Source organism: Halosegnis sp. (genome assembly GCF_042216475.1).
Taxonomy (GTDB): Archaea; Halobacteriota; Halobacteria; order Halobacteriales; family Haloarculaceae; genus Halosegnis.
This window is the reverse complement of sequence record NZ_JBDGTV010000020.1, coordinates 1-48,593: the sequence shown is the minus strand read 5'-3', so window position 1 is coordinate 48,593 and position 48,593 is coordinate 1. Positions and strand designations below refer to the sequence as shown.

Here is a 48,593-nt window from a genome sequence, read left to right as displayed (position 1 = left end):
GCACGCGATTCCCGCCCGCCGTGAACGGCGGGACTCCCTCGCTGAATTAGGTGGCAAGGGGCAGGTGAGTTTCGGTCAGTGTCGTACAATCAGTCTAGTCGCTTCAACGTGGATCACAACACGGGCGACGACCGATTCGTACGACTCCGACTCGAAAAGATTGGCTGGTTCAACATCCGAGCAGAACGCGACGTACCACCAGCAGAGGATATTGATGAGGTTATCCTCAAAAAGAGACGACTGGTGAATGGTACGTCTCACTCGTCACCACTGTGGAAGACACACCCGAGAAACCGCCACTTAGTGAGGCTGAACCCAAAGACTGTGTTGGTATTGACCTCGGTATCACCAGCTATATCCACACCTCGGAGAATCTGTCTGTGGACACACTCGACCTGTCGGATGAGTACGACCGCTACGCACGCGAACAGCGAAAGCTTGACCGGAAAGAACACGGGTCTGCCAACTGGGAGAACCAACGTCGGAAGGTCGCCAAAGCGAAACGAAAAATCAAGCGGAAGGTGCGAGACTACCAGCACAAGCTCACGACGTGGCTCGTCCGAGAGTACGATGTTGTAGCTGTTGAAGACTTAGACATGAAGCCGATGCTGGAAACCGCGAAAAACAAGCAAGACGCCGCGTGGTCGCGGCTTCTTGAACTGTTGGACTACAAAGCAGACCTGCACGGCACGCACGTTGTAGAAGTAGAACCTGAAGGAACGACGAAAGAGTGTGCTATGTGTGGTGTGGAAACAGCCAAGCCACTCTGGGTGCGTGAGCATTCGTGCCCGGCGTGTGGCCACTCAGAAGACCGTGATTTGAATGCGGCAAAGAATATTCTTTATCGTGGTTTGAAGCAGTTAGGGGCGGGACGCTCCGAATCAACGCCTGTGCAGACTGCGCTCCCTACGCTCACGCCTCAGCGAGAGGCAGTGAGTGCAAAGCGCGTCGTTGAAGCAGGAAGCCCCGGGGCTTGACCCCGGGGTGGGTTCACAGTCAGTGGCCGTAACGAATCTCCTCCCGGAACTAGAGGATGCCGACGAGCTCCCACCGTCGATTCCGGATGACCGCGAGATACGGCCGACGGTCGTCATTCCGTGGTTCAGAGACGGTGCCGAGGCCGCCGGAGAGACGCTCGTCGAGTACGAGCGAGCGACTGCCGGTGACGCGAATCGGCTAACGTTCCCGTTCGATCCGGAGGGGCCACTCGGCCGGCTCGACCAACTGACGGTCGACGAGGGGACGATACGACTTAACTGGGCGATACGTGGGCTTGAGGAGCCGGTTACCGAGACATTCGTCGCGCCGGGCATCGGATAGCAATTGATTTTCTCCCACGGCTAACGGGGGGCTTCCGGCTCGCTACTGCCGTACGCCAGAGCGAGCGCACTCCAGTCTCGTTCATGAGAGAGGTTCCGACCCGCGGCGTACCGCCCGCACGCTCCACTACCCCCGTGTCATCGCCGCGGGGGTGAGTGGGCCACCGCGACCGTCTGCCCGGCGCGCGAGCACTCCCGCCATACGGTGGGTTGAGCCCCCACGTCTTTTATCCGATGTGTGAGTCGGCCTACAGTATGCCCCCCAGCGTGGCCGCCCTGCGGGCCGCACAGTGGCGGCTCCTGCTCGTCGGGCTCGTGTGCGCGGCGCCGATTGTGGCGCCGGTCGCCGCGCACAGCCCGGAGTCACCACCCGCAGCCGCATCAATAGCCAACGCCCCAGCCGTCGCGACCAGCCCTGCGCCGCCAGGTGCGTCGCTCCCAGGCACGTCACCAGCAGCCATGACGACCGCAAGTCCGTCGCCAGCCGGCGGCTCGATTACGGACGCGGCCGCGCCGCCGCGGCGACCGCTGACAGCGTCCCACCGCCATATGCTGGGGGCGACGGTCGCGTCTGCGCCCGTACACACAGCCGCGACGGCGGCGACCACCGCGGCGACGGACCCGCCAATCATGGCGTTCGCGACGGCAGACACGAGCACGCTGACCACGTACGACGACGCCGGCAAGACCACGCCGCTGGGCGTGTCGACGGCCGTGGCTGGCCCGCTGCACGATGTCGACGGTGACGGCACGCTGGAGGCCATCTACGTGGACGGCAGCGGCCAGCTCCACCTCGTGGACGAACAGGGCGAGACGGAGGCGCTGGCGGCGACGAACGCGCCCACCTCAAAGACGATGTTCGCCGTCGGTGATTTCGACGGTGACGGGACGCTCGCGGTCTTCTACGTGAACACAGCCGACAACAACTACCTCTACAAGGTGGAGTACGGCGAAGAGCCGACACAGGTGGCCGCGACGGGCGCGAAGGCCGCCCTCGGCGTGACTGACTTCGATGACGACGGCGACACCGACGTGGTGTTTCTCGGCGGCTCCAGCACCATCAAGTTCTACGACGGCAGTCTCCACTCGACGGGCTACTCGTCCATCGGATCGAACAACGGCATCGGCGTGGGTGCGCCGGCCGACTTCGACGGCGACGGCGTCCCGCGGGTGCCCATCGTCGACGGCAGCAACAACCCCGCGCTCGTCGCCGCTGACGGTGGGAAGACGGTGCTGAAATCGGGGTCGGCGGTGAAAGCGCCCATTGCGGGTGTGGACGTGACCGGCGACGAGCAGCTCGAACTCGTGTATGTCTCGAAGGACGGCAAGGTGGCGTACACGACGCTCGGCGACAGTACAGACACCCTAACCGGGGCCGATGGGTCGACGCTTGCAGCGGCCAAGAAGGTAGGTGTCGTCGGCGCGGCGCCGCCGCCGGCGCCGGCCATCACGGATTACACCGTCACCAACCCCAGCGGGGCGGATGTCCGGGTCACGTTCAACGCGACCCAGCAGCTGGCCACCATCGAGGTGCCCATCACCCGCGACGGGACACTCGTCGCGACGCTCACCGCGGCGGACTTCACGGAGACGGCCCACGCGGACGGCTACCAGTACACGGCGACGTACACGGTCGCGACGGACGGCGACTACACCGCGACGCTGGCCACGGCGGCCGACAGCGACGGCGACACGGCGAGTTCCACGCCGTCGGGCACCGTCTCGGTGGCCGTCCCGCCGACGATCAGCGACTACACTGTCGAGAACCCGACGGCCCGCAATCTCGTCGTTGCGTTCAGCGCCTCCGAGCAGCTGCAGGACATCACGGTCGCCGTCGACGGGCCTACGAGTCAGACGCTCACGGCCAGCGACTTCGCCGAGGCGACGACCGCGACCGGCTACCGATACCAGGCGCGGGTGACGGTCAGCGCGGATGGCATCTATACGGCGACGCTCCAGACGGCCATGGACGCCGCTGGGAACGACGGTGCGACCGGCCAGTCGCAGTCGATTATTATCGACACGCCCGACCCGCGCGTGGTCGACGCCACTGTCGTCGACCTCGGGGACCGGAACGGTATCGTCACCGACGGGACGCGTGTGCGCATCACCGCGACCGTTGAGGGCGCCCAGGTGACGCAGGTGACCAGCGATCTCTCGGCGCTCGGCGCAGGGACGGTCACGCTTGCACACGCCGGCGGCGACAGCTACCAGACGACCGTCGTCGTCGACGGTGACGATGCCGCCCAGGCGGGGTCGTTCACGTTCGGCGTGCAGGCGACCAACAGCTTCGGCAACGCCGACACACGCCGGACAGACCCACTGCTGCTGGATACGGTACCGCCGTCGGCCGACACCGGCCCCGACGTGACTGTCGAAGAGGGGACGAAGGTGGTCTTGGACGCCGCCGCGTCCAGCGACAACATTGCCCTCGCCAGCTACACCTGGTGGTTCGGCGACGACACCCAGGATAGCGGCGAGGCAGTCGTCCACGTCTACGAGGAGCCCGGCACCTACACGGTGCGGCTCGTGGCGGCCGACGCCGCGGGGAATCGCGACACCGCCACGCGGACGATTACTGTCACGGATACCCCCGAGACACCCACCGTGATGCCGGTCACCACCCCGACCGACGACGAGCCGGTTCGTGTCGTGGAGGTCGTCCGCATCCTCAAGAATACGACCACAACACCCACGACCACCAATGCGAGCGTCATCGAGACGGTCCGCTTCCAGAACGGGACGGTCAGAGCAATCCAGTTCCGAGAAGAACCGCCGACGGGCACGCTTCGGGTTGAGCGGCTGGCCACGCTCCCATCAGGCGTCCCGGCGTATCGCGGGACGGTCATCTGGCCGCTCGAGATCACGTTCTCCAACGAGACGACGGCGCCGGCACGCATCATCTTCTCGCTGGACCGAGACACGCTCGGCGGGCTCGCGCCCGAGCGGGTGACACTCCTCCGGCACAGCGACGGGACGTGGGAGCGGCTGGCGACGTCGGTCGTGACGCGAGGGCCGGAGACGGTGCGGTTCGCGGCTGAGACGCCCGGCTTCTCGTATTTTGCCGTCGCAGTCCCACCGCAGGCACATACGACAGCCACCAGCACGCCAACCGCGACTACGACCGACACAGCGACAACCACAGCCACGTCTGTCGAGCCAACGCCGACAGAGTCAGCGACGGCCGCCCCCGAGACGACCGCTACGGGGGCGGGTGGCGGTGGCGTGCCGCTGTGGCCACTGGCTGCGGGCCTGCTCGTGGTGCCGCTGGTCGGCGTCTGGGGATACCGGCAGGGCTACTTCGACCAGTACCTCGCCGGCCTGGCGGACTCGAGTGTCGCCAACTGGCGCGAGTAGGCCCGCACGACTGCCACACAGGTGTTACGGGCGGCCTTGCTGCCTCGCCCGTCGCCGCCATCGCCCGGACACAGCCGCTGCTGGCCTGTTCGCCGCCACTCGCCAGACGCGGAACGAATACGATACCGGGTCGGACATCGCTACAGACGACGAAAGGCCCGACTGGGTAGCGCAGTCTGGCGGCTCCTCGACCCCCCCATCTGCACCCCTGACCACAGACGACGGCGATTGATATCACTCCATCTCTCTACCTCTTGAGTGTCCATGCCCCTCGGGCCGTAGCGGGTATCATCGACAGCTACTGTCGCTGCTGGTGGGACGGCTTCCCAGTGGTGTCTGTCTCCGGCGGGGTTGCGACATTCGGCTGGAGTGTGGTGCGCTCGAGTGCCGTCTCGACCGCTGCCCGCATCTCCGCTCGAAACCGATCGACGCTGTACTGGGCTGCAACGCTCTCGCGCTCGCTGGCAGTCGAACTGACGCCGTCGTCTGCAAACCGAGTCAGGGCCGACTCGACACCGCCGTCGTCGCGGTCGTAGAGCATGCCCGTCACGCCGTCGGCAATCTGGTACTGGGTGAAGCCCTCCCGTGGCCCAACGACGGGAGTACCACTCGCAAGCGCTTCGATTGGGACGATGCCGAAGTCCTCGTCTTCGGCTGCGTAGACGAGCGCCTCTGCGCCGGCCAGCAGTGCCCGCTTGTCGGCTTCGGCGACGAAGCCGCGGAAGGTCACATTCGAGAGCGTGCGTGCCTGCGAGTGGAGGTCGTCTTCTTCGCTTCCCGTGCCGGCAATCACGAGCCGTTTGTCGGGGTGTGCCTGGAACGCGTCGATGATCTCGTCGATATTCTTCGTCGGTTCGAGCCGGTCGAGCACCAGATAGTACGGCTCGTCTACCGGCGTAGCAGCGGCATGGTCGGCTCCGAGTGTCTCCGTCTCGACCGGGGGATACACAATCTGGATATCGTCTGTCGGGATACCCCAGTACTTCCGCATACGCCGCCGGACGACGTCGCTGTTCGCGACATAGAGGTCTGGGTACGACAACACCGGCTGATAGAGCTGTTCGGTTGCGAAGGTGTACGCCTCGTAGAGCAGCCCCGCCTGGGGGGCGCGGGCCGGATACTTGTCGTACGCGTTCCGTGGCGTCGAGTGGGTGTACTTGATCACCGTCTGATCTTCGCGTGGTTTGTACCAGCCCGGTTCGTTGCCACTCTGGATGATGACATCGTACGAATAGAGGTCGGGTACCGACCGCCACCCGTACATATAGTAGGCATCCCGAAGCTGGTACACGCGCTTGAGCAGGCGCCCGCCGAAGACATCGTTGAACAGCGAGTGACACTCGATATCGTCGGGTTCGTACTGCTCATCTCCGAACCCGTAGTAGATTGGTGCGTCGAAGGTCCGGGCGAGTTCCTCCGTGACACGCTCACCACCACCACGACCGACATAGTTTCCGTGTGCGATTGCCACACTCCGGTCGCGAAACGTGTCTGCGTGGGTGGTCATCTGATGCTCCGGGGTTCGGCGTATAGGTGTATAAGTCGACTGCTACCTCTGGGCGGCAGTCGGTCACACCGAGGACTCGGTTCGGTTCAGCTGTGTCTGACCGGACTGATTGAGCGGGACTTTCTGTTCTGTCGACGGGCCGACAGCGTTTGCTCCACGGACACGCGCAGCCGCCCGTCTACAGACGGCCAACGACGAGTGCCTCAGGCTCTGACCCGAGACGGTCCCCAGCCGGTAGGAGCCGAGAGTCACACACGGGAGTGGACGGGACGTGGGAAGACATACGTCACGGCAGCGGGATTGCAGCCGCAAGTTCGAATCTGTCTCCCTTCTGTTCGGGCTGCTGTGGCGGGCGCCGGACCGGCATCTCCCGCCCTACGTTCCGGACTCGTTCACAGCGACCGCCACTCGCTCCGTCTCTGGTTCACCGGCGCACTGTGTCTCCACAACACTGGCCGCCCCACCGATTGCGACGGCTGAGCCGACTGTGCACACCCCCCGGCATACCCGCCACCGTCTTGGAGGGCAGAATTGGCGCCCACTACTCCATCAAGCGCTCGGCTCACACTGCAGCGTCGCAAAACTGCAGTCGGGGGTGGCCGAATTCGCCCGCGGCGACTTCGCTGGGCAGGTGTCCCGTGGGCGTGGCCTGCCCGACTTGGTCGAGTCCTTCCGCAATTAGCCTTCGATGCTACGGCGCTGCCCGCAGTCTACTCTGTCGAAAGTCTCACCGAGCGATTTGCACGGCTCCCTGCTCCCGTGTCCGTCGCGCCTGAGCCCCGCGAGACTCCCCGGTGAATCACCTCGGGTGGTCGTCGCGATGTGGCTCGGCCTCGGCGGTGCGGGCCACGCCTCGCCGAGCCCCCCAGTTTTTCACCCGATGCTTTCGTCCGGCGGGGTAGATGGTTGAGCACCACCGTCTCGTCGACTCGAACGGGTCCGACCCCGGCCCCGGTCGACTGCGCTCCACAGCCCCCCCCGTCTGTCGGTCGCCAGCGTCCGGTCTCGCCCTGGTGTGACTACCCCCGATGTCACCTGCCAGCCAGCCTGATGGCAATCGCGGCGTCTCGGAGGTGGTCGGCTTTCTGGTCATCGTTAGCCTCGTGACCGTCCTCATCGGCTGGTACCAGGCGACGGTCGTCCCGTCGGCAATCGAGGAGTCCGAGTTCGAACACAACGAGCGCATCCAGTCGGAACTGGTGACACTCGCCGAACAGGTGCCCGCGGCCGCGACCGCCGACACTCGTCGGTCGGCGGTGCTCCACCTGGGTCCGCGGTACGACAGTCCCGCGTTGTTCTCGGCGCCCCAGCCACCACAGGGTCGACTCACGACCGTCGGCGTCTCTGATCCAGGGGTAGCCGTCACCATCACGGGCGCGAACGCCTCGGCGGTAGCCGGGGCAGATACGGCCGATGTCTGGAACGGAAGTACCCGTACGTTCAATACGGGCTTCATCGAATATCATCCGGAATACACCCGATACGCGACGGCGCCGATGACCGGCTACGAGCACGCGGTCGTATACAACCGGCGGCCGGCCAGCGGTGCCGTCGTCGCGCTGACGGGCCAGCAACTCATCACCGGCCAACGTATCTCACTGGTTACCTTGGCCGGCAGCTACACGGCGACCGGTCGCGTCGAGCGGCTACCGATTGTCCCGCGGAGCGCGCCCGTCGAGGTGGTGCCCGTTCGGAACGCCACGCAGCCAATCACGCTGACGGTGCCGACCCAGCTCGCGAACAGCACGTGGGCGCAGCTCCTCCAGTCGGAGTACGCCCACAACGGCGGCCACATCGTCGACCAGTCGTACACGAGCACAGCATCGGGCCCCAACGAGCTGACACTCGAGCTGGAGGCAGGCGTCACCTACCAGGTGGCGCTCGGTCAGGTATCGCTTGGGGAGGCAACGCCCGACATGCCGGTGGCCAGCTACATCGTCTCAACACGCGGTGATAACAGACACGTGCCGGCAGGGAGCCGTCGGAAGCTGGCCGTCGAGGTGCGCGACCGGTTCGACAATCCCGTCGCTGGCGAGCCAGTATCCGTGTCATTGTCACCGGATGTCGGGACCGTAACCTTCCCTGCCGGCAACATCACAGCCAGTGATGGCCGGGTGCCGTTAGTGTATCACGCCCCCGAGGACGCCGGGGCGACGGTGAACGTCACCGTCTCGTTTGCCGACGGGTCGTCGCCGCCCGAACGGACGAACATCTCGTTGCTGGTGGGTGACCTGGGCGGGCCGGGGCCGGCCTACGGGAGTCGCGTCGTCTTCACGCAGTCGGATACAATTCACACGGCGACAACCCAGGGAATCACGACACACCAGCCGTCCAATGCCGTCGCACTCGGGCCAATCCGACCGAAGCTTGACGGCGACAGCGACGGCGACATCCCATACGTCACGTCGAACAGCGAGCTGAAGCTCGTCGATACGAACGACAACACCCGAGTGCTGGTCGACAGCGGCGTCGCGACCAGCAAGACGAGTCTGGCCGTCGGGAAATGGCAGGGGAGCGACCGGTCGGTGTTCTACGTCAACAGCTCGGACAACAACCACATCTATCGGGCGTCGATCAGCGGCGGGTCGGTGTCGACCACGCAAGTCCTCGACGACAAAGCGGAGGCAATCGGTGGGCTCGGCGACGTGGACGGAGACAATGCGGCGGAACTCGTGTTCAGCACCAGCAGCAGCGGAGTGTATTATCTGGACGGCGACGGGTCAGTCACCAAGACGTACAGTAGTCTTGGGCGCAACAACGGCAACGGAATCGGCGAACCGGCCGACTTCGATGGCGATGGGACAGCTCGGATCCCGGCCGTCAGCGGGAGTAACGAAATTGTCCTGATAACGGACTCGGGATTGACGACGAAGCTCACCTCGGGTGTGGCCGCCCAGTCGCCCATCGCCGCCGTCGACTGGGACGACGACGGGACCCCCGAGATTGTCTTCGTGCACACAAGTGGCGAGTTGCGATACGTGGACAACGTCGCTATCGGCGGAACTGTCAAAGATATTCGCGGCGGGTCGGTCAGTGCCGATAAGGATGCCGGGACGGCATGATTGGCCGCCCGGTGTCTACTCGGGGCCAGTCGGCGGGCGAGGAGATGTAGTCTCTCGGTGCCAGTCTTTCGGGGACAGAGCGGATACAAACGCAGCCACTCTCTCCCCGCATCGGTGGCTGCCGACACGCGCATGTGGTCGGCTGCCGCGGTGCGTGTCGTGTCGGTTGCCCTGAACTTTTAACACCGATTTTGCCGTTACTGTGGGCGTACCAGCACCACCGCACGGCACGGGTTACGTTCCCGGATTGTACGCCCCTACCCACCCCCCATGTCATCCCACTCAGCGACAGCACCCACGGCTGCGACTGCATCCGAGACACACTCCCCAACACCCCAGTCCACATCCGACACCTCTCCACCCACGTCCGCGCTCAGCACGCCCCCATCAGCATCCGCGTCCCCACCGGCGTCGACCACACCTCCCAGCACGTCTGCGCCCGCGTCTCCATCCCCGCCCGTGTCGGGCTCTGTGTGGGCTACCGAGCGGGCCGTCTCGCCGGTCGTCGGGACGGTCCTGCTGCTAGGCATCACAATGCTGCTTGCGGGAATCGGCGGGACGTTCGTCGTCGGAACACTAACCGACGACGGGCCGGAGCCCCCGACCACGAGTTTCGACCTCGCGTTCTCCGGCAGTGGGCCCTATACGGTCACCGTCACCCACGAATCGGGCGATGCAATCGGCGGCAATCTGCGCATCATCTACAACGACGGCTCGGAGGCGACGTGGACGGGTTCCGCGAGCGATCCGATTAGTCTCGGGGAGACGAGAACTGTCTCCGGCATCAGCGCCGGCACGACGGTTCGTGTCGTCTGGGTCGCCCAGAGTGGCGCCACGTCGGAGACACTGGCCGTCGCAGAGGCCCCCTCTTCGTGACTGGTGTAGCGGTTCCGGCACGGACGCCCTCCGTTCAGCGGTGGGTAGCTGCCTTGCTGGGACTGCAGGGCTGGCGGGACGGCTCGTCGATAGCCTGCTCCGCCCGCGTGTGCGTCGATTACGTCGTCTGTCTGAGCCGGGGTCCGAGATCCGATTCGCCCGTCTCCCAGTTCGTCGGCCCATCACTGTGTCAGTCAGTCGTCGTCAGTCTCGACGCGGCGGGCGTCACGCTGCTGGGCCCGCTCGATGAACTCTTCGGGTAGTTCGTCGATTTCGCCGGCTTGCACGCCCCACAGGTGTGCGTACAGGCCATCCTCGGCGAGCAGCTCCTCGTGGTTCCCCTGCTCGACGATATGGCCGTCCTCGAGCACGACGATCTCGTCGGCGTCCTTGATGGTCGAGAGCCGGTGGGCGATAGCGAACGTCGTCCGGTCGGCGGTCAGCCGGTCGAGCGACCGCTGAATCAGCATCTCCGTCTCGGTGTCGACATCGCTGGTCGCCTCGTCGAGGATGAGAATCTCGGGGTCCTTGAGAATCGCGCGGGCGATAGAGATGCGCTGGCGCTGGCCGCCCGACAGCTTCACGCCCCGTTCTCCCACCTCCGTGTCGTAGCCGTCCGGGAGTTCCGTGATGAACTCGTGGGCCTCTGCAGCCTTGGCGGCCTCGATGACCTCCTCACGGTCGGCACCGAAGGTGCCGTAGGTGAGGTTCTCCTCGACGGTGCCGTAAAAGAGGAACGTATCCTGGCTGACGTAACCGACCTGGCGGCGCAGGCTCGGGATGGTGACGTTCCGCAGGTCCTGGCCGTCGATGGCGATAGAGCCCTCGTCGACGTCGTACATCCGGAGCAGCAGCTTCAGCACCGTCGACTTGCCGGCACCGGTCGGGCCGACGAGCGCCAGCGTCTCGCCGCCGTCTACCTCGAAGCTCACATCCTCGATGATGGTCTCGGTGTCGTCGTAGCCGAAGGTGACGTCCTCGTAGACCACCTCGCCCTCTTCGACGACCAGCTCGTCGGCGTCGGGGTCCTCGGCGATCCGGGAGGGTTCGTCCATCAGGCCGAAGATCCGCGCCGAGGAGGCGTAGGCCCGTTGATACATGTTGATGATCTGGCCGAACTGGGCCATCGGCCAGATGAACCGCTGGGACAGCAGGATGAACGTGACGAACTCCCCGGGGGAGACAGCACTGGTGAACGGGCCGATGCCCGGCCCCAGCACCATCAGCCCGCCGACGAGAAACGTCAACACAAAGCCGACACCCGACAGCATCCGCAGGCCGGGGAAGAACTTGATGCGGGTGCCGATAGCGTCCCAGTTGGCGTCGAAGTAGTCCTGCGAGACGTCGTCGACCCGGTCGGACTCGTAATCTTCCGTGTTGGAGGTCTTGATGACCTGGATGCCACCGAGGTTGTTCTCCAGCCGGGAGTTGACCCGGCCCACCGAGGACCGAACATCGGCGTACTTGGGCTGGATAGTCTGGATGAACTTGTAGGTGAACGCCGCCAGAATCGGCACGATGACCAGCGTGATCGTTGCCAGCTGGACGTTGATGTACACGAGGATGGTCGCGATGCCGAGCACCATCACGCCGAGCCGGAACGCGGAGTTCATCCCGTCGTTGAGGAACCGCTCTAGCCGGTTGACGTCGTTCGAGAGGATGGACATCATCTCGCCGGTCTGTTTGTCGGCGAAGAAGTCCATGTTGAGCCGCTGCATCTTGTCGTAGGTGTCCGTGCGGATGTCGTGCTGGATGTGCTGGGCGAAGGAGTTCCACCCCCAGTTGCGCGAATAGTGGAACGCGGCGCCGCCGAAGAAGGCGAGCGCGACGATGGCAACGGTGAAGTAGAGTTGGCCCTGTTCGGTCGCCGGAATCCACCCATCCGGGACGAACGCGAGCGTGTACGGCTGGTCGTCCTGGCCCTGTCGCTCGAAGATGGCGTCGACAGCCACCCCCAATAGCACCGGCGGTAACAGATCGAGCACGCGAGCGATGATGCTCGACGCGACACCGACGACGAACGCGAAGGTGTTCTCGGAGCCGTACTCGGCGAAGAGCCGCCGCATCGGATTCTCCGCCTGCTCCCGTTGCTCCTCGAACGGGTCGTCGTCGTCTTCGATTGCGGTTGCTCCCATTGAAATCAGGTACGCGTGGTGCGCGCAAAAGCATTCGCCGAAGGCCACTTCAGTAATTCGCCTGATAGAGGCGTGCTACCACGGCCCAGACAGGCCGCGACACAGCCGCTCACAGTACAGATACCCGTGGCAGGATGGGGCGGCGGTCGCCGTGTTTCGACAGGTGGGTGGTCGCCGGCCGTGTCAGGTGTCGCCGATTTGGACCTGGTCACCCTCGGTGACGTTGTGCCGGACGGTCCAGTTGTAGTTCACCTCGAGCACGTACTTGCCAGTGCCGGGGTACTCGTAGGTGTCGCCGTCGGCGCCCTCGGGCGGTTCGGGTGCATGGTGGATGCGGGTGATGGTGCCGTCGGCACCCACGTAGATGATGTCGATGCCGAACGACATCCCCCGCATGACGTAGGTATGGCTGCCCTCCGACTCGTAGGGGAACAGCATGCCGCGGTCCTCGGGTAGTGACGCCGTCTTCGAGAGGCCGGTATACTTTTTACGCCAGGTGTCTGCGATGGCTGCCCGGACCTGGCCGAGTTGCTCGCCGGTCTCCGCGTCGACGACGGTGACGGTCGTGTGCTCGTAGGAGAGTGGCGTCGCGGTGGCCTCGCCGTCGGTCGGCTGGTAGCCGTCCGTCGCCACCAGTGGATCCAGCAGGCCAGCCGCCAGCCCTGCCAGTACGAGCGCGGCGACGACCACGACCCCGGCTACCAGACGGCGGTCCATACCCGCAGCACGCGGCCCGGACGACTAAGCGTTCCGTCCCGACCCGCCCATCAGTCGCCCGTCGGCGGCGGCGTCGGTCCTCCTCGGCGCCGCGACGCAACGCTCGCCCGTGTCCAGCGTGGATTGTCCGGCGCCTTCCGTAAGGGCTATCCTCTGGGACCGACTCTCTCCGCACGCGGGTCCGTGGTCTAGTGGTATGACGCTTCCCTTACAAGGAAGAGGTCGGTGGTTCGAGTCCGCCCGGACCCACTCTCGATTCTACACGGCGCCCGTGCCCGGCCAGCAACCACAGCTGTGTCCATCCGCGACACGTGGTGTCGGGTGGTGGCTGGCGGCCCGGTGGCGCGGCGCCCGGGATAGTAACGCTTTTTCACACCGCCCGATTCCACCCGAGTGGGCCGCCTTAGCTCAGACTGGGAGAGCACTCGACTGAAGATCGAGCTGTCCCCCGTTCAAATCGGGGAGGCGGCATTAGACTCGGAGTTCAAATGCCTGCGGTGCTGCGCGGGCGATTTTCCGGCGTTTCTTGGAACGTTTACCGACAGTGAGCTGCGACTGCGTTCGCACTCCGAATCCACTCAGTTGTGACTGCACAGAGGATCTCGAACACGCTCACGTACGTCCCTGTGTACCGACTCAGGTCCATGAGTGACCACCTGACTTCTCGTGCCGCTCAGAACTCACGAATGCGAACCTACTCACTTTCCATGGCAGCGGAATCGAATCCAACGGGACGTCCCTGCCCCCACTCGACAGCAAGAACCGCATCTCGAAGCGAATCGAGTCTGCGCTCGACGACATCCAGCGGATATGAGTCGATGAACTCCGCGGGTTCGTGCGCGACGGGCGTCGCGCCATCGTTCACCTGCAAATGAACTGGTCCGAGGGCGTCGTGCGTGTCATCCTGGTGCCAGCCAACCAGCAGACTTCGGTCTGGCTCGATCCAATTGAACCAGTAGTACTCGTGGGCCTCACCAGTCTGCAGTTGAAAGCCGATCTCGACCCGCGCGGCCGTCACCGGGTACTCGTCGTCACCACGGAACTGGCGTGGGTCTACCTCAGCGACGACCCGGTATGGGCCGCCTTCACGCGGCTCAGCACGTCGTCGGCGAGCGGTCTCGAACTCACCGCTGAGTCGGTTCTGGATACGGTCGTGGAGCCGCTTGTTCTGCAAGTTCGCCCGATTAGCGAGGAAAACAACCATCAGGCGAATGTCGAGGAAGAGTCAGTTCGCGGCGACGAGAGTTCCACGACGTCATCATACAGTTGGAGGGCGTGCTTCACGAGCCCGAGTTCCGTGTTGATCGCCTCCCATGTAGCGATCACGTTCCGACGCTCGCGAAGCTCTTCAGCCGAGAACTCCTCACCCGCAAGTCGTTCCCGGAACTCATCTAGCGAACTGACCTCGTACTCGGCAACTAATTCTTCTTGTTCCTCCGTCAACTCCGTGAGCTGGCTCTCCAGTTCGTCACGCGAGTAAGCCTCAATCAGGTCAGTCACCTCGTCGAAGAGCATCCGAACGGGGTTCAGATCGTAGGCTTTCGTCCCGTTGACGGTCGTTTCCGTGACCCAGTCGTCACTCTGCAGTCGCTGAAGTTCATCGTCGGCCGTTGCGCGGGAAACTTCGGCTCGGTCCGCAATCTCTTGCACTGGCGTTGGTTCGTCCAGCAACTCCACGACGTGCCGGATGCGCTCGCGCCCGCTCATTGTCTCCGTCCACGACTCCGGGTTCGATTCAGCCATTCGACTAAGTCTTGGACTGCCTGGCTCAAATAATTTATCTCAATTCAAATATTCAGACGGTGCGTGGTTCGTCCTTTCGGTGGAAGGGGGGGCAGATGCTGGGAGACGGCATTCTCCTCAGAGCTCAGATACCTGCGAGCGCAACGTGCGCCCAGCCGGCGCGAGCCGGTTCTCCACGTCTCGAGTCGTGGTAATTCGGTGACCGACGCTCTGTCTATCTCACTCACGGGTGTCAAGCCGACCGCCGAGCGCGTCCATCACCTCCCACAGCAGTCCGGTTGCTGAGTGTGCGCCGAACGAGACTGGTTCGTACGTGTACGTGCTGTTTGGGGTCTCGCGTTGCTGGTAGTGGAGTAACCCGTCCACGTGTGGATTTGGTTCGCAGTGGAATCCGCAGTCGAGCCCGTCCGGTTCGCTGTAGTGGACAGTGTAGTCCGCGCGAATCGGCGTTCGCATCCAGGTGTCGTTCGCACGGCGGACACCTCGGGGCCAGGTGTTGGATCCGGAATCCACGTTATCTGGAGTGATGCCATCTCTGTCCCGCGATTGAACCACGACGGGTCGAGCGCAGCGTGTATTCTCCGGTACTCGTCCGGCGGGCCCCCTTCGACGGATCGAACGGCGGGATGGCTCGCCAACTCGCCGCGTCGCTCGCGTACGACGCGATGACGATTCCGCCCCGGATTCGCACCTCTATCGGCGCGGACACGTTCTCTACGAAGGGGAGAACGAGCGTGAGTGTGTTGGAGACCGCCAGTGTCAGGAGTGCTCGCTGGCGTATCCCGGTCGTCTGTCATACTGTCGTTGACATACGTGATGGTCGTCGCCCGAGCGCAATAATTCCGTTTCTCCGCATATTATTGCGTTCGATTACGACGAGCGAGAGTGACCACGAAAAAATCAATACTCTGCCGTTCGACCGCGCTCGGGAGCGGCGCCGCTCTCGGAGACGCTCTGCACTCGAGCGACGCGACGTCGATAATCGGGGCGGCTACGGGCCGCCGTCAGCCCGGAGCGGCGGGTGTTTCGGCTCGACGTCCTCGTAGAAGTCGATCGCCTGCTGTTCGCCCAACTCCAACAGATCGCGGATGAACGGTTTGCTGCGGTCGAACTTGGTGGCCGCGTGGTACGACTCTTCGAGCGGAATCTTCCGGATGGTGGTATGGGTGAAGTTCCGCGTCGAGAGGTCGCCCCGTTCGATCCACTCGTTGACGCGTCTGATGCTGCGCAGCTCCTGATTCAGCGAGATGTTGCCGAACAGCTCGTTGCGGCGGTCGAGAATCTCACCTAGCGAAGTGGGATTGGCCTCTCGCTCCTGTGGGTTGATTTGGATGACCCACAGCTCCTCGGGCTTCTTGTCCACAGGGACGTTCATCAGCCCGTCGATGGGCGGGTTATGCGAGAAGACACCGTCCCAGTAGTAGTCGCCGTTGATCTCGACGGCCTCGAACATCTCGGGGAGCGCCGCGGATGCGAGAATCGCCTTCGCGGTCACGTCCTCGTTGGTGAACGTCTCGAAGACGCCCTTGTTGATGTTGACCGCGCCGATGACCAGTTCGGGCGTCTCGTGGCTGCTCAAGGCCGGAATCTCATCGAAGTCGACGTGTCGCTCGAGGATGCGGCGGATGCGTTTTTTCCCCAGTTTCGAGCCGGGGTTCTGGTAGGGGCTCAGCTTCGGCAGCGGGAAGGCGGTGTTCTCCATCCACTTCATCCCCACCATCCAGTTGTTGGCGAGATGGTCGGTGATGCCGTTCGCCGAGAGGTCATCCCAGAAGGAGTCGAGCAGCTCGCGAGCGTCGTGCTCGTCGGAGACGTGGCCGTACCAGGTCATGAGCGCGCTGAACGCGCCCCCGGAGGTGCCGCTGATGCCGACCAGTTCGTGGTCATCGTCGTCCCACTCGGCGAGTAAGCCCCGGAGCACGCCCGCGGTGAAGGCCGTGTGACTTCCGCCACCCTGGCAGGCGATGGCGACCCGGGTTGGCCGCTCCTCTCTCATTCGCCCGTCCCCCCGTCGTGTCCCGGTCGCGCTGTCCACGCCGGCCGCGCTCGCCCGGCACGGACAGCGGCGTCAGTGCCCATACTCACCACGGAGGGACCGGGAGGTTGGTAAACGATGCGGTGGGGGTGACCTGTCCGCACGGTCACACCATGTCCCGAGCCTGTGTGATCCAGCCCTCGAGCCGGCCCACGGGCACGTCCGCCGCGTCGGCCAGCGCCACCACCTCCGCGTCCGCGAGGGCGTCCACGGAGGTGACGCCGGCCTCGCGCAGCCGCTCGGCGTAGGCCGGCCCGATGCCATTGATGTCGGTGAGGGCGGGCCCCGTGTCTTCGCTCGCATCGCTCGCGTCGGTCCCGTCGTTCTCGCCGCTCGGCTCTGTGTCACTCGTCGCGTCGGCGGCCGTCTCAGTCTCTTCGGTCTCGGTCGCCGTGTTAGCCGACGCCGCCTCGGTGGTCGCATCGCCGGCCACATCGACAGGCTCACCATCCGCATCGACCGGCTCGCCGTCGGCGTCGAGCTGTGAGCGCTCGGCATACCAGTCGCAGACGTCCGGCCACAGCTCGGCATGCGAGCGGGAGGAGACGGACAGCCCGATGTGGCCGGTATCGGCGTCGAAGACGGTGATATCGTCGCTCGGGACGGCCTCGTTGAACGTCGTCGAGGCGGCCGGCGGGACGATGTGGTCGTAGTTGGCGACCACCTGGGCGATTGGCATCTCGAGGTTCTGGATATCCGCGTGTTTGTCGCCGACGTAGAACTCGTTGTCGTACAGCGTTCCTTCTTGATAGGTGGCCTCGACAAACTCCACGACCATCTGGCCGGCGACGTCGATACTCTCGTCGATCCACCGCTCCATGCGCGCGAAGTTGCGGACGAACTCCTCGTCCTCGACGTTGTCGAAGAAGCGGAAGTACTTGCTGACGAGATTCTCGACGGGCTCGCTCAGCTCGAAACTCAGATCCAGCAGCTCCGCCGGGACGGTCCCGAAGACATCACGCATCTTTGCGAAGTCGAGATCGCCCTCCTCGATCCACTGGCCGAAGATACCGCCTTCCTCCGTGAAACACAGGGCGGCGGCCATCAGCCCGAGGTTCCGCACCTTCTCGGGGTACAGTGCGCTGTAGGCGACGCTCATCGTCGCGCCCATACAGTAGCCGAAGAGGTTGATCGCGTCGACGCCGGAGCGCTCCCGGACCACGTCGACACAGTTGTCGATATAGCGGTCGACGTAGTCTTGGAAGCCCAGTGAGGCGTCCAGCAGCGACGGTTCGTTCCAGTCGATGAGATAGACATCGAACCCCTCCTCGAGGAATGTGCGGACGACAGACCGGTCCGGCTGGAGGTCCAGAATGTACGGGCGGTTGATGAGCGCGTACACCATCAGGATGGGGACGTCGTACTGCTCGTCGGTCTGCGATTCGTAGTGGAGCAGCTCCAGTTTGTTCTCCTCGTAGACCACCTCGCTGGGCGTCTGGCCGACCTCCACATCGGCCATCTCCTGGTTAGCGTCCGGCAGCGACCCCATCGTCTCGGCGGCCTCGCTCAGCTGCTCGATCGCCTGTCCCTGTAGCGCCAGTGGGTCCGGATTCCGATCACTCATTCGTCCTCCAGGTGGGCAAGCACGCGGTCGAGCTTCTGTTCCACCTCGTGTTGACGTCGCTCGAGCTCCACGAGCCGCTCGCCGACCTCGCGGACATCACCTTCGGTCGCGAACCCGAGATCATGGAGCGTCCCTTGGGCCACCTCATCGGTGGCCTGCCGGAGTTCGACGGCGTCGTCGATGCGCTGGCCGGCCGCGGCCGCGAACGCGTCCGTCGACATCACCTCTTTGAACGCCTCGTTGGCGGCTCCGAGCCAGAGATCGCGGAACTCGTTGGGCGAGAGGTCGTCGCTATCGGCGGCGTTGGTGGCCCGTTCCATCGCCTCCTCGGCGGCCTCCATCCAGACATCGTACGCGCCCGAATACCCCTCTAGTCCGTCATCGAGGTTGCTGCCGTCGCCGACCGCGCCGAGAGCATCGGCCCACGATTCGAGGAAGGCGTTCTGTGCCTGTACGTTGGCCTCCATCGCGGAGGCAAACTGATCGTTCATCCCCGAGAACAGCTCCGTCCACTGGTATGGCGTTCCGGAGTAGCCCTGGTCTCCCATGAGAGGTGGTATCAAACCCACCGTTGTATTACTATCGCTACCCAGCTGACTGATAGCGAATGCAAGCGCATCCCGCCGTCTTCAGGCGTGGGAAAATGTCACGCGAACTGACGTGACAGGACGGGTTACGCGTCGAACTCGATGGGCTCGGCGTCCTCGAGGTCCTCCTTGACGGCCTCGTGGGCCTCCAGGAAGCTGTCGAACGAGGACTCGACGAGGTCGCCGTACGTCTCGCCGTACTCTTCGACGGACTCCTGGCTCTCCTCGACGGCCGCCAGCATACCGTCCCAAGTGTCCTCCTGGGTCTCGACGAGCTGGTCGAAGTTCCCCTCGACCTGCTCGCGGACGGGCGCGAAGTCAGCGTCAGGGGCCACCTGTTCGAGCGCGTCGAAGTAGGCGGTCACAGCCTCGCGGGTGAGCTCGACGTTCTGGTGCTGGACATCACGGGCGGTCTCGAGGCTGTCCACGACGGCCTGCGAGGCCGTGCGCCCGGCGTCGACGAACTGTTTGAGCGCCTTCTGGTTCTGCTGGATCATGCCACGCTGCATCTCGAATACGCTGGAAATCTGTGTGTCTGCCATTGGTGTGTGTCTCTGTTTTCTCAGTCGTCGGCGCGGTCGCGGCTCACGGGGACCACGATGGTCTGGACGATGTCGCCCTCCTCGATATCGAGTGCTTCTCGCTCGGCGTCCGGAATCGAGATACGGCCACCGCTCTGGACGCGGGTCTTGAACGTGCCCGTATTCGTGCACAGCGCACCGAGGCCGAGCCCGTTCCCGCTGCCGTTCATGCCGGCGTTCGACATGGACAGCATCTGCCGGAACAGTTCTCGCTGTTGTTCGACCATGTCCTCGCCTGCGTCCGCGACCTGCTCCGGATTGAACAGGTTCGTCCACGCCAACCCGGGGTTGTCCGACGTCATCACACATTGATAGGCGGCGCCGCCGGATAAGCGTTCCCCTCAGATTCCATCTGCTACCATCGAATGGTTCAACGTGGGGTAACCGCGGGCGTTGGCGTGAGCGCCGGCGGCTACCACTTCTCGAAGACGGTGCCGTCGTCGCCGACGGCCACGAGGTACTCACCGACGTAGATGCCGAACAGCGGCAGGTCCGTCGCCAGGTCGAACCGTTCCCATTCCTCGTCGAACTCGAAGAGGGTCCCCTCGAAGCCGACGACGGCGCCGAACCAGTCGGTCTGGCGGTAGTCGACGCCGAGCAGGTCCGTGTCGCCGAGGACGTGCCAGTCGATGCCCTCCCGGTCGCGACAGATGACCAGTCCGTCCTCGCCGACGACACCGCCACGGTAGCGGCCGCCCGCGATATCGAACACGTACCGATCGAGTTCCTCGATGGTGAACTGCTCCCATTTTTTCCCGTCGACCGTCCGGTAGACACAGCCGTCGATATCGAGTACGAGCCCGCCGCGCATCCCGAACCGGTCGAGCGCCACCGGCGGCACACCGTGTCCGAGCATCGTCGTCTTCCAACTCCCGCCGTAATCGAACGTGTAGAAGACGTGGCCACGGCCGTCCACGACGTAGACCGTTCCCTCGCCGGCGGTGCCCGTCGCGCCGACATCGACAAAGGCTCGGTCGTCGTCGACGATCTCGTGACAGAAGAACTCGCCCGTGACGACGTCGTACTCTGCGAGGGTGCCATCGTCACCGGCAACCCAGACCCGCCGGCCGTCGTCGGTGACGTCGATGCCGTACAGGTGGGTGTTGCCGTCGAAGGGGAATCCATCGGTTACCGAGTGGTACTGCTCGTAGCCGCGCCGGAGCATCGTCCCCTCGAGGCCGACGGCGAACGGGCCCTCCCGGGTGCCGACGACGTCGAACAGCGTCGTGCCGGTATCTGTAGGGACGTGTTTGTAGCCGTGGCCATGGCCGGCGGCGACCGTGTCGGTCGTCGCCGACAGTCCGCCGATGCCGACGGCAGCGGTACCGACCCGAGACAGCAGGGCACGTCTCGTCAGTGACATGCATCTGTCCATACGAGGGGGGCAGGTGTGGTCGCCACGGCGAACCGATTCGGCCAAATTTCGGGGTATGAGCCGTTGTTCCACGGCAATACGGCCCACGGTGACACGTGGCAAGCGGAAGCCCACCGCTTCAGGGGTGGGAGGATGTCAAACATCCCGAACACTGGCCGTCAGCACTCTGTCGCCTCGACAGATCAGGCCCGGCACGCAGCGCACGAGCCGGCACCCGTGGCGTCGCCACGCGTGGTGTACTGTGGCGGATGTGTGCAACGTGGCTGCGTGGCTGGCCTCCGACCAATCCGGTGGTGGCCGCCGCGTATCAGCGTTTTCGAGGTGGAGCCTCCGGCCTCAAGCAGCGATCGAAGCGTAGCGAAGGGAGTGAGTAGGCCGGAGAGGAACCCGACATGGTACGACACAACCGGCATACTGCGACTGACTGGTCTCCAAACGTATAACCACCGTCAAATACTCTCTGAAGTCATGGACGTGCGTCGAACCGCCGTCGTGAAACTCGACCCTTCCGACAAGCAACGCGACGCACTCCACCGAACTGCCGAGCAATACCTGTACTGCGCGAACCGAACCGCCGACTACTGTTAGTCGGACACCTCTTACACCGAGTGCAACACCAACAAGCGACAGGTTCGTGACGCGCTCTACTCCGAACTTCGAGAGGAGACAGACCTACAGGCACAACTCGTCCAAGCCGCCATCAAACGCGCCGTCGAAGCCGTCAAATCGTGTGTCGAACGATGGAAGAACAGCCAGCGCGTCTCCTGCCCGACGTTCACCGCCGAAACGATGGACTACGACACGCGGAGCGCGACCTTCTATCGCAACAAGGTGTCGCTGGCAACCGTCGAGGGGCGGGTCGAACTATCATTCGTTCTCCCGGCTGACAGCCCGACGCCCTATGAACGGTACGTTCTCTCCGAGGACTACGAGTTCCGCGAAAGTACGGTTCGATACGACGCGGTGGCCGACGAGTTTGCTCTGTTGAATAGCGGTGCTTGGGTAGGCGTACAGCAATTGGGTCGGTGTATGAGCGGTTGTGGCTCATGCTCTCAAAATCAGTATCTCTTACGGCTCAGAGATCGCTATTCAACAGAGCAGACGAGTTCTACATCCAACTCTCGATGCGACGGATAGACGGTGACGAAGAGGGTTCGGCAGATGCCGGGCACCCCGACCAAACGGTCCTCGGTATCGACCTCGGCGTCAACTCGTTGGCAGTCTCCTCGACCGGTACGTTCTGGCAGGGAGACGACTATGACCACTGGTGCCGTGAGTTTGAGAAGCGGCGTGGGGAGATGCAACAGCGCGGCACACAAGCCGCGCACAACGCCCTGCTTCGCCTCGGGAAGCGCGAAGACGCGTGGCGCAAACAGTACCTCCACACGGTCGCTAACGAACTCGTCGCGGAAGCCGTCGAACACGACTGCGACGTAATCGTGTTCGCGGACTTGACCGACATCCGAGAACGGCTTCCCGAAGCAAAGTGGCATCACGTTTGGGCGTTCCGACGCCTGTTTGAATACGTCTCCTACAAAGCACCTGAACAGGGCGTCTCCGTGGAGCAAGTTGAGCCGAACCACACGTCTCAACGCTGCTCTCGGACGGACTGTGGGTTCACGCAGGAGGATAACCGCCACGGAGAACACTTCTGTTGCCAGAAGTGCGGGTACGAGGTGAACGCGGATTACAACGGTGCGAAGAATATCGGGTTACGGTATGCCCGGAAGCGAACACACAGACTCCGGTCCTCGCCCACGTCGGGGAGCGGAGACGCAGAAGTAGACCTGCGTGTGAATGGTGGGACGTTGAACGGCGAGAGTCACCGGTCTATTGCTGGTGACTAATTGCCGGGAGTCCACATCAAAGCCCCACCCTCAAAGACCGAGGTGCGTCTGCGCCGAGGGAGTAGGGTGGGGTAGTTTACTCGTATACGGCGACGGCGGTGGCGATGCCGAGCGTCTGGCCGGCGCCGGTCAGTCCCAGCGCGAGGCTCACGGGCCCGACGCCACCCAGTAGCAGCGCCGCCCCGGCGCCCGAGGCCACTGCTGCGACGAGGTAGAGCCGTGCGCGTTCCTCGCGTGGGAGCATGCTCCCGGTGTACGCGAGTGCCATCGTCGGGAGGAGCATCCAGCCGGCGACCGCGAACCGCGCGGCACCCGTCTCGCCGGTGGCGACGCCGTACGCGCCCGCCAGCGTGACGCCAACGCCGGCGACGATGACCCCGAGCCACGCGCGCAACACGGGGTGGCGTCGCATCTCGTCGGCCGACAGCACGGCGAAGGCGGCCAGCAGCGCCGTCATCACGAGGTGGCCGATGAGGACGGTCCGGTCGCTTATAGCGCCGACGTGGGCGGCCGTCGCGAACACCCATGCCAGCGGGACCAGCCCGACCGGCGCCGTCGCCCGGAGCCTGCGGAGCACGTCCGCTCGCTTGCGACCCGGAGACAAGCCGCTTGCGGTCGGCCAGAAGCTACTCTCCGGGGGCTGGCGAACCCACGGCTGTGAACGGCAAACTCATCGGCGGGCTTGCGGTCGTGGTGCTCGTGGCGCCGGTCGGTGCCGGCGCGCTCGCGACCGGCTTTGGGCCCGCGCCCGGCGGCGATAGCGGGACGCCCGCGCCCACGCCTGTCTCGACGGGGACCGTCTACGACGGTGACGGCGGCGGGAGCGACGGTGGCGGAAGCGACACCACCGCGACGCAGGCGCCGCCACCCTTCGATTTCACCATCGACAGTATCGAGAAGTGCGGCCAGACCTGTCGTGACGTGACCGCGACGCTGTCCAACCAGCAGTCCACCGCCGCATCGGGGGTGACGGTGTACACGCAAATCTACGCCGGGAACACCACCGACTCCGACGATCGCGTGTGGAGTGGCACGGAGGACGTGGGCGCGCTGGCGGCGAACGATTCGTACACCTCCACGAACCGGGTTGAATTGAGCCTGACGGAGGCCAACAAGGTGCAGAACAACGATGGCTGGATCACGATCGTCACGACGGTCGAGTCCGACGACACCACGATCACGTTCACGGAACGCCGCGACGTCGCCTAACTCGCGGCGGCTACTCGTCGGCGACGAACACTGTCTTCAGCCGTCGTCCACAGGTCGGACAGCAGAGCGTCTGCCACCGCGTCGGGTCGAGGTCGCCGTATGTCTCCGCCCGGCGGGCGGCTGCCGGCTCGACCGACCGACCACAGTCGCAGTCGAGCGGTTCCTCCGGGAGTGGCATACGGGCACTACGCGACCACAGCGGTGAACCGCCTCGGGGTCACGCCACGAGGCTTCCCGTTTCGACGACGCGACGTGCAGGAACCGACGAAGACTGACCTCCATCGGTTTCCACAGCGGTCGCAGTCTCCACGGGCGTGACTTCGGCCTGTCCCAGACCTAACTCCTGAAGGCCACGAGCAAGAACGTTGTACGACGCATTCGCATCCCTGTCCGCTTCAAACCCGCAACTCGGGCAACTATGTTCCCGCACCCACAACGGCGTCTCCGTTTCCACACCACACTTGGCGCACTCCTTGGTCGTCCCCGCAGGGTTCACTTGGACGACGTGCGTGCCGTACAGGTCACCCTTGTACTCCAGCATCTCGATGAATCCGCGCCACGCGGCATCCTGCTTGTTCCGTGCATTCCCGTGCTGTTGAAGCATTCCCGAGACGTTCAAATCCTCCACGAACACGGCGTCGTACGTCGTGACGAGCCACGTGGAGAGCTTGTGCTGGAAATCTTCGACTTTCCGCTTAATTCGACGCTTGACCGTGGCCACCTCACGACGTTGTTTCTCCCAGTTGTTGCTCCCGTGTTCCTTGCGGGAGAGATTGCGTTGTTCCCGACGCAGGCGGTCGTATTCGTCGGTGAGGTCGAGCCAGTCCACGCTGTCACCGTCTGACGTGTAGATGTAGTTGGTGATGCCGAGGTCGATGCCAACGCAATCCTCCGCATCCAAGTCGTCTACGTCGGGTTTCTCGGGGAGTGCGGTGTGTTCGACTTCGAGGCCGAACGTGACGTACCATTCACCCGTCGTCTCCTTTTTTAGGGTGACTTCTTTGATGGTGGCGTTGTCGGGGATTTCGCGGTGGTAGCGGATGGGGATGTCACCGATTTTGGAGAGCCAAAGCGTGGCAGTCCGACCACTCGTGTTTTTGAGTTCGAAGCCGGACTGCGAGTACGTCATACTCTGGTACTCTCGCGGTGACTTCCACTTGAGCCACCCGACGTTGTGCCCGTTCTGCTTCTTCTCGGAAAGGTTCGAGAGGTTGTCGTAGAAGCGGTCGACGGTCTTCTGCAACGCCTTCGAGTGGACTTCCGAGAACATAGGCCACTCCGTTTTCCACTCGGTGAGGCGTTTCTGGTGCTGGTACGCCGAACCGATATTGTCCTCGTCGGTGTCGAGGGCGTTGTATTCGTAGCGGGTGTGGTTGTAGGCTTGACGGTGAATGTCGATGTGGCGCTCCGCTTCCGCAGTCACACCTGTCCGGTCAGGATAAGCGCGGAAGCGGTAGTCGTACCACATCGCTGTACCGTGATTATCGGTGTGCTGTTGTTAATGGTTTGTACCACTGAGTGTCGGCTTCATCCACGGGGGCAAGCCCCGTGGCATTCGCCTCGTACCGCCTGTAAATCTCACCATAGCGGTATCACCGCGGCGGTCCACTCCCTCAGCGGTGGGTGGCCGACTCCAGCGGTGTCTCACTCCGGTAGAACAGCCGCATCGGTAGGCCTGTTGGGTCGGTCGTCGGCTCCGCAGGGAGTGTGCGGAGTTCACCCGGACCGGGGCGGGCGGTGTACGCGAGCGCGGCCGCATCGAGGACATCTTCGATGCGGACGGGTGCGCCGGCGACGGCCTCCGCGGCCGACTGGACCGTCGGCGGCGCGTCGTGGTCGAACTCCGCAAGCACGCGTAGCCGCTCGGCGTAGCCGCCCGCGGTTTCACGTGGATGATCGAGCGGCTCGCCGGCGAACGCCCGGAAGCACAGTTCGGGATGGGCTGCGCCAATCGTCTCGCGGGCCTCGGGCACCTCCGCGAGCAGTTCGTCGACGGCTGCAATCGGCTCGCTTGCCGCGAACGCCGGCTCCGAGAGGTCGGTATCGGTCTTGCGGGCCATCACACGCTGTGCAGCGGGGTACCGCCGCTTCCGGGTCGCCTCCCGGACCGGCTGTGTCACTATCGTCTCCGCCTGGTCGCCGAGCAGGTCGCGGGCCAGCCGGTCGGGCGGCCGCTCCGGGTCGCCCTCCTCGACGAGCCCGATTGGAACGTCGACGAGTAGTTGTACGGCCCGCTCGCCGACCGCGGCCCACAGCTCGCCGATTTCGTCATGGACGCTCGCGGTCCCGTCGTCGAACGCGACGGCGACCCACCCCGCCGGACTCCAGTGGGCGCCCACGTACAGCGGCTCCATACCTGCTCTCTGCGCCGCCCAAATAAAAATCCGAGTCGGACGTGTGTCCGACGCAGAGTGATATGCGGTGGGGTTGTGTCACTAGCTTCCATGCAACCTCTGCTCGCCGTGGGCCGCTACCGGCATCGTCGCCACCGGCGGCGACTCCGTGACGTGCTCATACGAACCGACGGCGTCGACTGCCACCCCGCCGACATGCCACTCGCGTTCGGCAGGTAGGGCAGTATCGCCCTCGCAGCGGTGTTCCGCGTCGCACTCGCCGGGTGGGCTGTCCTGCTCTGGTGGGCGTTTACGCGATCTCGAGGCGTGCCATCTCGTCGTCGCTGAGCCGGATCTCGCCGGCCGCGACGTTCGCCGCTAGGTGTTCGCGGCTCGAGGTGCCCGGAATCGGGAGCATCACCTCGGATTGGTGGAGCGTCCACGCTAACGCAATCTGGTGGGGCGTGGCATCGTGACGGGCTGCGATCTCGTCGATGCCGTCGACGTCGTCCAGATCTCCTGCCGCGAGCGGGAACCACGGGGTCAACTGCCTCGGGGTCAAGCCCCGAGGCTTGTCAGTGGACTCCCGCTCTATCCGAGCAACTCGGAAGGCGTATAATCGCCGTTCGCGTTCAGTGTCCCTGACTTGAGGGCCAGTTGACTGGTGGCCCGTCCAGCACCAGACGTGAGCCAGTGCTGGACAAGCCGCCACCCGATATTCCGAGCGGCGTTGTAATCCGCGTGGAGTTCTTTTCCACACTTCAGGCACTCGAACTCGTCACCATCGCGGTTGTCCTCGTGGGTGAAGCCACACTCGTCGTGACTGCACCGCTGCGACGTGTAGGCAGGGGCAACATCGTCCACGTCAATACCGTACTCTTCGGCTTTGTATTCGACGTGGCGTTGGAGTTCGCGGAACGCCCACTGCTGGAACTTCGAGGCGTTCGAGATGCGCTCGCGGATATGCGTCAGGTTCTCGAACGCAATCGCCGTACAGTCGTTCTCCACGGCCTCCTGAACGATGGCCTTCGAGACGCGGTGGAGGTAGTCCGCACTCCACCGAGCGAACCGTGACCCGATGCTTTTGATGGTGAGGTGTGCGGAGCGAGTGCCTGTCTGTTGGAGGTTGCCGCGCCGACGCTCATACTCGTCGCGGCGGTGGTTGAGGTAGTCTGCGTTTCCAAGGAATGCTCCCGTGCTGGTGACGGCGAGGTATCCGTCCACGTTCAAATCGACGCCGAGAACCACTCCGTTCTCGGTCTGCTCGTCGCTAGAATCATTGGGTTCGACGTCTTTCTCGACTGCGACGTGGAGGTAGTACGTGCCGTCGCGCTTGTGGAGCGTGGCTTCCGTGCGTTCCCACTCTGGCGTCCAATACTCCGCAAACGGCGTGCCCTCGTCGTCTTCGGGTGTGACGAACTCGGCGGTCACGCGGTCGTCCACGGTGGCGAGGGTCACGTGGTCGTCGTTGTACGTGATGGTGCGCCCGTTGTACACGACGACACTCCCTCGAAACTCGGGTTTGCTGGCTTTCTTGCCGTCGTCGAGGATGCGGTCTTTGCAGTTGCCGAGTGCGTCTGCGGCGAGGTTGCGGGCGGATTGGACGAGACTTGCTTGCAGACTGGTTTGCTCCCGAACCGCTGTGTAGGTTTGTTCGTGGAGCGTGTTCTTCGTAACCTCGATCTGCGTGGGGTCGTCGTCCCATCCAGCGTCAGCGACGTGTTGGGCCGCTTGACGGAATTGCTCGAACGTCTCATCGAGAACGCTGTGAGCGTCCTCGGGAACGTTGAGCTTTAGCTGGATGTTGCGGACGACCTCCATACTTCATAAATGCTATTGGAGATACTTGAAAGTATTTTTGACCGTGGGGAGTCAGCCTTGCCATCGAACGTGGCAAATTTCATTGAGTGTCGGCTTCCTCCCCGAGCTCAAGGGTCGGGGTATCCGCCTCGCAATCTCTATGAAACTGATAGAGGTCGATCGTCTCGACACCGAGCCGGTCTCGCGAGACGAGCACCTGATTTCTGATGTAGTCGGGGTCGCCATGCGGGAGCCAGTCGCCGCCGGCCTCGCGCAACAGTCCGGCCTTCGTCGCGACGACGGCCTCCTCGGGGGCGCCCGTCTCCCGGAGGAGCCGCTCGCTCGTCCCCGGGCCGTAGGAGTCGGCCGTATCGATAAAGTCGACCCCCAGCTCGAGGGCCTTCTCGACGACCGCCCGCGCGGTCGCCTCGTCGTCGGGCGCGCCGATGATATCGTCGCCACAGAGTCGCATCGCACCGAATCCCAGCCGAGTTACCGTCATGTCGCCGCCGATGTCGAACGTCTCCTGCATACCGTCTCGTCGTCGCGCGCCCGGTTAATCTCCGGGGGTCGTCACGGCGTCGGGACGAACTCAGGGGTTCCGGTCAGGGTGAGTGCGACGAACGCGACGACCACGGTCGCGACCAGCGGCACGGCATACCGGAGGCCGCTGCGGAACCGACCGTCGGTGAGCCGGCCGAGCAGGAGGCCGTTGCCGACCGCCTGCAGCAGTGCCGCGTGCAACAAGAGCCGCCGATAGACAGTGATATCGACGCTCGCGATTCCGAGCTGTTCGACCCCGGTTTCGGCGGCCCGTCGGGAGACCGCGTCGACGACCGGGAGGAAAAACAGGTCGAACGCGGCGATGATCCCGAGAAACACCAGCACCCCGACAGCCACCACGACGATGAACTCGCTCATCCGGCGGCGACGCTCGCGGGCAAGCCGGTTGCGCGCCCGTAGGTCGTCGGCGACGATCCGGAAGACACGGGCCAGCTGGCCTGTCGACGCGACCGCCGCCGAGAGCAGCCGGACGACCCGGGCGGCCGCGGGGACACCCAGCCGTGCGCCGAACCGGCGGAGCGCGCTCGCAGCCGTCGCTCCCCACTGGATATCGCGGTGGAGCTGCCGAAGTTCCCTCCCGAGCGCGTCGTCGGCCCGGCCCGCAGCCAGCCGAAACGACTCGCCGAGCGGGACGTCATTCTCGTTGGCGTCTGCGAGCACGCTCAGTGCGTTTGGGAGTCGCCGGCGAATCTGGTGTTGCCGGCGGACACGGAGTGTGTCGAAGACGGCGTACGGCGTCGCAATCAGCAGGAACGGTACCGCCAGCGCCGCGAGCGTCGTCGCTACCGGTCGGCTGCTGAGCGCTGTCGGTGTCGCCGGGACGACCCCCACGAGCACGGCGACGGTGACGGCGACGAGCGCGAGGGGGACGCCTGCGGCGGCGGCGAGTCCCGGTTGGTCACGGAGTGTCTCGACGGGTGCCGTTCGGAGGCGCTCGGCGAGCGATGTCTGTTCGCGCGCTCGATACCGTCTGGCGCGCGCCCGGGCACGCCCGCGCTCGGGGAGCGCCGGCCGGTCGGTCGACGCGTCGGGGCGCCCGCCAGGGCGGAACGCCCGGTCGAAGCGGGCGACAGCGACGGCAAACAGCCCGACGACACCCGGGATACCCGCGTAAACGAGCAGGCCCAGCGAGCCCGTTGTACTCTCGCCGACGAGCGCCGCCACCACGAGCACGACGAGCAACAGTGTCGGCCCGACGAGGACGGCCACGACGTGTGCCTGTGCGAGGAAGGTAAGATCGTCCAGGAGCGCGGCCTGTCGTTCCTCGGCGCGGTCGAACTGTGTGTCGGCCGCACTCGCGACGAACGCTCCGACGTCTCCGCCCGTCTCGAGTACGCTCACCAGTTCGTCACAGAAGGCGGCGAACTCGTCGCTGGGCGTCAACGCCCGGGCGTGTTCGATAGCGGTGAACAGGTCCATGTCGAACCGCGCCATGTCGCGGGCGACGAGCGCGAACTCGTCGGCGACAGGGCCGTAGAGGTCGCCTGCCTCGCCAAGCTCGGCCACGACCGCCGACAGGGGTGTCTCTCCTCGCGTCAGCGCATAACAGAACACGACGGCATGTGGAAGGCCGGCGTCGATGGCACGCGCCCGCCGGCGGGCGACGATCCACGGCCAGAGCAGCCGCCACAGCGTCGTCCCTGTACTGCCGGCAAGCGCGCCGACACTGCCGCCGACGAGCGCCCCGTTGGCCCGGCCAGTAGCGACACCGCCCGCGAGCGCGCCGACACCGCCTGCCAGCAGCGCGACGCCGATGGCCAGTCGCACCGTCGTGGTCAGATAGCGGTCGTAGCTGACGCCGACCCGGGCCTGATTAAGCCAGCGTCGAAGGGTGGCGAACCGGCTGGGGTTGGCGGCGAAGTACCCGCGTACCGGCCCGTAGGCCGCTCGGGCGCGCTCGGCAGGCAGGCCCTGCGGGTCGCGCTCGGCGTGGCCGCTGGGGTCCAGCCCCGGCGCGTGCCGATCGCTCATCGTCACACCTCGACGGTCGGCAGCGGCCGGTCGGGTTCGACGGCCGCCAGCGCCCGGTCGGGGTCGCGTGCGAACCGGAACAGCCGGTCGGTCACGGCGTCGTATCCCTTGATGTCGGCCGCGAGCAGGCCCGCGAGGAATCGGATGCGCCGGGCGAGGTCCGCGCGGAGCCGCTCGTCGGTCCAGCCGGCATCGGTGGCCACGGCCCGCGGCACGCGTGCGGGCGCCGTCTGCTCGATACGGTCGTCGTACGGGTCGTACTCGAAGACGGGGCGGAGCGTCGCGGTCCCGTCGTCGCCTGCCTGGACCTCACACAGTTGCCGGCAGCGCCGCACCCGCTCACCGTCGACCCGGACCTGTGCCTGGACGACGACATCGAGGTCGGTCAGCAGTTCCTCGGCGACGGCCAGTGGCTCGTGGCGGAGCCGTCGGAGGGCGTCGCCGGCCGACTCCGCGTGGAACGTGGTGAAGCCGGCGTGGCCCGTCCCCATCGCCTGGAAGAAGCCATTGGCCACTCGTGGATCCGTCCGGAGCTCGCCGACGACGACATGGTCGGGCCGCTGGTGGAGCGCCTCGCTCAACAGCTCGTAGACGCTGATCCCACCCTCGTCGGCGGGGGAGGTCTCGCGGGTGACGTTCGCGATCCAGTTGTCGTGGGGGAGCTGCACCTCGCGTGTCCGCTCGATACTCACCGTCTTGTGGTCCGGCGGGATGAACAGGGCCGTCGCGTTCATGCTCGTGGTCTTGCCGGCTGCCGTGGGGCCGACGAACAGCACCGACCGACTGTGGGCGACACAGAGCCACAGATACGCCAGCTGTGCAAGCGAGAGGGTACCTGTTCGGGCGAGTCGGAGCGGCGTGAACGGCTCGGTTGCGAACTTCCGGACGGTGAAGTTGGAGCCGCGGACAGCCACATCGCTGCCAAGTGTCAACTGGACGCGCGAGCCGTCGGGAAGCGTGTCGGTCATCAGTGGCTCCGAGGCGGAGACGTGTCTGCCACACCGCTGTGCAAGGCGGATAGCAAGCGAGTCGAGTTCGTCGGCCGAGAACTGCCGGTCGGTCCGCAGGTGGCCGTACTCCGCGTGGTAGACGAACAGCGGCACATCCGTCCCGTCACACGAGATATCCTCGACGGCGGGGTCGTGCATCGGGGCGTCGATACTTCCGAACCGGAGGAAGTCACGCCGGAGATAGTAGCGCAGCTTCGCGAGCGACGCGGTCGACATATCGGCATGGTGGGTTGCGAGCACATCGTCGAGTCGGCGCTCGAAGGCGGTCGGCCGGTCATCGGTCACCGGCTCGTCGAGCAGTTCGTCACGGACGACGACGGTGAGATCGCGGCGTGCGAACCGCTCGAACTCGTTGAGCGCCGGCTCGGTGAACAGATACAACTGCTCGCCCGTCTCCGGGTCACGACACACCGCTGTCCACGCGAACGGCGCCCGCAGCCAGTACCACCGCTCGACATCGACATCTGCCAGATGGTCGAACCGAAAGAACGCCTGGCGGGCCGGCTGGTCGACATCGTCGAGTGCGTCGGCCGCGCGGAGGTCCGCAAGCACTGCCTGCTCGATGTCGGCTGTCGTGTGCTCGACGTCTCGAGCACCCTCCATGGTCAGGCTGACGGCCGCTTCGGAGAAAAAACGAGGCGGCCTCAACAGAGGTTCTGCGTGACGTAGATGCCGCCGTCCCCGCCGACGACGACTCCGATGCCCTGCCGTGTGTATCCGGTGTCGAGCAGGGCCCGACGGTGGCCTGGCGAGCGGAGCCACTCGGCGACGACCCGCTCGGCGAGGCCGCGCTCGGTGACCAGCAGGCGCCCGTTCGGCGTGTAGTAGATGTTCTCGCCGCCGGGACACGTGAGCCCGGCCTGTGCCAGTCGCTCGGCGACGGTGGTGCCGTCAGGGGCGGTGTGGTTCACGTAGCCGCGGGCGGCCATGTCGGCACTGTGCGCGTCCGCGACGCCCGCGAGGGTGGTGTTTGCCGCCAGCGGCGCCAGGCCACGCGCCGTCCGGGCGTCGTTCACCTCCGTGACAACGAGCCGCTCGACTCGTTCGTCATCGATACCGGTCGACCCGGCAGTCGCGCCGACGGCCAGTGCGGCGACGAGCGCGATCACCACGACGGCGATGACGCCTGCGGCCAGCCGCCGCGGCTCCGAGAGTTCACGCACTCCCGCGGTGGGTGTCGGCGCGGCCCGGCCAGCGTCGGGGTCGGTGTACCAGGTTGCCCCGTCGCTCGAGACGCCCGGGCAGTCGTGGGCCGTGCGGTGAGCCGGACACGTGAGCTGGGCGCAGTGGGGACAGGCGTTGCTGACGGCGACCTGCTCGCCACAGACGACACACTCGGCCACAGGGTGTCGTTTGCGGTGCCGAGGCAAAACGCCGACGGCCATACGCCTGTGTGGAGCGCCGCTTGCCGTTCACGTCGGGGCGGCAGTCACCGCGGTCGCGGCAGCGCCAGTTTCGACCGCGGCGGGACGAGCCAGTTCCCCCGCGAGACGACGAAGATGTACTCGAGGATGCCGTTGTTGACACGCTGTCGGACCGCGGGTGTCGCCTCGGTGATGTCGGTGCCGTTCATCGCCGTTCGGACGGCCTCGAACTCGCTCATCTGCTGCTGGAGCGACGGGAAGTGTAGCGAGGCAACGTCGTCGTCTGTCGACTCGAAGTGGCGGCGGAGCAGCTTCACATTGCCCTCTTCGTCGCGGTTGGCGCGGGCGGCCTTCTGTGCGTGGCCGACCCGGCCGTATTCGCGCGCCTGCTCGCGGATGTCGTCGAGCGTCTCGTCCACACGAGAGTTGGCACCGAGGCTCTCACCGACGCCCTCGACCCACTCCTTCTGTGCGTGCTCGGGCGAGAACATCTCTGCCACCCGTTCCTCGTGGTTCTGTTCGCCATACCAGTCGCTCAGCCGCTGGCGGATGTTCGCGACGTGTTTGGTCGTTCCGTCGGCGAATGGGGCCTCATCGATGGCGACGTACGACTCGCTGGCCTGATTCGCGGCGAAGCCGGCGGTAAAGCCCATGAACAGCGGGCTCGCCTCGGGAACGGGTCCGTCGTCGGGAACCCCCTCGAGTTCCGACTGCCGGGCCGCGGGCATCCCCGCCCCGACGAAGCCGGTCCGGCGGTCGGCCTCGTCGGCCAGTGAGGCGACGCCAGCCAGCGACGCCTCGAACGTGATGCCGTTTGCCTCCTCGCGCGTGCCGCGCAGCGCCTGTTCGGCCTGGAGCACGGCGTCGGCGTTGTCGCTCGCCAGGTGGACGAGCATGTCCTGTTCGTCGAAGTCGGGTGTCTCGAACGGCGACAGTGCGCGTGGCGGCGGGCAGTCGACGGTGTCGGGTAGCGACGCCTCGAACCGGTCGAAGTACGCCGGCGAGTATGCGACCGACCACAGCACTCCCTCGTGGCTCCACTCGTAGGCGCGAGTCAACGCGTCGAACGCCGCCGCCACCTGCTCGCGGTCGGCCGCAGTCGGCGGGCCATCCCCTGTGAGCGTCAGATACAGCAGGATCTGGTGGCGCGGCAACTGTTCGTTGCCGTGTTCGTCGTGGCGGACCCGGTCGCTCCACGCGAACTGCCGCTCTGGGAGGGCGGCGGGATCGCTGCCTGTCGGTGGGTCGCTCCCTCCCGTGACGTCGAGACACGCCGACAGCCCGGCTGCGCCGCCCGTGGCGACGGCCGCCTTCAGCACGTCCCGGCGCGTCGGGGTCACGCTGCCACCTCCACCGGCTCGAACGACATGAAGGCAGTCTCGTAGCCCTCGTGACGGGCGGTCTGTGGCGGCAGCGTCGGCTCGATTCGTACCGATTCACCGATGGCATCGACGGGCGCGCCGTAGTGGTAGCCCAGCTCGGGGTCGAGCGTCCGCGTCAGAGCGCCCTCGAAGTCGGCCGTCGCCGCCTCCACCGCCATCGCGGGGATGACCATCCGGTTGTACGGGGTGCGAGCGGACACGTACAGGTACCGTCCCTCGCCGTCGACGCCGGCTGGCGGCTCTGCGAGCGCACCGACGACGAGCTGTGCGTCGCCGGTCCGGGCGGTGCCGAGCACGCCCGGCAAGGCGTCGCGGGAGGGTGCGACTCCGGTCGGCAGCATCTCCATCTCCATCGGCTCGACGGCACCAGGCTCGCCGGCCCGGTCGGGCGTCGGCCTGTAGGGAATCTGATCGCGCTCGCTCGTCGCGTAGTCGAACGCGATGCTCGCGCTGGCGGGCTCGCCGAATCGGTCGGTGTACGTGCCCGTCCGTCTGGTGGTGACGCCGCCGACGGAGACGGCCACGTCGTAGGTGCCGTCGCCGTCCAGCCCGAAGTTCGCCCCATAGTGGAAGCCCATCGGCTGGGACAACATCGGATAGATGACCTCCTGGGAGACGAGGTCACCGTTCCACGTGAGTTCGACGGACAGGCCCGCCTCGGGGAGCACACGGCCCGTCTGGCTGTCCCACACCATCGCCATCAGATGGACATCGTCCGCTGGCTTGACCTCGGTGAGCGACGTCTGTCGGCCGTTGACATTCCAGAACCGGTGAGGATACGAGTAGGTGAGGCCCACCTGATAGTCGCCGGCGGCGGCCGTCCCGACCATCTGCATCCCCTCGACGTGCGTCGGGTAGTAGACGGCGTCGGGCCGGTCGTCGAGCACCGGCGGTGCCCCGGTCGACTCCGTCGTGACCAGCCCCGCGCAGCCGGCGAGCTCGGCGACGCCGAGCCCGGCCGCACGGAGAAGGTCGCGTCGTCGCATACCTATCGTAGTGGCTCGCCGGGAAAAGCGGTTCTGGTAGTCGCTACCGTCGCGCCCTCACGGCCGCCACCACGAGCAGGGCTCCCAGCGCGAGCAGGACTGTGAACCCAGGCTGGCCGTCGGTGGCCGTCGGCTCGGGGGTCGGATCCGGACTCGGCGTTGCCGTCGCCGTCTTGACGAGCGGCGGTGTCGCCGTCGGGCTTGCCGTGGTGGTGCTGGCGGCCGTCTCCGTCGGTGTCCCTGCCCGGACGCTGAAGCGGGTCGCCACCGGCTCACCATCGATTGTGACTGGCTCGAAGCCACCCTCGCCGTCTGGCCGCTGGAGGACGGCCCGCGCGGTGATCTCGCCGGTCGCGGTCACGGCGACGGTGACGTTGCGGTGGGTGCCGGCCGCGAGTGTGCGGCTCCCCAACTGGCGGCCGCTCGTGGCGTTCTCGACGACGAGTCGGCCGTCGACCGGCATGGCGACCTGTCGGACGGTTACGGTGCCGTTATCGGTTTCCTGGGGGCCGAATCCCCGGGCCGTGACGACCGCTCGCGTGCCGCGGGCGACCGTCACCACCGCCTCGGCTGGCTGGCCGAACGAGGTGACCACGGGGTCTTCCTTCGGTTCGAACGCGCCGTCACCGTCGTCCTGTCGCAAGACGAGGTGGACCCGTTGTGTCTCCCAGTCGGCCCACGCTGCCCTGTCGATGGTCACACGCACGTCGGTGACGAAGCCGTCGGCTGCGGCGACGGGCGTCTGTCCGACGACGGTCCCCGGCTCGCCGCCGTCGTCGAGCTGCACCGCGAGGAAGCCGTCGGTGGCCGTGAACACCGACTCAACGACGAGCGTCCCGTCGGGAGACACCTGGCCGTCGGCGTTCACGTCGTTCACGTGGGCGGCGACGGGGAGGGGGACGCTCGCCGCGGCGACCACGGCGACGAGCAGGCAGACGGCAAACGCGAGCCGGCCCATCAGACCGTCACCGTCACATCTGGCATCTCGATGAACGCGCGCTCGTAGCCCTCATGACGGGCGACCTGTGGTGGCACGGACACGGACAGGCTGATCTCGTCGCCGGCCGCGAGGCTGTCGACAGGCGCGCCGTAGTGGTAGCCTAGCTCGGGGTCGAGCGTCCGCGTCAGCGCGTCGTTGAACCGCGTTTCGCCGTCGCGGCGGATGGTGGCTGCCAGCCCCATCGCCGGCAGGATGAGCCCGTTGTAGCGGCTCCGCGCGGAGACGTACAGGTAGCTGTCAGCGTTGAACCGGGCGGCCGCGTCGCCGGTCACCGCTCCTGTCGCCAGCAGTGCGTCATCACTGTTCGGGGCGCCGAACACTTCGCCGGGGAGGGCAGTCCGGGCGGGCGCGGTCGCCTGCGGCACCGACCCCATCTCCATCGGCCGGATGGCGCCGGGCTCGCCTGCCGCGTCCAGCGGCTCCGAGCCCACCTTCTCTCGCTCGGTTTCGGTGAATTCGAGGGGAAGTTCGGCGCTTGCGGGCTCGCTGAACCGGTCTGCGTAGGCGCCGGTCAGCGCCACACCGTCGGGCACCGCACCAACCGACACCTGCGCGGTGTAGGTGCCGTCGCCGTCCAACTCGAAGTTGCCACCGTAGTGGTAGCCCATCCGCTGGGACAGCATCGGGTAGATAACCTCCTGGGAGACGAGGTCGCCATCGCGCGTTATCTCCAGCGAGAGGCCCGTCTCCGGCACCACGCGCCCGGTTTCGGGGTCCCAGACGACGGCCATCCCGTGGATGCTGCCGTCCTTGGGCGTCTTCGACAGTTCCGAGCCGGTGACCGTCCAGAACCGGTGGGGGGTGGTGTACATCAACGCGACGCGGAGATCGCCGGCGTCGGCGGTGCCCTGCATCGCCATCTGCTCGCGGAACGGCTGGACGTAGACGCCCTCGGGGCGATCCCCTGATTGCCCCGTTGTCCCGGTCGCCGTTCCCGCTTCCGGGTCGGTCTCGGCGCCCCCGCTACAGCCGGCAAGCAGCCCCACGCCGCCGGCCGCAGCCGCGAGTACGTCACGTCGTCGCATATCTGTCGTTGTCGGCGCGCGCGAAAAGCGGTTCTGGTCGGGGCGGCGGCCGGACGCGGAGGTTTTCCCCACGGGGCGGCTACCGGCGGTATGCGCTCGTCCGTCGTCGCGCTCGCGCTGCTGGTCGTCCTCGCCGGCTGTGCCGGGACCTTGACGCCGGCCGGCGACTCGGTCACCCTCGTCGAGGAGTGGCAGGCCGGCGAGAGCAGCGTCGCGGGCAACCATCACGCGGTCGCAGCCGGCCGCGTCGACGGCGAGGCCGTCATCGCGGTGCCGATCGGCGGCCGTTCCGGTGAGGTGGGGTGTAAGCTGCTCGTGCTCGACGGCGCGGGCAACCAGCGGTGGACCGCGCCTGTCCCGACGGACGCGTGCACTATCCACGCGGTGGCCGATCCCGCGCTCGCGGACTTCCTCGGCGACGAGACGCCGGAGCTGCTCGTGACCTCGACCGAGCGCGAGGCCGTCGCCTACGACCCACTATCGGGCGAGCGGCTGTTCGGCTACCCGCTGGCCAACTACGGGTACACGCGGCCGGTCGTCGCAGATGCCACCGGCGACGGCGCTGCCGATCTCGTCGTCACCGACATCGACGGGACGCTCGCGGTCGTGGCGCCGGACGGTTCGACGGCGTGGCGTCGGCCACTTGCTGCCTACTCGTGGTCGGCGCCGTCGGTCGGGGATTTCGACGCCGACGGCGGCCCAGAGACGGTCGTCGGGCTCGGCAACGAGACAGTCGTCGCGTTCGATGCCCGGGGCCGGGTCGCGTGGACGACGGCCGTGTCGGGTGCGGTCACATGGTCGGGGGCCGGTAATATCGACACTGACGAGCCCCGCGAGTTCCTCGCCGCCAGCCCTACGGGCGTCGTCACGGCGCTTGACGGTCGCGCAGGGACTGTCGAGTGGACCCGGTCGCTGGGTGCGTACGCCGCCGTCGGCGATTCTGTTGCCAGCGCGGCCGGGGCCCGCGTGTATGCCACGAACCAGACGGGGACGCTGTTCGCGCTCGAGGGCAGCGACGGCTCGGTCGCGTGGACGCGCGATCTCACCGCCGCCGACACACAGATGACGCCGCCGCCGGTCGCGGGCGACGTGACCGGTGATGGGACGCCCGAGCTCGTCGCCGTCACGAACGACGGTCGGGTGGCCGTCGTCGACACGGACGGGTCGGTCTTGGCGACGTACCACCGGGATGCGGCCGTCTACACACACGCGACGCTGGCGGACACGGACGGTGACGGCCGACAGGAAGTGTACGTACTATACGGCGACGGGACGGTCGTCGCGTTGACCGCTCAGATATCGAGTTCTGCCTCGTCGTAGAGCTCCTCGAAGCTGAGCTCTTCGTCGCGGCGCTGTGCTGCGCGCTCGATCTCGCGTTTGCGCCGCTGCTCGCGCTTCTTCAGCCCTTTGCGTTCACGGCCTCGCTTCGTGTCTCCCATACAGTGTGTGTGACTGACTGGCACGGACATAAGCCTATCGGCGGTGCCGGGCCCCGCGTGGCTGGCCTCAGGCTGTCCGGACCAGCGGCGCCGGCGGCTCGCCGGGCAGGTCTGCACGGTCGTGGTCGGCCCCGAAGTCGAGGTCGGGGCCGACGGCGACGAACCCGGTCGGGTTGATGTCCGTGTGGGTGGTGTAGTAGTGCTCTTTGATGTGAGCCATGTTCACCGTCTCGGCGATGCCGGGCGTCTGGTAGACGTCGCGCACGTACGGCCAGAGGTTGTCGTACTGGCTGATCAGCTGGCGATTGCACTTGAAATGGGTGTGGTAGACGTGGTCGAACCGGACCAGCGTGGCGAACATCCGGAGGTCGGCGAGCGTGAGCCGCTCCCCGACGAGATATCGCTGGTCGGCCAGGACCTCGTCCCAGTGGTCGAGTGCGTCGAACAGGTCGGCGACGGCCTGTTCGTAGGCCTTCTGGGTACCTGCGAAGCCCGCCCGGTAGACGCCGTTGTTGATCGGGTCGTAGATGGCGTCGACGACCTCGTCGATCTCCGCGCGCAGGCCCTCGGGATACAGATCGACACCGTTCCCCTCGAAGGCCGTCGACAGCTGTCGCATGATCTCGATGGACTCGTTGTTGACGATGGTGTCCGTCTCCGTGTCCCAGAGCACGGGCACCGTCACGCGGCCGGTGTAGTCAGGATCGGCGGCGACGTAGACCTCGCCGAGATACGCGGCGCCGGTCACCGTATCGGGCGTGCAGTCGTCTTTTTCTGGGGTGAACTGCCAGCCACGCTCGTCGCGGTACGGGTCGACGATATCCATCGAGATGGCGTCCTCGAGTCCCATCAGCGACCGCACCATCGCGGCGCCGTGCGCCCATGGGCACGCCCGCGAGATGTAGAGGTGATAGCGGTCGCTCTCGGCCGGGAACGCGTCGGTTCCGACCCTGTCGCGGAACGTCGTTGATTGGCGGTCGAACTCGCCGTCCTCGTCGGTCGACTCGTAGGCGTCCGTGCGCCACTCGCCGTCGACATACATGTTGACCATCGTGTCGGTCCTACGGGATTGAGACGTTTATAAGTTGAACAAGCGTAATACCACGGCCTTCAGGGCGTGGATACGCGCCGTCACTTGGGGACCGTATCCACGGTCGACAGCACGCTGCGTGTCAGCAGACTGGCGTTGAAGCGACAGGAACCCCGATCAGTAGGGAGGAATTGGTCGGAACGGAGCGGATTCCGACCCGTCCGTCGGAGGTGGCCCGTCCACCCACGCAATGAGACAGTATCCGAAAGAGTGGTCGGTGAACGTCACATCCTCGAAGGGTGTGCCCATGTGCCGATTACTCACAGCGACCCAGACGATACCCCCAAGTCCGCTGACACCTGCTGGCGTCCCCGTGGCACAAACACCACCGGGACGACAAAACACGGTCGAGGATAGGGGTACCGGCGGCTTGGCACCGCCAGCAGTCCACCAGTCCGAGACTGTGGGATTCCCCGCGCCCGAACGGACTGGTCGTCCGGTGAGTGGACTGCACACCTGACACGCCCACCGCTCGGGAGTCCGCCGCGTTTACCCGAAGGAGGATGTCAAACTGCCGGCGGCACCGATGTCACCGGCCGGACGGCGGCTTCGAAGGCTTCAAATGCGTGCTCGGCGTCGTTCACGCTACTATGAGTGACAAGCCCGCGTCGATGTACCGGGACATCGACAAGCCGGCGTACACCCGTCGCGAGTACATCACTGGCATTCCCGGCTCGAAGATTGCCCAGTACAAGATGGGCCGCACGGAGAAGGACGAAGACGAGTACGAGGTCCAGATCAGTCTCGTCGTCGAGGAGACGGTCCAGATTCGCCACGGCTCGCTGGAGGCCTCGCGGCTGTCGGCCAACCGCCGGCTGCTGAAGGAGCTCGGCGAGGACGGTGACTACAAGATGATTCTCCGGAAGTTCCCCCACCAGGTGCTCCGAGAGAACAAACAGGCGACCGGTGCGGGCGCCGACCGTGTCTCCGACGGGATGCGCGCTGCATTCGGGAAGATCGTCGGCACCGCCGCCCGGATCCAGGCCGGCGAGCGACTGTTCACCGCGTGGTGTCACCCCGAGGACGCCGACCTCGTGAAGGACGCGTTCCGGCGCGCCTACAACAAGGTGACGCCGCCCTGCCGCATCAAGGTCGAGCGCGGCGAAGCGCTGCTCGTCTCCTGACGGCGCCGAGCGCGGGCTTCATATCCTCTCCGTGTACACAGTCTGCCGTGAGTGACGACCTTCGGCTCGCCGTGGCGACGGATGCCGAGACGCTCTCGCGGATTCGGGCGCCGCTCGCCGAACGGGGTATCCACGCCGAGCACGTCCCGACGAGCAGCCGGACGCTCCGGCTCGACGCTGATCTCGGTGCGTTCGATGTCGGGTTCGTCTATCCCTCGCGGCTGATGGAGGGCGGTGTCGCGGACGCGATGCTTGCGGTCCCGTGGGTGAACGACCGGGAGGCGGTGTTACGCTCGCGCAACAAGGCCGGCGCGCTCGCGCGGTTAGCCCGTGCGGGCGTGCCGACGCCACGCTCCACGCTCGTCTCCAATCCCGTCGACGAGTCGGCGCTCCGGACGGCCTTCCAGCGGTTCGACCCACCGGTTGTCGTGAAGCCGAACTCGACGACCCGCGGCACCGGCATCGCGAAGGTGTCGGATCTCGACTCCTTCCTCGGTGTTGCCGACTACCTCGATCTGGTCCACGACTACCGCGCGACCGGCGACCGCTCGTATCTCCTCCAGGAGTTCCTCGCGGAGGCGCGTGACTACCGCGTGATGACCGTCGACGGCGAGTATGTCGGCGCCGTCGAGCGACGCCTCCCGGCGGACGCGCTCGCAGAGGGGCGCTGGAAACACAACGTCCACCGCGGTGCCGAGGCGACGGGTGTCTCTCTCGATGCCGACCTCCGGAGGCTCGCCGAGCAGGCTGCCGACGCGCTCGGCGTCGACTGGCTCGGCGTCGACCTACTCGTGACCGACGAGCGGGCCGTGGTCACCGAGACGAATGCCCGCCCGACGGTCGATACAGCAACGAAGTACGAGTCAGGGTTCTACGACCGGCTGGCAGCGCTCATCCGGTCGCGGGCCTGATTCCCGTGGCGAGGTGTCTCCGCGTTCACCGCGGCAGCGGTCACCCCCTTCCACGACCGCGGTCGGCCATGGAGCAGGCGCGTTCTCTCCACCTCTGAGGGGTGGGCTTTCGCGCGGGACTGCTGTGCGCGGCCCGCTCGGGCCTGCCATCATGGGGCGCTCGCTCTGGACGAGCGTCGCTCGATGGGTGAGGCTGCAGTTGACAGGGCGCAAGCCTTTCGCTCTGCCACGCTCGGCGGAAGCAACAGCAGTCAAACACGGTCGTTCCTTGTCACAGAAAACCAGTCCGACGACCGTCAGAGCGCGGAGATGCCGGGCTGGGCTACCGGACGTTGATATCGGCGGAGTCGTCGACGCGCTCGAGTGTTACCTCGAGAATGCCGTTGTTGAACGACGCCGTGGCGGTGTGTTCGTCGACGCGGGCAGGGAGATCGAGTCGCTCTTCGTACGAGCGGTGGTCAGAGCGGGCGGTCACTGTGAGCGTGCGACCGTCACACTTGATGTCGATGTCGTCCTGTTCGATGCCGGGCAGGTCGCCGATGACCCGGAGGTGGTCCGGCTCCTCGTGGACAGTGAAGTGGGCGTCTTCGCCAAAGCCGGCGTCGGCGCTGATGTTCACGTCACCGCCCGTCATCTCCTCCATCATCCGTTCAATCTCGCGGAAGATATCGTCGAAGGGGTCGTCGCGGTCGTCCCTACGCATACGACAGGATACGGCGGTTCGACCGAAAAGCCTTCTGACCCCGTCTATTTGCCGACGGCTGACGGAGCCAGCGCCCGCTCGTTTTGTTCGTGTCAGTCGTGGGTTCGCTGGAAGCCGACGCCGAGCGCCTCGTCGGTTCGGGCCATCGACTCGGCGCGGTCGGCGGTCCCGAGCACGGCGCGGATCGCGTCCACGTTCTCCGGTACCACGTCCGATTCCTGGTGGATGGCCTGGAACAGATAGAGATCGTCGTCCTCGATGGAGATGGATTCCCTCCAGATGCAGTTCTCCCAGATATCCGCCCGTGGCCGGCCGCGATCCATCGCGAACTCCTTGAGCTTGCCCGCGCCGTCGATATCGTACTCCGGGGGGATGAGGAACAGCCGGTCTTCATCGGCCAGTCGGTCCCGGACCGCGTCGGCGTCGGGGGTCTCCTGCAGTTGGATGTTCACCGAGTGGGTGTGCATCAGCGTCGCGGGCACCTTCAGTCCGAGCGTGTCGATGTTCACATCGGGGAAGATGGTGTTCACGTCCGGGCCATGATGGGAGGGGAGCGTCACCGGGTCCGGGAGGATGTCGTCGATAGGGCCACGCCCGGTCTGGCCGGGGTCACCGCCCCGCCGGACGAGCGTGACACGGGCCTTCTTGACGCCGTATGCCTCCTGGAGCGGCGCGAGCAGCCGCGACAGGCCGGTCGTGTTACACGAGACGACCCGGACGTGATCGGCAGCCTCTGCCTCGGCGTAATTCGCCCGCGCGTTGAAGCTGGCGTCGACGAGGTCTGCGGCCTCGCCACCCTGGTACAGCGCGGGCGTGTCGTGGGCATCGTACATCGACTTGTTCTCCGCGCCAATCCCCGAGGGTGTCGCGTCGACGACGATGTCCGCCTGTTCGACGAGCGTCTCGACCGGTCCGGCAACGTCGATGCCCGCCTCGTCGAACAGGGGACGCCGGTCAGCGACGGCGGCGTAGAGTGGGTACCCTCGTTCGACTGCTGTCTCTGCCTCGTGGTTCGGACTCGTCTTGGCGACGCCGACCAGCTCCATGTCGGGTTGTGCGGTCACCGCATCCGCGACTCGCTTGCCGATGGTGCCGTAGCCGTTGACCGCGACCTGAATCATACCGGCACTCGCGGTGGCCCCGGCAAAACCGTTTCGAGGCCGCTCTGTGGGGGTTTACTCGCGTGTGAGTCCCAGCCGCGACGACAAGACCTAATCCGGTGCCGACCGACCGTCGAGTATGTCAACTCTCGCCGCGCCTGCCCGGACCGCCATCGAGCAGTGTCTGGCGCTTACGTCCGACGAGTCGTGTGTCGTCGTCACCGACGACGCCCGCGAGCCGATTGGTCGCGCGCTGTACACGGCCGCGAGCGACGTGACCGACGATGCGACGCTGCTCCAGATGCCGCCACGCGAGCAGCACGCCGAGGAGCCGCCCGCGCATGTCGCCGCGGCGATGCGCGCGGCCGACACCTTCCTCGCGCCGACGACGAAATCGCTCTCGCACACGCGTGCCCGGTCGGCCGCCTGCGAGGCGGGTGCCCGCGGCGCGACGCTGCCGGGCATCACCGAGGCGGTGTTTCAGGCCGGCCTCGATGCCGACTACGAGGCCATCGCCGCCGAGTGCACGCGCATGCTCGAGCAGGTGGGCGATGCCGACGAGATCCGTGTGACCAGCCCGCAGGGGACCGACATCACATTCGGGCTCGCGGACCGCGCGTGGCACGAGGATACCGGCATCATCCACGACGCCGGCGACTTCTCGAACCTTCCGGCGGGCGAGGTGTTCATCTCGCCGGCAACCGCCGACGGCCAGTTCGTCGTCGACGGGACGATGAGTCCCCACGGCCGGCTCGACCACGAGATAACGATGACCGTCGAGGAGGGCTTTGTCACCGAGATCTCCGACCCGGAGGTGGCCGCCGAGTTCGAGACCGCCGCCGAGGAGGCCGGTCAGGCCGCCTACAATCTCGCGGAGCTGGGCATCGGGACGAACATCGCCGTCACAGAGCTGGCCGGGTCGGTGCTGCTCGACGAGAAGGCCGGCGGGACGGTCCACATCGCAATCGGTGACGATGCCTCGATTGGCGGTGACACGGATGCACCCATCCACTCGGACGGCGTGCTCACCGACCCGACCGTGTACGCCGACGGTGTCGAGGTGCCGCTCCCGACCGTCGAATCGTAGCGACGGCCCGCGTGCGGTGACTTCGACGCGCCCTGACGTCTCGAGAAAACACTTACCCGGACGCCCACACCCACCGATATGTCCGAGCCCTCCAGACGCGGGCTGCTCGCGTCGCTCGGCGCGTTGGCCCTCGGTGGCTGTGTCGCCGACCGGCCGGAGACGACAGCGACCCAATCGAGTCCACCCTCGACCGAGTCGAGCACGCCGACGTCCACCGCGACACCAGTGGCGCCAGCCGAGTTCGGGACGACGTGGCCGGCGCCCGCACACGACGCCGGGCTGAGCAACGGCACGACCGCGGCCGGTCCGACCGACCCTGTGGCGGAGTTGTGGACCGTCTCGCTGCCGGCACCGACCGCGCCGGTGTTCGCCGACGCGACCGTCTACGCCAGTGCCGACGGCGCTGTTCACGCGCTGGATGCCCGCACCGGTGATCGCCGGTGGCAGACGCCCGTCGGAGCCGGTGCTGGTTCCCCCTGGTGTCGCACAGACCAGGTCGTCGTCCCGGTCGACGGGGCGGTGGTGGCACTCGACACGGCCGGCACCGAGCAATGGCGTGTCGAGACGCCTGACCGGGCGGCTCTGCTCGTCACGACGGCGGGTATCTACTGGCTGGCCGACGGCGACCCACCGACGGTGGTCGCTCTCTCGCCTGACGGACGCGAGCAGTGGCGGACCGATCTCGGGGAGCCGTGGCGGCCGCCGTTGTTCGCCGGTAGCGGTCGTGTGTTCGTGTCGAGTGGCACTCACGACAGCCGGTTCTGGCAGCTCGACGCCGCGACCGGCGAGCGCCTCGGCGAGCCGCCGCGGAGCGGCGCGGACTTCCCTGCCGAGCAGTTCGCCCGCGACGGGACGGTGTACGCCGCCGACGCCTTCTTCGGGAACGTCCGCGCGACGCCCGTGGACGACGGCGACGGCTGGTCACAGGCCACCGCGCCGGGCGGCGAGGCTGGCGGCGGCCTGCTCGCCGGCGACGGTAGCCGGGTCTACTACACCGCCAACGCCGACGACGAGCCGAGCGTGTTCGCCCTCGGAGCCGACGGGACAGTCGGGTGGACGGCCGCATTCGACGCGATAGTGACTGGTCGGCCCGTCGCTGCCCGCGAGACGGTGCTCGTCCCGACCGACGCGGGACTCCGGGCGCTCGACCGGGCGGACGGGACGCCGCTGTGGACACATGCCGGTGTTGGCGAGCGCGTGGCCGTCGTGGACGATATCGTCTACGCCGCCGGAGACGGGTCGGTGACCGCATACCGGCCGCCCTGACACGGAGCGAGTGGCAGCGCCCCTGAATGGGGCGGAGGGCGACGGCCGCCGGTCCACGCGCTTTAGTGCGCGCGCACGGAAGAACGGGTAATGAGCAACGCTCGCGTCGCGCTGGCGTGTCCGTCGTGTTCGCCGGACGCGCCCACCGCCCACGAGGTACTGAAAGACGGTGACCCCGCCACGGTCCGCTGTGGCGAGTGTGGCCACACGCACAAGGAGTCGTTACCGGTCGAGGAGACGGTCGACCGCCGGGTCGTCGTCTCGCAAGATGGCGAGTCGTTCACCGCCCGTCACGAGGCGGCCCCTGACGAGCCGTTGGCTGTCGGCGACGAGTTTCTGCTGGATGCGCCGGAGGCGCTGTTACAGGTGCGGGTCACCTCGATCGAGACGGCCGACGGCCGCCCGGAGTCGGCAACGTTCGACGAGACAGAGACGGTGTGGACCCGTGCGGTCGGCAACGTCGCTGTCGACGTGACGCTCCACCCGCAGGACGGCACCCGCGAGGAGACTCGCTCGGTGACGCTGCGGGTCCCCGGTGACGAGCAATTCACCGTCGACGAGACGGTAACGTACGGCGACGAGGAGTTCACCGTCGAGGGGCTGGTCGTCCGCGACGACGCCGCCGGATACGAGCGACAGCAGTTCGACTACACTGGCGATGCGGCGCTCGCGAAGGACCTCAAGCGGGTGTACGCCCGTGACGAGCGCACGACCGCGTGGTCGGCCTGGTAGTCGCTTGACGTATGACCGACGACCGGGCCAGCGAGCGCGACCGGCTTGTCGACCGGCTCCGGCGTCGCACCGACGCCAGCGAGCGCGTGCTCTCGGCCGTGCGGTCGGTGCCGCGCCACGCCTTCGTCCCCGATGAGCGGGCGGCGGATGCCTACGCTGACCGGCCGCTCCCGATCGGCGAGGGCCAGACCATCTCCGCGCCGCACATGGTCGCGGTGATGTGTGACCTGCTCGAACTCTCACCATCGGACCGCGTGCTCGAGATCGGGACGGGGTGTGGCTACCACGCTGCCGTCACCGCCGAACTCTGCGAGACGGTCTCCTCCGTCGAGTACCACGAGCGGCTGGCCCGTCAGGCCCGCGAGCGGCTGGCGACGCTTGGCTACGAGACCGTCCGGGTGCGGGTCGGCGACGGCCGCGAGGGGTGGCCCGAGCACGCCCCCTACGACGCCTGCTATCTCACCTGTGCCGCCCGTGAGGTGCCCGACCCGCTCGTCGAGCAGGTGCGACCGGGGGGTGTCTTAGTGGCGCCCGTCGGCGACCGAGTCCAGCGACTCGTCCGGCTTACAGTCGGCTCGGACGGCATCCGCGAGCGGACTGACCATGGCGGCGTCCGGTTCGTCCCACTGCTGGGCGACCATTGACATCCTTCTACCCCTGAAGGGATAGGCGTCCGCTCGCTCCGTGTCAGTCGAACAGCCCCTCGACGTCCGCCTCGCGGGCCTGCCGACGCTGGACGTGCTGGGCCAGCCGTTCGAGAATGATCGCGCGGTGTTCGCCCGCGAGAAAGTCCAACACGAGCGTGACGAACGGGCTGCCCACCTCTGCTGCTGCAAGGTCCGCAAGCGCGTATTCGGCAGCCGTCGCGAGCAACTCGGCGTCGTGGCCGGTCGCGTCGGCGACGAGCGGCGCCGCGACGGCCGCTGCGGGGTACTCGAGCGTTGCGAGTGCCGGCTGGGTCCCGTCCCGCACCAGCGGTGGCGGCTGCTCGCCGGCGACGGTGTCGTACTCGCCGCGGCAGGCCCGCAGCCACGCTCGTACCGGTTCGAGGGCAAGCCCACGGGGGTCGACGTCATCGAGATACGCGAGGGCGCTCTCGGCGAGCCCCTGTGCCCCCTCGCGGTTGTCTGTCTCGACGTGGTGGACGGCCGCGGCGTACTGGATGAGGCCTTGCAGGAAGTCGCGCCGCTCGCCGGTCGCCTCGCGGTAGGGTGGCTCCCAGGCGTCGTGTGCCGCGTGGTAGTGGCCGGCGTTGAAGACGGCCATCCCGGCGGTGAGCCGCGCCTCAAGCGGCACGTCCATATCGGAGAGAACGGCCGGAGGCGCAAAACGAGCCCGGTCGTTGCCCTCCGCCCACCGCTGCAGCAGTGAACCTCCGCGCGCTCTGTTTGACATCCTCCCACGCCTGACGGGGTGGGCTTCCGCTTGCTACGTGTCAGTCTCGGATGACGACCAGATAGTAGACGAGGAAGGCAAGCAGGAAGCCGACCAGTGAGAGGAAAAAGGAGGCAGCGGCCATCACACCGCCCCACAGCGGCCCGTTCGCGCCGCGGCTCTCGGCGTTCCGGTAGGTGAAATACCCGACAACGACGGCGACGAGCAGGTTGAGCAGGACGAACTCGACGCCGAGGTCTGGCCCGGGAAGCTGAAGCAGCATACCGGGGATTCGAGGCCAGGTGTCTTGATGGTGCCGACGCTCGCCGATAGCCCTCAGAGAACGTCCGGTCAGCGATTTGAACGCTGGTCCCTGGCTCCGCAAGCCAAGAGGATAGTCCACTACCCTAACCGGACT

44 protein-coding genes, 3 tRNA genes and 4 pseudogenes are annotated in these 48,593 nt (G+C 66.2%); 17 read left to right on the top strand and 34 right to left on the bottom strand.

Annotation, left to right across the window (positions count from 1 at the left end; all coding sequences use genetic code 11):
* Positions 1 to 45: 45 nt before the first annotated feature.
* The 3 genes and pseudogenes from ABEJ63_RS11850 to ABEJ63_RS11840 all read left to right on the top strand — a co-directional run.
* Positions 46 to 977: pseudogene (locus ABEJ63_RS11850) on the top strand (RNA-guided endonuclease InsQ/TnpB family protein); the annotation flags it as partial.
* A 22-nt stretch (positions 978 to 999) separates the two neighbouring features.
* Positions 1,000 to 1,320 (top strand): hypothetical protein, encoded by a 321-nt coding sequence (locus ABEJ63_RS11845; protein WP_375796577.1) that lies wholly within the window; start codon positions 1,000 to 1,002, stop codon positions 1,318 to 1,320.
* A gap of 254 nt (positions 1,321 to 1,574) precedes the next feature.
* A complete protein-coding gene (locus ABEJ63_RS11840; RefSeq protein WP_375796576.1) occupies positions 1,575 to 4,676 on the top strand; it encodes a PKD domain-containing protein in 3,102 nt (1,033 codons plus the stop codon).
* Between the two features lie 298 nt (positions 4,677 to 4,974).
* Here the strand turns inward: ABEJ63_RS11840 and ABEJ63_RS11835 are convergent, their stop codons facing one another.
* Positions 4,975 to 6,183: a glycosyltransferase gene (locus tag ABEJ63_RS11835; protein ID WP_375796575.1), complete on the bottom strand. Its 1,209-nt coding sequence runs from the start codon at positions 6,181 to 6,183 to the stop codon at positions 4,975 to 4,977.
* Positions 6,184 to 7,211: 1,028 nt separating this feature from the next.
* Between ABEJ63_RS11835 and ABEJ63_RS11830 the strand changes: the two genes are divergently transcribed.
* Entirely contained in the window at positions 7,212 to 9,245 is a 2,034-nt protein-coding gene (locus tag ABEJ63_RS11830; protein ID WP_375796574.1) for an FG-GAP repeat domain-containing protein, read from the top strand.
* A 257-nt stretch (positions 9,246 to 9,502) separates the two neighbouring features.
* Here the strand turns inward: ABEJ63_RS11830 and ABEJ63_RS11825 are convergent, their stop codons facing one another.
* The gene (locus ABEJ63_RS11825) at positions 9,503 to 9,775 is read right to left on the bottom strand and encodes a hypothetical protein (protein ID WP_375796579.1); all 273 of its coding nucleotides are present in this window, start codon (positions 9,773 to 9,775) and stop codon (positions 9,503 to 9,505) included.
* Between ABEJ63_RS11825 and ABEJ63_RS11820 the strand changes: the two genes are divergently transcribed.
* Positions 9,705 to 10,121 (top strand): type IV pilin, encoded by a 417-nt coding sequence (locus ABEJ63_RS11820; RefSeq protein ID WP_375796573.1) that lies wholly within the window; start codon positions 9,705 to 9,707, stop codon positions 10,119 to 10,121. The genes ABEJ63_RS11825 and ABEJ63_RS11820 overlap by 71 nt on opposite strands.
* Before the next feature lie 194 nt (positions 10,122 to 10,315).
* Here ABEJ63_RS11820 and ABEJ63_RS11815 read toward each other — a convergent pair whose 3' ends face one another.
* Positions 10,316 to 12,256 (bottom strand): ABC transporter ATP-binding protein, encoded by a 1,941-nt coding sequence (locus ABEJ63_RS11815; protein ID WP_375796572.1) that lies wholly within the window; start codon positions 12,254 to 12,256, stop codon positions 10,316 to 10,318.
* Between the two features lie 183 nt (positions 12,257 to 12,439).
* Positions 12,440 to 12,973, bottom strand: coding sequence for a DUF192 domain-containing protein (locus ABEJ63_RS11810; protein WP_375796571.1), 534 nt, complete (start codon positions 12,971 to 12,973; stop codon positions 12,440 to 12,442).
* Positions 12,974 to 13,150: 177 nt separating this feature from the next.
* Between ABEJ63_RS11810 and ABEJ63_RS11805 the strand changes: the two genes are divergently transcribed.
* Both ABEJ63_RS11805 and ABEJ63_RS11800 read left to right on the top strand, forming a co-directional pair.
* Positions 13,151 to 13,222: transfer RNA gene (locus ABEJ63_RS11805), tRNA-Val, on the top strand.
* 148 nt (positions 13,223 to 13,370) lie between these two features.
* Positions 13,371 to 13,444 (top strand) — tRNA-Phe (locus ABEJ63_RS11800).
* Positions 13,445 to 13,667: 223 nt separating this feature from the next.
* Here the strand turns inward: ABEJ63_RS11800 and ABEJ63_RS11795 are convergent.
* The 9 genes from ABEJ63_RS11795 to ABEJ63_RS11755 form a co-directional block, all read right to left on the bottom strand.
* Positions 13,668 to 14,177: a hypothetical protein gene (locus tag ABEJ63_RS11795; RefSeq protein ID WP_375796570.1), complete on the bottom strand. Its 510-nt coding sequence runs from the start codon at positions 14,175 to 14,177 to the stop codon at positions 13,668 to 13,670.
* Complete coding sequence (locus ABEJ63_RS11790; protein ID WP_375796569.1) at positions 14,177 to 14,716, bottom strand: winged helix-turn-helix domain-containing protein; 540 nt, start codon at positions 14,714 to 14,716, stop codon at positions 14,177 to 14,179. Before ABEJ63_RS11790 ends, ABEJ63_RS11795 begins: the two co-directional genes overlap by 1 nt.
* Positions 14,717 to 14,935: 219 nt before the next feature.
* Positions 14,936 to 15,172, bottom strand: a complete 237-nt coding sequence (locus ABEJ63_RS11785; protein WP_375796568.1) for a hypothetical protein — start codon at positions 15,170 to 15,172, stop codon at positions 14,936 to 14,938.
* A gap of 535 nt (positions 15,173 to 15,707) precedes the next feature.
* Positions 15,708 to 16,712: a patatin-like phospholipase family protein gene (locus ABEJ63_RS11780; protein WP_375796567.1), complete on the bottom strand. Its 1,005-nt coding sequence runs from the start codon at positions 16,710 to 16,712 to the stop codon at positions 15,708 to 15,710.
* Between the two features lie 145 nt (positions 16,713 to 16,857).
* Complete coding sequence (locus ABEJ63_RS11775) at positions 16,858 to 18,315, bottom strand: alpha/beta fold hydrolase (protein WP_375796566.1); 1,458 nt, start codon at positions 18,313 to 18,315, stop codon at positions 16,858 to 16,860.
* Positions 18,312 to 18,863, bottom strand: a complete 552-nt coding sequence (locus ABEJ63_RS11770; RefSeq protein WP_375796565.1) for a poly(R)-hydroxyalkanoic acid synthase subunit PhaE — start codon at positions 18,861 to 18,863, stop codon at positions 18,312 to 18,314. The genes ABEJ63_RS11775 and ABEJ63_RS11770 overlap by 4 nt, the downstream gene beginning before the upstream one ends.
* A 125-nt stretch (positions 18,864 to 18,988) precedes the next feature.
* Positions 18,989 to 19,444, bottom strand: coding sequence for a hypothetical protein (locus ABEJ63_RS11765; protein ID WP_375796564.1), 456 nt, complete (start codon positions 19,442 to 19,444; stop codon positions 18,989 to 18,991).
* Positions 19,445 to 19,464: 20 nt separating this feature from the next.
* Positions 19,465 to 19,785, bottom strand: coding sequence for an AbrB/MazE/SpoVT family DNA-binding domain-containing protein (locus tag ABEJ63_RS11760; RefSeq protein ID WP_375796563.1), 321 nt, complete (start codon positions 19,783 to 19,785; stop codon positions 19,465 to 19,467).
* Positions 19,786 to 19,895: 110 nt separating this feature from the next.
* Positions 19,896 to 20,846 (bottom strand): hypothetical protein, encoded by a 951-nt coding sequence (locus ABEJ63_RS11755; RefSeq protein ID WP_375796562.1) that lies wholly within the window; start codon positions 20,844 to 20,846, stop codon positions 19,896 to 19,898.
* Positions 20,847 to 21,326: 480 nt separating this feature from the next.
* Between ABEJ63_RS11755 and ABEJ63_RS11750 the strand changes: the two are divergent.
* A pseudogene (locus ABEJ63_RS11750) lies at positions 21,327 to 21,821 on the top strand (RNA-guided endonuclease TnpB family protein); the annotation flags it as partial.
* A gap of 134 nt (positions 21,822 to 21,955) precedes the next feature.
* Positions 21,956 to 22,705: pseudogene (locus tag ABEJ63_RS11745) on the top strand (RNA-guided endonuclease InsQ/TnpB family protein); the annotation flags it as partial.
* A gap of 76 nt (positions 22,706 to 22,781) precedes the next feature.
* Here ABEJ63_RS11745 and ABEJ63_RS11740 read toward each other — a convergent pair.
* On the bottom strand, positions 22,782 to 23,282 hold the full coding sequence (locus ABEJ63_RS11740) for a hypothetical protein (RefSeq protein ID WP_375796561.1): 501 nt from the start codon (positions 23,280 to 23,282) through the stop codon (positions 22,782 to 22,784).
* Between the two features lie 80 nt (positions 23,283 to 23,362).
* Between ABEJ63_RS11740 and ABEJ63_RS11735 the strand changes: the two genes are divergently transcribed.
* Positions 23,363 to 23,914 carry a hypothetical protein gene (locus ABEJ63_RS11735; RefSeq protein WP_375796560.1) on the top strand — a complete coding sequence of 184 codons (552 nt, stop codon included), beginning with the start codon at positions 23,363 to 23,365 and terminating at the stop codon, positions 23,912 to 23,914.
* A gap of 10 nt (positions 23,915 to 23,924) precedes the next feature.
* Here the strand turns inward: ABEJ63_RS11735 and ABEJ63_RS11730 are convergent, their stop codons facing one another.
* The 13 genes and pseudogenes from ABEJ63_RS11730 to ABEJ63_RS11670 form a co-directional block, all read right to left on the bottom strand.
* Positions 23,925 to 24,092: a hypothetical protein gene (locus tag ABEJ63_RS11730; RefSeq protein WP_375796559.1), complete on the bottom strand. Its 168-nt coding sequence runs from the start codon at positions 24,090 to 24,092 to the stop codon at positions 23,925 to 23,927.
* Positions 24,093 to 24,131: 39 nt separating this feature from the next.
* Positions 24,132 to 25,382, bottom strand: coding sequence for an RNA-guided endonuclease InsQ/TnpB family protein (locus tag ABEJ63_RS11725; protein ID WP_375796558.1), 1,251 nt, complete (start codon positions 25,380 to 25,382; stop codon positions 24,132 to 24,134).
* Between the two features lie 145 nt (positions 25,383 to 25,527).
* Positions 25,528 to 26,268: a DUF429 domain-containing protein gene (locus ABEJ63_RS11720; RefSeq protein ID WP_375796557.1), complete on the bottom strand. Its 741-nt coding sequence runs from the start codon at positions 26,266 to 26,268 to the stop codon at positions 25,528 to 25,530.
* A gap of 289 nt (positions 26,269 to 26,557) precedes the next feature.
* Positions 26,558 to 26,842 (bottom strand): aldo/keto reductase, encoded by a 285-nt coding sequence (locus ABEJ63_RS11715; protein ID WP_375796578.1) that lies wholly within the window; start codon positions 26,840 to 26,842, stop codon positions 26,558 to 26,560.
* Positions 26,839 to 28,068 (bottom strand): RNA-guided endonuclease InsQ/TnpB family protein, encoded by a 1,230-nt coding sequence (locus ABEJ63_RS11710; protein ID WP_375796556.1) that lies wholly within the window; start codon positions 28,066 to 28,068, stop codon positions 26,839 to 26,841. The genes ABEJ63_RS11715 and ABEJ63_RS11710 overlap by 4 nt, the downstream gene beginning before the upstream one ends.
* Before the next feature lie 136 nt (positions 28,069 to 28,204).
* A pseudogene (locus tag ABEJ63_RS11705) lies at positions 28,205 to 28,579 on the bottom strand (aldo/keto reductase); the annotation flags it as partial.
* Between the two features lie 41 nt (positions 28,580 to 28,620).
* On the bottom strand, positions 28,621 to 30,582 hold the full coding sequence (locus ABEJ63_RS11700; RefSeq protein ID WP_375796555.1) for a type II secretion system F family protein: 1,962 nt from the start codon (positions 30,580 to 30,582) through the stop codon (positions 28,621 to 28,623).
* Between the two features lie 2 nt (positions 30,583 to 30,584).
* Positions 30,585 to 32,195 carry a type II/IV secretion system ATPase subunit gene (locus ABEJ63_RS11695; RefSeq protein ID WP_375796554.1) on the bottom strand — a complete coding sequence of 537 codons (1,611 nt, stop codon included), beginning with the start codon at positions 32,193 to 32,195 and terminating at the stop codon, positions 30,585 to 30,587.
* 41 nt (positions 32,196 to 32,236) lie between these two features.
* On the bottom strand, positions 32,237 to 32,935 hold the full coding sequence (locus tag ABEJ63_RS11690) for a CAP domain-containing protein (RefSeq protein ID WP_375796553.1): 699 nt from the start codon (positions 32,933 to 32,935) through the stop codon (positions 32,237 to 32,239).
* 86 nt (positions 32,936 to 33,021) lie between these two features.
* The gene (locus ABEJ63_RS11685) at positions 33,022 to 34,296 is read right to left on the bottom strand and encodes a Tat pathway signal protein (protein ID WP_375796552.1); all 1,275 of its coding nucleotides are present in this window, start codon (positions 34,294 to 34,296) and stop codon (positions 33,022 to 33,024) included.
* The gene (locus ABEJ63_RS11680; RefSeq protein WP_375796551.1) at positions 34,293 to 35,324 is read right to left on the bottom strand and encodes a hypothetical protein; all 1,032 of its coding nucleotides are present in this window, start codon (positions 35,322 to 35,324) and stop codon (positions 34,293 to 34,295) included. The genes ABEJ63_RS11685 and ABEJ63_RS11680 overlap by 4 nt, the downstream gene beginning before the upstream one ends.
* 43 nt (positions 35,325 to 35,367) lie before the next feature.
* Positions 35,368 to 36,282, bottom strand: a complete 915-nt coding sequence (locus tag ABEJ63_RS11675; RefSeq protein WP_375796550.1) for a hypothetical protein — start codon at positions 36,280 to 36,282, stop codon at positions 35,368 to 35,370.
* Positions 36,282 to 37,349 (bottom strand): fe2+ transport protein, encoded by a 1,068-nt coding sequence (locus tag ABEJ63_RS11670; RefSeq protein WP_375796549.1) that lies wholly within the window; start codon positions 37,347 to 37,349, stop codon positions 36,282 to 36,284. The genes ABEJ63_RS11675 and ABEJ63_RS11670 overlap by 1 nt, the downstream gene beginning before the upstream one ends.
* 90 nt (positions 37,350 to 37,439) lie before the next feature.
* On the opposite strand from ABEJ63_RS11670, the gene ABEJ63_RS11665 reads away from it, so the two are divergent.
* Positions 37,440 to 38,669, top strand: a complete 1,230-nt coding sequence (locus tag ABEJ63_RS11665; protein WP_375796548.1) for a PQQ-binding-like beta-propeller repeat protein — start codon at positions 37,440 to 37,442, stop codon at positions 38,667 to 38,669.
* On the opposite strand, the gene ABEJ63_RS11660 is transcribed toward ABEJ63_RS11665, so the two are convergent.
* Complete coding sequence (locus ABEJ63_RS11660) at positions 38,642 to 38,788, bottom strand: hypothetical protein (protein WP_375796547.1); 147 nt, start codon at positions 38,786 to 38,788, stop codon at positions 38,642 to 38,644. The genes ABEJ63_RS11665 and ABEJ63_RS11660 overlap by 28 nt on opposite strands.
* Positions 38,789 to 38,855: 67 nt before the next feature.
* A complete protein-coding gene (locus ABEJ63_RS11655) occupies positions 38,856 to 39,839 on the bottom strand; it encodes a glutathione S-transferase family protein (protein ID WP_375796546.1) in 984 nt (327 codons plus the stop codon).
* A gap of 629 nt (positions 39,840 to 40,468) precedes the next feature.
* On the opposite strand from ABEJ63_RS11655, the gene ABEJ63_RS11650 reads away from it, so the two are divergent.
* Positions 40,469 to 41,002 (top strand): 50S ribosomal protein L16, encoded by a 534-nt coding sequence (locus ABEJ63_RS11650; RefSeq protein ID WP_375796545.1) that lies wholly within the window; start codon positions 40,469 to 40,471, stop codon positions 41,000 to 41,002.
* Between the two features lie 47 nt (positions 41,003 to 41,049).
* Positions 41,050 to 41,913 carry a RimK family alpha-L-glutamate ligase gene (locus ABEJ63_RS11645; RefSeq protein ID WP_375796544.1) on the top strand — a complete coding sequence of 288 codons (864 nt, stop codon included), beginning with the start codon at positions 41,050 to 41,052 and terminating at the stop codon, positions 41,911 to 41,913.
* A 322-nt stretch (positions 41,914 to 42,235) separates the two neighbouring features.
* Here ABEJ63_RS11645 and ABEJ63_RS11640 read toward each other — a convergent pair whose 3' ends face one another.
* Together ABEJ63_RS11640 and ABEJ63_RS11635 are read right to left on the bottom strand one after the other, a co-directional pair.
* On the bottom strand, positions 42,236 to 42,616 hold the full coding sequence (locus ABEJ63_RS11640) for an Hsp20/alpha crystallin family protein (RefSeq protein WP_375796543.1): 381 nt from the start codon (positions 42,614 to 42,616) through the stop codon (positions 42,236 to 42,238).
* A 92-nt stretch (positions 42,617 to 42,708) separates the two neighbouring features.
* A complete protein-coding gene (locus tag ABEJ63_RS11635; RefSeq protein WP_375796542.1) occupies positions 42,709 to 43,737 on the bottom strand; it encodes a type II glyceraldehyde-3-phosphate dehydrogenase in 1,029 nt (342 codons plus the stop codon).
* 118 nt (positions 43,738 to 43,855) lie between these two features.
* On the opposite strand from ABEJ63_RS11635, the gene ABEJ63_RS11630 reads away from it, so the two are divergent.
* From ABEJ63_RS11630 to ABEJ63_RS11615, 4 genes are all read left to right on the top strand, one after another.
* Positions 43,856 to 44,803: an aminopeptidase gene (locus tag ABEJ63_RS11630; RefSeq protein WP_375796541.1), complete on the top strand. Its 948-nt coding sequence runs from the start codon at positions 43,856 to 43,858 to the stop codon at positions 44,801 to 44,803.
* A gap of 78 nt (positions 44,804 to 44,881) precedes the next feature.
* Complete coding sequence (locus ABEJ63_RS11625; RefSeq protein WP_375796540.1) at positions 44,882 to 46,069, top strand: PQQ-binding-like beta-propeller repeat protein; 1,188 nt, start codon at positions 44,882 to 44,884, stop codon at positions 46,067 to 46,069.
* 90 nt (positions 46,070 to 46,159) lie between these two features.
* Positions 46,160 to 46,801, top strand: coding sequence for an HVO_0476 family zinc finger protein (locus tag ABEJ63_RS11620; protein ID WP_375796539.1), 642 nt, complete (start codon positions 46,160 to 46,162; stop codon positions 46,799 to 46,801).
* 11 nt (positions 46,802 to 46,812) lie between these two features.
* Complete coding sequence (locus ABEJ63_RS11615; protein ID WP_375796538.1) at positions 46,813 to 47,445, top strand: protein-L-isoaspartate(D-aspartate) O-methyltransferase; 633 nt, start codon at positions 46,813 to 46,815, stop codon at positions 47,443 to 47,445.
* 43 nt (positions 47,446 to 47,488) lie between these two features.
* On the opposite strand, the gene ABEJ63_RS11610 is transcribed toward ABEJ63_RS11615, so the two are convergent.
* The 3 genes from ABEJ63_RS11610 to ABEJ63_RS11600 form a co-directional block, all read right to left on the bottom strand.
* Positions 47,489 to 48,103: a DUF309 domain-containing protein gene (locus ABEJ63_RS11610; protein WP_375796537.1), complete on the bottom strand. Its 615-nt coding sequence runs from the start codon at positions 48,101 to 48,103 to the stop codon at positions 47,489 to 47,491.
* Between the two features lie 133 nt (positions 48,104 to 48,236).
* On the bottom strand, positions 48,237 to 48,458 hold the full coding sequence (locus ABEJ63_RS11605; protein WP_375796536.1) for a hypothetical protein: 222 nt from the start codon (positions 48,456 to 48,458) through the stop codon (positions 48,237 to 48,239).
* Between the two features lie 61 nt (positions 48,459 to 48,519).
* Positions 48,520 to 48,592, bottom strand: a tRNA-Arg gene (locus ABEJ63_RS11600).
* Between the last annotated feature and the right edge of the window lies 1 nt (position 48,593).

Excerpts from the sequence above, each read along its gene's own strand:
- ABEJ63_RS11710 (WP_375796556.1), bottom strand. The coding sequence starts at position 28,068 with ATGGAGGTCGTCCGCAACATCCAGCTAAAGCTCAACGTTCCCGAGGAC.
- ABEJ63_RS11665 (WP_375796548.1), top strand. The coding sequence starts at position 37,440 with ATGCGCTCGTCCGTCGTCGCGCTCGCGCTGCTGGTCGTCCTCGCCGGC.
- ABEJ63_RS11755 (WP_375796562.1), bottom strand. The coding sequence starts at position 20,846 with ATGTCACTGACGAGACGTGCCCTGCTGTCTCGGGTCGGTACCGCTGCC.
- ABEJ63_RS11650 (WP_375796545.1), top strand. The coding sequence starts at position 40,469 with ATGAGTGACAAGCCCGCGTCGATGTACCGGGACATCGACAAGCCGGCG.
- ABEJ63_RS11725 (WP_375796558.1), bottom strand. The coding sequence starts at position 25,382 with ATGTGGTACGACTACCGCTTCCGCGCTTATCCTGACCGGACAGGTGTG.
- ABEJ63_RS11810 (WP_375796571.1), bottom strand. The coding sequence starts at position 12,973 with ATGGACCGCCGTCTGGTAGCCGGGGTCGTGGTCGTCGCCGCGCTCGTA.
- ABEJ63_RS11815 (WP_375796572.1), bottom strand. The coding sequence starts at position 12,256 with ATGGGAGCAACCGCAATCGAAGACGACGACGACCCGTTCGAGGAGCAA.
- ABEJ63_RS11660 (WP_375796547.1), bottom strand. The coding sequence starts at position 38,788 with ATGGGAGACACGAAGCGAGGCCGTGAACGCAAAGGGCTGAAGAAGCGC.
- ABEJ63_RS11765 (WP_375796564.1), bottom strand. The coding sequence starts at position 19,444 with ATGGCAGACACACAGATTTCCAGCGTATTCGAGATGCAGCGTGGCATG.
- ABEJ63_RS11695 (WP_375796554.1), bottom strand. The coding sequence starts at position 32,195 with ATGGAGGGTGCTCGAGACGTCGAGCACACGACAGCCGACATCGAGCAG.
- ABEJ63_RS11670 (WP_375796549.1), bottom strand. The coding sequence starts at position 37,349 with ATGCGACGACGTGACGTACTCGCGGCTGCGGCCGGCGGCGTGGGGCTG.
- ABEJ63_RS11760 (WP_375796563.1), bottom strand. The coding sequence starts at position 19,785 with ATGACGTCGGACAACCCCGGGTTGGCGTGGACGAACCTGTTCAATCCG.
- ABEJ63_RS11785 (WP_375796568.1), bottom strand. The coding sequence starts at position 15,172 with ATGCGAACGCCGATTCGCGCGGACTACACTGTCCACTACAGCGAACCG.
- ABEJ63_RS11625 (WP_375796540.1), top strand. The coding sequence starts at position 44,882 with ATGTCCGAGCCCTCCAGACGCGGGCTGCTCGCGTCGCTCGGCGCGTTG.
- ABEJ63_RS11610 (WP_375796537.1), bottom strand. The coding sequence starts at position 48,103 with ATGGACGTGCCGCTTGAGGCGCGGCTCACCGCCGGGATGGCCGTCTTC.
- ABEJ63_RS11775 (WP_375796566.1), bottom strand. The coding sequence starts at position 18,315 with ATGAGTGATCGGAATCCGGACCCACTGGCGCTACAGGGACAGGCGATC.
- ABEJ63_RS11825 (WP_375796579.1), bottom strand. The coding sequence starts at position 9,775 with ATGCCTAGCAGCAGGACCGTCCCGACGACCGGCGAGACGGCCCGCTCG.
- ABEJ63_RS11605 (WP_375796536.1), bottom strand. The coding sequence starts at position 48,458 with ATGCTGCTTCAGCTTCCCGGGCCAGACCTCGGCGTCGAGTTCGTCCTG.
- ABEJ63_RS11655 (WP_375796546.1), bottom strand. The coding sequence starts at position 39,839 with ATGGTCAACATGTATGTCGACGGCGAGTGGCGCACGGACGCCTACGAG.
- ABEJ63_RS11635 (WP_375796542.1), bottom strand. The coding sequence starts at position 43,737 with ATGATTCAGGTCGCGGTCAACGGCTACGGCACCATCGGCAAGCGAGTC.
- ABEJ63_RS11640 (WP_375796543.1), bottom strand. The coding sequence starts at position 42,616 with ATGCGTAGGGACGACCGCGACGACCCCTTCGACGATATCTTCCGCGAG.
- ABEJ63_RS11830 (WP_375796574.1), top strand. The coding sequence starts at position 7,212 with ATGTCACCTGCCAGCCAGCCTGATGGCAATCGCGGCGTCTCGGAGGTG.
- ABEJ63_RS11835 (WP_375796575.1), bottom strand. The coding sequence starts at position 6,183 with ATGACCACCCACGCAGACACGTTTCGCGACCGGAGTGTGGCAATCGCA.
- ABEJ63_RS11730 (WP_375796559.1), bottom strand. The coding sequence starts at position 24,092 with ATGCCACTCCCGGAGGAACCGCTCGACTGCGACTGTGGTCGGTCGGTC.
- ABEJ63_RS11840 (WP_375796576.1), top strand. The coding sequence starts at position 1,575 with ATGCCCCCCAGCGTGGCCGCCCTGCGGGCCGCACAGTGGCGGCTCCTG.
- ABEJ63_RS11795 (WP_375796570.1), bottom strand. The coding sequence starts at position 14,177 with ATGGTTGTTTTCCTCGCTAATCGGGCGAACTTGCAGAACAAGCGGCTC.
- ABEJ63_RS11630 (WP_375796541.1), top strand. The coding sequence starts at position 43,856 with ATGTCAACTCTCGCCGCGCCTGCCCGGACCGCCATCGAGCAGTGTCTG.
- ABEJ63_RS11620 (WP_375796539.1), top strand. The coding sequence starts at position 46,160 with ATGAGCAACGCTCGCGTCGCGCTGGCGTGTCCGTCGTGTTCGCCGGAC.
- ABEJ63_RS11770 (WP_375796565.1), bottom strand. The coding sequence starts at position 18,863 with ATGGGAGACCAGGGCTACTCCGGAACGCCATACCAGTGGACGGAGCTG.
- ABEJ63_RS11700 (WP_375796555.1), bottom strand. The coding sequence starts at position 30,582 with ATGAGCGATCGGCACGCGCCGGGGCTGGACCCCAGCGGCCACGCCGAG.
- ABEJ63_RS11680 (WP_375796551.1), bottom strand. The coding sequence starts at position 35,324 with ATGCGACGACGCGACCTTCTCCGTGCGGCCGGGCTCGGCGTCGCCGAG.
- ABEJ63_RS11675 (WP_375796550.1), bottom strand. The coding sequence starts at position 36,282 with ATGGGCCGGCTCGCGTTTGCCGTCTGCCTGCTCGTCGCCGTGGTCGCC.
- ABEJ63_RS11780 (WP_375796567.1), bottom strand. The coding sequence starts at position 16,712 with ATGAGAGAGGAGCGGCCAACCCGGGTCGCCATCGCCTGCCAGGGTGGC.
- ABEJ63_RS11790 (WP_375796569.1), bottom strand. The coding sequence starts at position 14,716 with ATGGCTGAATCGAACCCGGAGTCGTGGACGGAGACAATGAGCGGGCGC.
- ABEJ63_RS11615 (WP_375796538.1), top strand. The coding sequence starts at position 46,813 with ATGACCGACGACCGGGCCAGCGAGCGCGACCGGCTTGTCGACCGGCTC.
- ABEJ63_RS11720 (WP_375796557.1), bottom strand. The coding sequence starts at position 26,268 with ATGGAGCCGCTGTACGTGGGCGCCCACTGGAGTCCGGCGGGGTGGGTC.